This window comes from Pseudoalteromonas sp. P1-9 (genome assembly GCF_001399975.1).
Classification (GTDB): domain Bacteria; phylum Pseudomonadota; class Gammaproteobacteria; order Enterobacterales; family Alteromonadaceae; genus Pseudoalteromonas.
The window spans coordinates 1-57,671 of the sequence record NZ_LKBD01000031.1 but is presented as its reverse complement, the minus strand read 5'-3'; the positions used below and the strand labels follow the sequence as shown (position 1 = coordinate 57,671).

The 57,671-nt window shown below is 39.7% G+C and carries 57 protein-coding genes (1 of these 57 running past the window's edge); 31 read left to right on the top strand and 26 right to left on the bottom strand.

All coding sequences use genetic code 11. The annotated features are described in order from the left end of the window. The 13 genes from AN214_RS16585 to AN214_RS16530 form a co-directional block, all read left to right on the top strand. A protein-coding gene (locus tag AN214_RS16585) for a hypothetical protein (protein WP_054980745.1) crosses the window boundary here: on the top strand, positions 1-89 show its final stretch. Its footprint begins 358 nt before the window's first position; 89 of the gene's 447 nt are visible here — the last part of the coding sequence; its start codon lies off the left edge, out of view; its stop codon occupies positions 87-89. Next, positions 82-483, top strand: coding sequence for a DUF2523 family protein (locus AN214_RS16580; RefSeq protein WP_054980744.1), 402 nt, complete (start codon positions 82-84; stop codon positions 481-483). Before AN214_RS16585 ends, AN214_RS16580 begins: the two co-directional genes overlap by 8 nt. Continuing rightward, positions 483-1,805: a zonular occludens toxin domain-containing protein gene (locus AN214_RS16575; protein WP_054980743.1), complete on the top strand. Its 1,323-nt coding sequence runs from the start codon at positions 483-485 to the stop codon at positions 1,803-1,805. The genes AN214_RS16580 and AN214_RS16575 overlap by 1 nt, the downstream gene beginning before the upstream one ends. A gap of 516 nt (positions 1,806-2,321) precedes the next feature. Further along, positions 2,322-2,738 (top strand): hypothetical protein, encoded by a 417-nt coding sequence (locus tag AN214_RS16570; RefSeq protein ID WP_054980742.1) that lies wholly within the window; start codon positions 2,322-2,324, stop codon positions 2,736-2,738. Positions 2,739-2,785: 47 nt separating this feature from the next. Further along, positions 2,786-3,274: a hypothetical protein gene (locus AN214_RS16565; RefSeq protein ID WP_054980741.1), complete on the top strand. Its 489-nt coding sequence runs from the start codon at positions 2,786-2,788 to the stop codon at positions 3,272-3,274. Positions 3,275-3,303: 29 nt separating this feature from the next. Then, complete coding sequence (locus tag AN214_RS16560; RefSeq protein ID WP_054980740.1) at positions 3,304-4,215, top strand: hypothetical protein; 912 nt, start codon at positions 3,304-3,306, stop codon at positions 4,213-4,215. Positions 4,216-4,270: 55 nt separating this feature from the next. Beyond that, positions 4,271-4,855, top strand: coding sequence for a DUF6338 family protein (locus AN214_RS16555; RefSeq protein WP_054980739.1), 585 nt, complete (start codon positions 4,271-4,273; stop codon positions 4,853-4,855). 2 nt (positions 4,856-4,857) lie between these two features. Then, positions 4,858-5,016 carry a hypothetical protein gene (locus AN214_RS22885; RefSeq protein WP_200911141.1) on the top strand — a complete coding sequence of 53 codons (159 nt, stop codon included), beginning with the start codon at positions 4,858-4,860 and terminating at the stop codon, positions 5,014-5,016. 541 nt (positions 5,017-5,557) lie between these two features. Further along, complete coding sequence (locus AN214_RS16550) at positions 5,558-5,764, top strand: hypothetical protein (protein WP_054980738.1); 207 nt, start codon at positions 5,558-5,560, stop codon at positions 5,762-5,764. Between the two features lie 309 nt (positions 5,765-6,073). Next, on the top strand, positions 6,074-6,634 hold the full coding sequence (locus AN214_RS16545; protein ID WP_054980737.1) for a DUF4166 domain-containing protein: 561 nt from the start codon (positions 6,074-6,076) through the stop codon (positions 6,632-6,634). Beyond that, the gene (locus AN214_RS16540; protein WP_054980736.1) at positions 6,606-7,124 is read left to right on the top strand and encodes a demethoxyubiquinone hydroxylase family protein; all 519 of its coding nucleotides are present in this window, start codon (positions 6,606-6,608) and stop codon (positions 7,122-7,124) included. Before AN214_RS16545 ends, AN214_RS16540 begins: the two co-directional genes overlap by 29 nt. 22 nt (positions 7,125-7,146) lie before the next feature. Next, the gene (locus tag AN214_RS16535; RefSeq protein ID WP_054980735.1) at positions 7,147-7,509 is read left to right on the top strand and encodes a hypothetical protein; all 363 of its coding nucleotides are present in this window, start codon (positions 7,147-7,149) and stop codon (positions 7,507-7,509) included. Positions 7,510-7,751: 242 nt separating this feature from the next. Next, positions 7,752-8,165 carry a hypothetical protein gene (locus AN214_RS16530; RefSeq protein WP_152960790.1) on the top strand — a complete coding sequence of 138 codons (414 nt, stop codon included), beginning with the start codon at positions 7,752-7,754 and terminating at the stop codon, positions 8,163-8,165. A 209-nt stretch (positions 8,166-8,374) separates the two neighbouring features. Here AN214_RS16530 and AN214_RS16525 read toward each other — a convergent pair whose 3' ends face one another. Next, positions 8,375-8,869: a hypothetical protein gene (locus tag AN214_RS16525; protein WP_054980733.1), complete on the bottom strand. Its 495-nt coding sequence runs from the start codon at positions 8,867-8,869 to the stop codon at positions 8,375-8,377. Positions 8,870-9,193: 324 nt separating this feature from the next. After that, positions 9,194-10,177, bottom strand: coding sequence for a rhodanese-related sulfurtransferase (locus tag AN214_RS16520; RefSeq protein WP_054980732.1), 984 nt, complete (start codon positions 10,175-10,177; stop codon positions 9,194-9,196). A gap of 207 nt (positions 10,178-10,384) precedes the next feature. On the opposite strand from AN214_RS16520, the gene AN214_RS16515 reads away from it, so the two are divergent. Both AN214_RS16515 and AN214_RS16510 read left to right on the top strand, forming a co-directional pair. Beyond that, positions 10,385-11,719, top strand: a complete 1,335-nt coding sequence (locus AN214_RS16515) for a DEAD/DEAH box helicase (RefSeq protein ID WP_054980731.1) — start codon at positions 10,385-10,387, stop codon at positions 11,717-11,719. After that, positions 11,719-12,555 carry a S1 RNA-binding domain-containing protein gene (locus AN214_RS16510; protein ID WP_054980730.1) on the top strand — a complete coding sequence of 279 codons (837 nt, stop codon included), beginning with the start codon at positions 11,719-11,721 and terminating at the stop codon, positions 12,553-12,555. Before AN214_RS16515 ends, AN214_RS16510 begins: the two co-directional genes overlap by 1 nt. Before the next feature lie 25 nt (positions 12,556-12,580). Here the strand turns inward: AN214_RS16510 and AN214_RS16505 are convergent, their stop codons facing one another. The 10 genes from AN214_RS16505 to gyrA form a co-directional block, all read right to left on the bottom strand. After that, the gene (locus AN214_RS16505) at positions 12,581-12,970 is read right to left on the bottom strand and encodes a hypothetical protein (RefSeq protein ID WP_054980729.1); all 390 of its coding nucleotides are present in this window, start codon (positions 12,968-12,970) and stop codon (positions 12,581-12,583) included. An 86-nt stretch (positions 12,971-13,056) separates the two neighbouring features. Then, the gene (gene pyrF / locus AN214_RS16500; protein ID WP_054980728.1) at positions 13,057-13,755 is read right to left on the bottom strand and encodes an orotidine-5'-phosphate decarboxylase; all 699 of its coding nucleotides are present in this window, start codon (positions 13,753-13,755) and stop codon (positions 13,057-13,059) included. A 47-nt stretch (positions 13,756-13,802) separates the two neighbouring features. Continuing rightward, on the bottom strand, positions 13,803-14,939 hold the full coding sequence (locus AN214_RS16495; protein WP_054980727.1) for a heat-shock protein: 1,137 nt from the start codon (positions 14,937-14,939) through the stop codon (positions 13,803-13,805). Between the two features lie 3 nt (positions 14,940-14,942). After that, entirely contained in the window at positions 14,943-15,149 is a 207-nt protein-coding gene (locus AN214_RS22275) for a LapA family protein (RefSeq protein WP_233430497.1), read from the bottom strand. 69 nt (positions 15,150-15,218) lie between these two features. Beyond that, positions 15,219-15,506, bottom strand: coding sequence for an integration host factor subunit beta (ihfB, locus tag AN214_RS16490; RefSeq protein WP_010560088.1), 288 nt, complete (start codon positions 15,504-15,506; stop codon positions 15,219-15,221). 64 nt (positions 15,507-15,570) lie between these two features. Then, on the bottom strand, positions 15,571-17,238 hold the full coding sequence (gene rpsA, locus AN214_RS16485; RefSeq protein ID WP_054980726.1) for a 30S ribosomal protein S1: 1,668 nt from the start codon (positions 17,236-17,238) through the stop codon (positions 15,571-15,573). A 77-nt stretch (positions 17,239-17,315) separates the two neighbouring features. Further along, entirely contained in the window at positions 17,316-18,005 is a 690-nt protein-coding gene (cmk, locus tag AN214_RS16480; protein WP_054980725.1) for a (d)CMP kinase, read from the bottom strand. Positions 18,006-18,113: 108 nt separating this feature from the next. Beyond that, the gene (gene aroA / locus AN214_RS16475; RefSeq protein ID WP_054980724.1) at positions 18,114-19,391 is read right to left on the bottom strand and encodes a 3-phosphoshikimate 1-carboxyvinyltransferase; all 1,278 of its coding nucleotides are present in this window, start codon (positions 19,389-19,391) and stop codon (positions 18,114-18,116) included. Then, on the bottom strand, positions 19,391-20,470 hold the full coding sequence (gene serC, locus AN214_RS16470) for a 3-phosphoserine/phosphohydroxythreonine transaminase (RefSeq protein WP_054980723.1): 1,080 nt from the start codon (positions 20,468-20,470) through the stop codon (positions 19,391-19,393). The genes aroA and serC overlap by 1 nt, the downstream gene beginning before the upstream one ends. Positions 20,471-20,592: 122 nt before the next feature. Next, positions 20,593-23,289 carry a DNA topoisomerase (ATP-hydrolyzing) subunit A gene (gene gyrA, locus AN214_RS16465; RefSeq protein ID WP_054980722.1) on the bottom strand — a complete coding sequence of 899 codons (2,697 nt, stop codon included), beginning with the start codon at positions 23,287-23,289 and terminating at the stop codon, positions 20,593-20,595. Positions 23,290-23,443: 154 nt separating this feature from the next. On the opposite strand from gyrA, the gene ubiG reads away from it, so the two are divergent. The 7 genes from ubiG (at position 23,444) to AN214_RS16425 (ending at position 32,526) form a co-directional block, all read left to right on the top strand. Further along, positions 23,444-24,154 carry a bifunctional 2-polyprenyl-6-hydroxyphenol methylase/3-demethylubiquinol 3-O-methyltransferase UbiG gene (gene ubiG / locus AN214_RS16460; protein WP_054980721.1) on the top strand — a complete coding sequence of 237 codons (711 nt, stop codon included), beginning with the start codon at positions 23,444-23,446 and terminating at the stop codon, positions 24,152-24,154. Position 24,155: 1 nt separating this feature from the next. After that, on the top strand, positions 24,156-24,830 hold the full coding sequence (locus tag AN214_RS16455; protein ID WP_054980720.1) for an HAD family hydrolase: 675 nt from the start codon (positions 24,156-24,158) through the stop codon (positions 24,828-24,830). 401 nt (positions 24,831-25,231) lie between these two features. After that, positions 25,232-27,517, top strand: coding sequence for a class 1a ribonucleoside-diphosphate reductase subunit alpha (nrdA, locus tag AN214_RS16445; RefSeq protein ID WP_054980719.1), 2,286 nt, complete (start codon positions 25,232-25,234; stop codon positions 27,515-27,517). A 64-nt stretch (positions 27,518-27,581) separates the two neighbouring features. Beyond that, positions 27,582-28,712 carry a class Ia ribonucleoside-diphosphate reductase subunit beta gene (gene nrdB, locus AN214_RS16440; protein WP_010560078.1) on the top strand — a complete coding sequence of 377 codons (1,131 nt, stop codon included), beginning with the start codon at positions 27,582-27,584 and terminating at the stop codon, positions 28,710-28,712. After that, positions 28,712-28,975 (top strand): class I ribonucleotide reductase maintenance protein YfaE, encoded by a 264-nt coding sequence (yfaE, locus tag AN214_RS16435; protein WP_054980718.1) that lies wholly within the window; start codon positions 28,712-28,714, stop codon positions 28,973-28,975. The genes nrdB and yfaE overlap by 1 nt, the downstream gene beginning before the upstream one ends. A 156-nt stretch (positions 28,976-29,131) precedes the next feature. Continuing rightward, a complete protein-coding gene (locus tag AN214_RS16430) occupies positions 29,132-31,579 on the top strand; it encodes a TonB-dependent receptor (protein WP_054980717.1) in 2,448 nt (815 codons plus the stop codon). A 233-nt stretch (positions 31,580-31,812) separates the two neighbouring features. Then, positions 31,813-32,526 carry a nucleoside-binding protein gene (locus AN214_RS16425; RefSeq protein WP_054980716.1) on the top strand — a complete coding sequence of 238 codons (714 nt, stop codon included), beginning with the start codon at positions 31,813-31,815 and terminating at the stop codon, positions 32,524-32,526. Between the two features lie 50 nt (positions 32,527-32,576). Here AN214_RS16425 and AN214_RS16420 read toward each other — a convergent pair whose 3' ends face one another. Both AN214_RS16420 and ggt read right to left on the bottom strand, forming a co-directional pair. Further along, a complete protein-coding gene (locus AN214_RS16420; RefSeq protein ID WP_054980715.1) occupies positions 32,577-34,271 on the bottom strand; it encodes an NAD-dependent malic enzyme in 1,695 nt (564 codons plus the stop codon). Positions 34,272-34,457: 186 nt separating this feature from the next. Further along, on the bottom strand, positions 34,458-36,197 hold the full coding sequence (ggt, locus tag AN214_RS16415; protein WP_054980714.1) for a gamma-glutamyltransferase: 1,740 nt from the start codon (positions 36,195-36,197) through the stop codon (positions 34,458-34,460). A gap of 66 nt (positions 36,198-36,263) precedes the next feature. On the opposite strand from ggt, the gene rrtA reads away from it, so the two are divergent. Next, positions 36,264-36,854 (top strand): rhombosortase, encoded by a 591-nt coding sequence (gene rrtA / locus AN214_RS16410; RefSeq protein ID WP_054980713.1) that lies wholly within the window; start codon positions 36,264-36,266, stop codon positions 36,852-36,854. 26 nt (positions 36,855-36,880) lie between these two features. Here rrtA and AN214_RS16405 read toward each other — a convergent pair whose 3' ends face one another. Further along, the gene (locus AN214_RS16405) at positions 36,881-39,358 is read right to left on the bottom strand and encodes a prolyl oligopeptidase family serine peptidase (protein WP_054980712.1); all 2,478 of its coding nucleotides are present in this window, start codon (positions 39,356-39,358) and stop codon (positions 36,881-36,883) included. 308 nt (positions 39,359-39,666) lie between these two features. Here AN214_RS16405 and AN214_RS16395 point away from each other — a divergent pair, with 308 nt between their 5' ends. After that, the gene (locus AN214_RS16395; protein WP_054980710.1) at positions 39,667-39,960 is read left to right on the top strand and encodes a hypothetical protein; all 294 of its coding nucleotides are present in this window, start codon (positions 39,667-39,669) and stop codon (positions 39,958-39,960) included. 105 nt (positions 39,961-40,065) lie between these two features. Here the strand turns inward: AN214_RS16395 and AN214_RS16390 are convergent, their stop codons facing one another. Both AN214_RS16390 and purE read right to left on the bottom strand, forming a co-directional pair. Continuing rightward, the gene (locus AN214_RS16390) at positions 40,066-41,211 is read right to left on the bottom strand and encodes a 5-(carboxyamino)imidazole ribonucleotide synthase (RefSeq protein ID WP_054980709.1); all 1,146 of its coding nucleotides are present in this window, start codon (positions 41,209-41,211) and stop codon (positions 40,066-40,068) included. A 1-nt stretch (position 41,212) separates the two neighbouring features. Beyond that, positions 41,213-41,695, bottom strand: coding sequence for a 5-(carboxyamino)imidazole ribonucleotide mutase (gene purE / locus AN214_RS16385; protein ID WP_010560067.1), 483 nt, complete (start codon positions 41,693-41,695; stop codon positions 41,213-41,215). 210 nt (positions 41,696-41,905) lie between these two features. Between purE and AN214_RS16380 the strand changes: the two genes are divergently transcribed. Next, on the top strand, positions 41,906-42,109 hold the full coding sequence (locus tag AN214_RS16380) for a hypothetical protein (RefSeq protein ID WP_010560066.1): 204 nt from the start codon (positions 41,906-41,908) through the stop codon (positions 42,107-42,109). Positions 42,110-42,141: 32 nt separating this feature from the next. Here AN214_RS16380 and htpX read toward each other — a convergent pair whose 3' ends face one another. The 5 genes from htpX to bioB all read right to left on the bottom strand — a co-directional run bounded on the left by htpX (position 42,142) and on the right by bioB (position 46,853). Beyond that, positions 42,142-43,002: a protease HtpX gene (gene htpX / locus AN214_RS16375; protein WP_054980708.1), complete on the bottom strand. Its 861-nt coding sequence runs from the start codon at positions 43,000-43,002 to the stop codon at positions 42,142-42,144. Between the two features lie 241 nt (positions 43,003-43,243). Further along, on the bottom strand, positions 43,244-43,930 hold the full coding sequence (gene bioD / locus AN214_RS16370; protein ID WP_054980707.1) for a dethiobiotin synthase: 687 nt from the start codon (positions 43,928-43,930) through the stop codon (positions 43,244-43,246). Beyond that, positions 43,927-44,685 (bottom strand): malonyl-ACP O-methyltransferase BioC, encoded by a 759-nt coding sequence (gene bioC / locus AN214_RS16365; protein WP_054980706.1) that lies wholly within the window; start codon positions 44,683-44,685, stop codon positions 43,927-43,929. Before bioC ends, bioD begins: the two co-directional genes overlap by 4 nt. Continuing rightward, positions 44,682-45,812, bottom strand: a complete 1,131-nt coding sequence (locus tag AN214_RS16360; protein WP_054980705.1) for an 8-amino-7-oxononanoate synthase — start codon at positions 45,810-45,812, stop codon at positions 44,682-44,684. Before AN214_RS16360 ends, bioC begins: the two co-directional genes overlap by 4 nt. Further along, a complete protein-coding gene (gene bioB, locus AN214_RS16355; RefSeq protein ID WP_054980704.1) occupies positions 45,813-46,853 on the bottom strand; it encodes a biotin synthase BioB in 1,041 nt (346 codons plus the stop codon). 96 nt (positions 46,854-46,949) lie between these two features. Between bioB and bioA the strand changes: the two genes are divergently transcribed. After that, the gene (gene bioA, locus AN214_RS16350) at positions 46,950-48,227 is read left to right on the top strand and encodes an adenosylmethionine--8-amino-7-oxononanoate transaminase (protein WP_054980703.1); all 1,278 of its coding nucleotides are present in this window, start codon (positions 46,950-46,952) and stop codon (positions 48,225-48,227) included. Between the two features lie 18 nt (positions 48,228-48,245). On the opposite strand, the gene AN214_RS16345 is transcribed toward bioA, so the two are convergent. Both AN214_RS16345 and AN214_RS16340 read right to left on the bottom strand, forming a co-directional pair. Continuing rightward, positions 48,246-48,677, bottom strand: a complete 432-nt coding sequence (locus AN214_RS16345) for an ATP-binding protein (RefSeq protein WP_054980702.1) — start codon at positions 48,675-48,677, stop codon at positions 48,246-48,248. After that, the gene (locus tag AN214_RS16340) at positions 48,674-48,991 is read right to left on the bottom strand and encodes a hypothetical protein (RefSeq protein ID WP_054980701.1); all 318 of its coding nucleotides are present in this window, start codon (positions 48,989-48,991) and stop codon (positions 48,674-48,676) included. Before AN214_RS16340 ends, AN214_RS16345 begins: the two co-directional genes overlap by 4 nt. Before the next feature lie 199 nt (positions 48,992-49,190). On the opposite strand from AN214_RS16340, the gene asnS reads away from it, so the two are divergent. Continuing rightward, positions 49,191-50,588 carry an asparagine--tRNA ligase gene (gene asnS / locus AN214_RS16335; RefSeq protein ID WP_054980700.1) on the top strand — a complete coding sequence of 466 codons (1,398 nt, stop codon included), beginning with the start codon at positions 49,191-49,193 and terminating at the stop codon, positions 50,586-50,588. A 258-nt stretch (positions 50,589-50,846) separates the two neighbouring features. Here the strand turns inward: asnS and AN214_RS16330 are convergent, their stop codons facing one another. Together AN214_RS16330 and AN214_RS16325 are read right to left on the bottom strand one after the other, a co-directional pair. Next, positions 50,847-51,773, bottom strand: a complete 927-nt coding sequence (locus AN214_RS16330; protein ID WP_054980699.1) for an electron transfer flavoprotein subunit alpha/FixB family protein — start codon at positions 51,771-51,773, stop codon at positions 50,847-50,849. Next, positions 51,773-52,522 carry an electron transfer flavoprotein subunit beta/FixA family protein gene (locus AN214_RS16325; RefSeq protein WP_054980698.1) on the bottom strand — a complete coding sequence of 250 codons (750 nt, stop codon included), beginning with the start codon at positions 52,520-52,522 and terminating at the stop codon, positions 51,773-51,775. Before AN214_RS16325 ends, AN214_RS16330 begins: the two co-directional genes overlap by 1 nt. A 169-nt stretch (positions 52,523-52,691) precedes the next feature. On the opposite strand from AN214_RS16325, the gene AN214_RS16320 reads away from it, so the two are divergent. From AN214_RS16320 to AN214_RS16305, 4 genes are all read left to right on the top strand, one after another. Then, positions 52,692-54,338 (top strand): electron transfer flavoprotein-ubiquinone oxidoreductase, encoded by a 1,647-nt coding sequence (locus AN214_RS16320; protein ID WP_054980697.1) that lies wholly within the window; start codon positions 52,692-52,694, stop codon positions 54,336-54,338. A 118-nt stretch (positions 54,339-54,456) separates the two neighbouring features. After that, complete coding sequence (locus AN214_RS16315; protein WP_010560053.1) at positions 54,457-54,933, top strand: acyl-CoA thioesterase; 477 nt, start codon at positions 54,457-54,459, stop codon at positions 54,931-54,933. Positions 54,934-54,999: 66 nt separating this feature from the next. Next, a complete protein-coding gene (tsaA, locus tag AN214_RS16310) occupies positions 55,000-55,722 on the top strand; it encodes a tRNA (N6-threonylcarbamoyladenosine(37)-N6)-methyltransferase TrmO (RefSeq protein WP_054980696.1) in 723 nt (240 codons plus the stop codon). Between the two features lie 81 nt (positions 55,723-55,803). Next, on the top strand, positions 55,804-57,528 hold the full coding sequence (locus AN214_RS16305; protein ID WP_054980695.1) for a proline--tRNA ligase: 1,725 nt from the start codon (positions 55,804-55,806) through the stop codon (positions 57,526-57,528). Positions 57,529-57,671: the final 143 nt, after the last annotated feature.

Below are 57,671 nucleotides of genomic sequence, written 5' to 3'. Positions count from 1 at the left end.
CCACGTTCTGGCAATCACTTGCTCCTGTTGTGTTATTCGTTTTTTCTTGTCTTGCTTTATATGCCGTTTTAGGAGGTGTTCGTGCTTAGGTTTTTATTGTTTATTTTGATACTAATACCGTGTTTTGCATTTGCAGATACATACACAGGTGAGCAAGGCGTTGCTCAAATGCAAGGTGATTTTTTTACCGATTTCTGGTCATTTTTTGAGGATGACTTGCCAAGTTTTATAGATAGGTTTTGGGCATATATAACAGTTTGGGCGGTTAAGTTTTATTTTGAAATGAAACTTGAAAGCATCAAGTTAGCTTGGTTTATTGCAAAGCAAATATTAGAAAGTTTTCAAGTAGGTTCGCAAATAGCAAATCTTGCTAATGCACTACCACAAGACGTAAAAGCTGCGCTTGTTGATTCACGCTTCTTTGATGGTTTGAACATTTATCTTAATGCCCTAGTTACCCGATTTATTCTAAGGATAGTGTAATGAGTACGTATCTTTTTCATGGTGCGCCAGGTTCTTTTAAAACAGCATCAGCTACTTGGTTCGAAGTTATCCCAGCCCTACGTAAAGGCCGCTTAGTCGTAACGAATATCGAGGGTATTTTACCGCTCGAGACAATCGAGCATGAACTTGGCGAAACATTTCCCGAATCAGCCCAACTATGGCGTTTATCATCACAAAACGATGTGGGCGAAATGTTATGGCGTAATTGGTTTCATTGGATGCCAGTTGGCGCGCTAATTGTGATGGACGAAGTGCAAGACATTTATCCGACTGAATCGCGTTTTAAGCCCGAGTCTTGTGACTATAAACATGTATCGAACTATAAGAACGTCTTACCTGATTATATGTACGATTATCACATGAAAAAGTTAGAGGAAATCAAACCCCAAGATTTAACAGAAGCTGATACCGATGATTTAGGAATAGAAAGGTTTAATGAACATGGCCACGTTATATACCCAAAAACACTCAAAGAATCATACATGCGACACCGCAAGTACAACTGGGATATCCTCTGCTGTACGCCCGACATTGGGAGTGTCCACAAATACATTAGAGCCGTCACCGAATACGCCTATGCACACAAGTACTTTGACGGGCTCGCAAAAATCCCTTACTACTACCGACGTCCGAGAATCCACGAACACAACCCCAAGTTCGACGGTAAAAAGCCAAACAAAAACGAAACAATCAACTGGAAAAAAATCCCGCTGGAAGTCCACAAGTGCTACAAATCAACCGCTACCGGAAGTATTACGCAAGGAAAAGGTAAAAATTTCCTTCTCAGTCCACAACTATTTATTGTTACCTTTTTACTCATTTCTTGTGTCGGCTATTTACTATGGTATTTCTTTGCCGATAAAAACCCTGTGGAGGATAACGGCCAAGCCGCGCAAGCTTCTGTCGAAAGTACTTACAAGACTCCTGTTGTTAGTAATCGTGATGATAACAATCAGGTATCTACTAGCGCTAATGTTCTTTTAGAACTGCCATACAACGCTAAGCATGTATTTGTTTCTGGCATCGTCACAAAAAAAGATGGGTCAGCGTTTTCACGACATATCATTTTTGAATTACTAACGCCTGATTTTGGTTCCGTATCAATCACAAATACCGAACTACTTGGAATGGGTATCAATACAAAATACATAAACGAATGCAATGTACTCTTACAGTCTCAAAAATACGAGTATCGAGCCTTATGCAACCCTAGGCCAATAGACAGCCAAATACAAGAACCCAGTAAATCATCAATAGAATTACAACCGTTTGGCATTGGTAGCGAGTCAAGCGAAGTCTGAGCGTAACGAGCTAACAAGCCATAGGATTAATATGACCGATAAACAAATTGTAGAGATAATTTTACCGCTAACTATTTTTGAGATAATGCTGGCTGTTCTGATGGGTTTATTTCTGTACGACGGGTTAACGTTCTTATTACGTAAACTCTTAGAATCCATATCTAAAGGTAAAATCTGATAGCGACAAAGCTTAATTTCACTCTTTTGGGGTTATTAGGGGCTTGCCCCTGATGCAAAACCAACATGCCACATATCAATACCCGTACATCAAATCGACAAGGGCAAAACCAGCAACATTTGTATAAAAGTGGCTGGTTCGCCCCCTGCTAAACCAAAACAATGTATAAATTTAACTCCGATGTATCAGCCCTCCCCCCTAATACTAATAGGGGGGGAGCAAAAATTTTACCGCATGTGCACGTAAACACCCTATGCACGGTACTTAAATGTAATTGCATACAATCTTATGAAAACAACAATTCAACCCCTTAACCACTGAAATATAGGGAGTTAACAATGGTTAAGGTAGACTTTCAAAGTCAATTCTATTCACTATTCGGCACTGATTACGAATTAGCATCTAAGAAGCTTGGTAAATCACCAAGGCAAATAAGGCGTTATATCGAGACTGGCCGTGTATGTGGAACTGTAAGAATACTGACTGACATTATGTATCGAGGATATTTACCCAATTCGAATGGCTGGCATGATGCATATATCGATAAAGATGGTGTGATGCACTCCCCTTACGGAAAAGTTACCTCTGGTGATTTAGCATATGTGCATAATTACAAATGGGCCGCACATAGAGCTACGGAACAACTTAAAAACGCGAGAAAAAGGATCTCTGAATTAGAGCAATTATCAAATAGTGATGATATACAAGATGCATTACTAGATATTGTCGCTAAATTAGCTAGAAAAACAGGCTAATATCATTTAAGTTAGGTACATGCTTACCTAACTTATTCAGCATTTAAATGGATTTATTAATACTTTCTGTTAGCTCACTTTTGCAACTCTATACTGACTCAGTTCACGACCATTTCAGTGATATTTACGGTGCTGATATGAAAACCAAAACTGTACAATATCAAGGTCATAATATTTCTTATTCTTATCACCTTTGGAAACTTAAACCCAAATCAGTTTGTGCCAACAAAAAACAAGATTACACGAATTATTCTAGTTGTACTGTCAGCGCTAAATCCTTTTTTAACGATGTTTGCCAACACCTAGAAAGAAACCCGGAAAAAGGCTGGCGATACGTTAAAACAAAGAACATGTATTGCAACGCATCACTAAACTACAAGCCTGTTATAGCACAAGTATCTTTTTCATCAGGTCAGGGAAACCGAGAACTCGAAAAAGCATGCAGTACAGCCATATTAAGATATATGCAATTTAATAATGCAAAAAACAAACAAGAACGCGATATAGCCTGTGCCAAGGCTAGTACAAATCGATAAATCAAATATTCAACAATCTAGGAGTGCCTATGAATATCAGGGGAAAATCAATCAAATCAGTAACAAAGTTATTAGCTGCTGCAAAAGGTTGTAAAGAAATAAAGCTAGCACATAAAGTATCTCACGACATTGAAGAAAAACTTTTTGCTATTGGCTTTGATAATGAGCTATCTATTGGTGATTATTTAATTCCTGATGTTGTTGGTAAAGTTACTGAACTTAATGCTCATGGAAAACTTGTAGTAAGAAAGGATTTACCATTAGAAACGCATCCAAGATCTTATTATCGAACCTGGCAGGATTGGCATGGCCGAGAGCATTCAGGAATTCAAACAAGAAATATTGAAATGTATCCCAGAGAATACCAACCAGCATTCGAAGAAACTCTTCATGTAGTTGATATTGATCAAGATAAATATGTTGCAACCGATTCTATTAATCTAATTGAATCTAATGAATCCAGAAATATACATCTCGCAAATTTAATGCTTGAATGTTTCGGTAGTTTTGAAGTAATCGATTCAAAAAGTGGAAACATTGTGAGCGCTAAAGTTAAGCAATTACATTGGGATATTCTTCCTCCAGGTAAATACCCATGGTCTAAGGCTAAATCGCTTGTTGGAGAAGTTACAAAAAAGTTAAAGGACTCAGACAAAGGCGTCGTTGATATTAGAATGGAAAAAATCACTAAGTATAATCCTGATTTTATTGCCACAGGACGTGCTGGTTTCAACGGTTATTTTATTTACGGTTTTTCATCTAAAGGTGTTTACGTCTTAGAAAGTATCTATCTTGATAATGCAACTTATATTTTTGGAAATAATTGGGAGCAACTGTCAAAACTAACGAAAAATCAAATTATTAATGGAGAAATAGAACATAAAAGAATTGTTCATGATAAAGCTTGGGGTAGTAAAATAAAATATTACCTAAGTAATTAAATATAAAAGCAAAATTAAACCTCATTAACTCAAGTAACAATTTTAAGGAAACATTTTGAATATTTGGGAAGCTGATAAGCTATTACTTTTTATTGCGTTTGTTATTCCTGGTTTTCTTAGTATAAAAGTTTATCAGCTTATATTTCCAGGAACAGAACGACCTGTATCATCTATGCTTGTTGATGCTATTTCTTACAGTTGTATTAACTACTCTATACTATTTGTTCCCATCTACTATTTTTTTGAGAGTGATATTAAGTCTCTCATTCCAACACTGCTATTCTATTTTTGTGTATTGTTTCTTTTTCCTATAATCTGGGTCATCGTATGGAAATATATTAGGACTCGTAATTTTTTTCAAAAAAGTGCACCTCACCCAACCTCCAAACCTTGGGATTGGGTATTTGAAAAACGAGAGTCATACTGGGTTAAAGTAGTTTTAAAAGATGGCACAATTATAGGCGGGTTGTATTCACATAACTCGTTTTCATCGAGTGCCCCCGCCCCTGAACAGATTTATTTAGAAGAAGTGTGGATTTTAGACGAAGAAGGAGCTTTCAAAAGAAAAAAGAACCAAACTAAAGGTGTTATAATATTAAATAGTGAGATTTCACACATTGAATTAAGGGAATTAGAATAATTATGCCTGAAGATAGACAAACACAAAATAATGGTTATCAACCTCAAGACCGTGGTTATCAACCAACGACACCTGATCGTCCAATAGTTGAGGGCGGTTATACTCCAACTAACAGTGGTAATAGTCCCGCTAACAACCCTACACCGCCGGGTAAGGAATAAGATTTACTTATGGAATCTAACTAGCCTTAGATTCCATTGTTATCTATTTCATTATCAACTTTCCACGGGTCACATAATCGCCCATTCAATAAGAACATAGATTATTATTGTTACCTTTAGTTTATAAAATTGTCACTTTGACACAATCAGCATTTCATTTAATTCATTAATAAAAAAGAGAAAATTATCATTTCCTCTTCAATCACATACTACATGTTATGAGCCGCGTCGTTTGAGCCCAATTTGTTTACTAATGAAATTTGCGCACATATCAAACTCTTAGTTGTTTGAAGTAATAATTATGCCTCTTCTATTTCTTAATGATTATTTCCCCCTTAATAGTATTAACAGGCAATTTGCCTGTTTTCCTTAACTTATAAAATGTTAATTTTCAAATAACTATATGACTAGTAACAATTAATTATTAGTGTTATAAATTACTATAGAATGTAAACAGGCGATGTTGCGGTAGAAAAAGAGTCAACTTGCCTCTTAATAAACTGTTATATGCCACGTGGATATTCAATCAAGGAGGCTGTATATGTCTAAAAAATCGATAGTCGTTCTATTGCCACTTATTGCCAGCATTTCATTTGTATTTTCGTTCTGGATTTTGGAAGTGCGCAAGGCGCAAGAGTTTTCGGGTATCAGTAACGATGTAGCAGGAGGTGCGGTTTTGGGTTTGGGTATTGGTGTAATGCTCGTGCTACTTGCAACTGTACAAAACAAAAAACAGCGCTCTTTTTAGAGACCGTCATATAACAATACGCTCAAGTAAGGACAGGCTATCGCCTGCCTCTTAGCTTTGCGTTTTACACATAAATGTCACTTTGACATATTTAAATATTTATTTAACTCTCTAATAAAAAAGAGGAAACTATCATTTCCTCTTAAATCACATACTACATGTTAAAGGATGCTGATTTCATCACGTTTTCGTTACTCTTTACAAAATTAATTAAATTATTTTGAATCAATATGTTAGCATTATGTTATTAATAACAATGACCTATACCAAGGTTTACCTTGGTAGGTCTCACGTATAACAGAGGTTTACTTGAGTTACGAAGTTGTCAGTAATTGGTTCGAAGAAGAGTTTACTAATCTTGACCCGTTACTGCAAAAGTTACATTTATTTGGTGGAGAGCTCAGTGGAAACGTTGAGATATCCTACGGACGTGGCGTTTCAGGTTTAATTGGTAAAAGACTTGCTAGAAAAATGAAACTGCCTTCTCAAGGTATTCATGATTTAGTTGTGTCTATTAAGCACTCTGAATCCGGGCTTCATTGGGATAGAAAGTTTAACAACAACACTACTGTTGAGTCTCTTTTTGTGCCAGTCGGTAATAAAAAGAATGGCTTTTGGATCGAAACTACAGGTCCTTTGAAAATGAAGTTAACTGTCGATATTATTGACAATGGTTGGTTTTGGCGTTGCTTAAACGTTTCCGCATTTGGTTTACCAATACCTCTATGTTTAATTCCTAAATGTAAAGCTTATAAACTTATTAAAGATGAAAAGTATATATTCAGTGTTTCATTTTCTTATCCTTTTTTAGGTAATTTAGTCTCGTACTCAGGAAAGTTAAATGCAAAGTATTATGAATATCAAGACTGAGCTGAAAGTAATGCATGCGTGTGAGCTTGGTGCTGTTGGTGTTTATCGAGGGCATAAGTGTGTCGCAAGATATTTTTTCCGATCTAACCTTGCAGAGCTTGATAGCATGAGGTTTCATGAAAAAAGCCATGCTGAAATTTTTAAAAATGAGCTTTCAAAACGAGATAGTAGAACGTGTTATGCGGTCCAGTTATTCTTTTGGGGAGGCTTGTTTTATGGAGTATTTATAGGGTTATTTGGTCTAAAATCCATAGGGACAAGTACAAGTACCATAGAGTCTATAGTTGTTCATGAGTTAGACAAAGTTTTAGAAAAATTGGACGTAAGATCAAGTCTGTATGCAACAATTAAAGAAGTTCAGCTCGAAGAGCTAGAGCATAATGACTCTGGAAAAGAGTTAGCAGGTGAAAACTTTTGGCTTTCTGGTTTTATTTCTAGAATTGCGAAAGTTGGAGCATATAGCGCGAAAAATCTAGCCTCTATTTTATAGTCTCTAATAACGAGCATCAATTATGATTGTTAAAAATGCGTATAAGCCACCCGTCATTCTCAGTTTATATAGTTGCCTAACTTTCTTCATATTTCCAATATTTAGTTTGTTAATAGGTTGGTATTTCAATGCAATACTCGGCTTAGTTAGTGGCTTTGTGGGGCTTATTTTATTTATATTCTCTTTAAAAAAAGATCATATTCGTCAGGATGTAAAATTAAAAGATTACATTATTCAACTTAGCCGAAACTTTCATTGTCCTGAATGTAATATGCATTTGGATGAACATATTGAGCATGGCAAAATAGTTGGGTTACCCATTTTATATCATTGTGAAGATTGTGAAATTATTTGGTTCACTGGTTTGTACTACGATAATACTTAATCGTTAATCTGTAAAAAATGTCACTTTGACATATTTACATGCCAACTTAACCTATTAATAAAAAAGAGGAAAATATCATTTCCTCTTCAATCACATACTATACATTAGAGGGTGCGACTGTTTGGGTATGAAATAAATACGCAACAGGCTATTTTTATGTTTTTAGAAAGCTCTAATCTTTCTCTTGCTTTACGGGGTCAAGGCATTACACTGTTTGATTTTTTCGTTGCAAGGATATTGCTTTGAAATATTTAAAGATGTTATTGCTCGCACCGTTGATAGTATTTCCTGCGTTAGCATTTGCGTTATTGTTCGTGAGTGCTCCTTTTAACTCACCACATTCCAGTTTTGATAACATTTGGTCAAATTATTTTGTAATAAGCATTTATGCACTCTTTGTTGCGTATTTAGGAAATACGCTTATCGGCTTGCCTATAATTTTTATCCTTAACAAGCTTAAACGACTAAATTTATGTAATATTCTGTTTTTTTTGCTTTTCATACTTTTAATTTTTGCGCTAAATGATAAAAATTTATCGGCTGAGAATTTTAAAACAGCTGATAGTTTACAGAGCACATTTTGGTTTTATGTTGGATTGTTTTATTTTGCATTAAGTGTCGCAATAACAGATTATTTAATAGTTAAACATAAATAGCACACATCAAAATGTCACTTTGACATATTTAAATGTTTATTTAACTCATTAATAAAAAAGAGGAAACTATCATTTCCTCTTCAATCACATACTACACATTATAAGATGTTTAATAATTATTACTGCTCCTAGTGTTAAATTGAATTTATTAGTTTCAATCCATGCATTATATAGATTTATAAAATGAATTATTGAGTTAGCAAAATAAGCTAAGAAATTAACGATTCGTCGTTGGTATTTTGAATTTCATTGGCTTGTTTTAATTCCTTTTCTTGACGTCGCTCTTGCCCTTTTTGGTACTCATTAGCAATCATTTCTTCTAATGCTAAAACTTGTTTTTGAAAATCTTCTTGGCTAATGTCACCTGTTTCAAGCATACTTTCAAGTTCTGCTATTTTTTCTTTCAACTGTTTCACTTTTTCAAGATCGACGCCGAGTCGTTGCATTAAAATCGCTTCTTGAATTTTTTCTAAAAAACTCGCGTTGCGCTCTGATTCAAACATGCTTTTATTTTGATACTTTTGTGATGTTTCAGATGCAGTTTGACTAGGCATTTCTTTTGTTATTGCTTGGTCAAATGTTGCCGAATTCTCATCAGCGACCGGCATTTCTTTGCCTGTTTTCTTTTCATTATCGCTTTTATTGTGGCTTGGCTGCTTAATTTGGTGATCTGCATTGGTTGATGATGAGCTAAATAACAACATAATAATCCCTTATCCTTTATGTTGTTCGCTGTGCGAACAGTTAAATAAATACGTATATTTATTTACAAATTTCAGACCATGTTTATATTTAAATGCTATTTATTTTACAAACACGCGAACTATTATCGCTGCCTACTTTTATACAAGAAGATATTATAAGGAAATGAAAAAAATCAAATAAGTTTAACGAAAGCCACACTATTTTTTAAAGCTTTATCAAATATTTTTTTACTTAAATTATTGAGTAACGTTTATTAAAAGAATAAAAAATCCGATGTCTACACGCCATCGGATTTTAATGTAAAAAAACGTTTTGTGTTGTTATTAAGCTTTTTCAGATTGTGCTTTTTTACGTGCAGCTTTTTCAGCTTTACGTTTGATGATAGCTTCTTGTGCTTCGTTACCAATGTGGCCTTCGCCACGTGCTTTTGCTAGCTCAATTTGTTTTTGACGCTCTGCAAAACGCTCACGTTGTTCATCACTTACTGTATCAATACAATGATGACATGATAAGCCTTCTTGATAAGCTTCAAGGTGCTTTTCTTCTTCGGTGATTGGCATACGACACGCATGACACTGATCGTATGAGCCTTTGTTTAAGTCATGGTCCACCGCAACGCGATTATCAAATACAAAACACTCGCCTTTCCACATAGTGTCTTCTTTTGGCACTTCTTCTAAGTACTTAAGAATACCGCCTTCAAGGTGATAAACTTCTTCAAAGCCCTGCTCTTTCATATAAGCTGTTGATTTTTCGCAGCGAATACCACCTGTACAGAACATCGCTACTTTTTTATTTTTGTTTGGGTCGAGGTTTTTCTCTGCCCATTCAGGAAACTCGCGGAATGTTTTGGTTTTTGGATCAACGGCATTTTCAAAAGTACCAATTTCGATTTCGTAATCATTACGTGTATCAACTAGCACAACATCAGGGTCTGAAATAAGAGCATTCCAGTCTTTTGGTTTTACGTAAGTACCAACAACTTCTTTAGGGTCAATGCCTTGCACACCCATGGTAACGATTTCTTTCTTAAGTTTTACCTTGGTTCGGTAAAACGGACATTCGTCGTCAAACGATTCTTTCGATACAATATTATCAAGTCCTGGTTGCTTATCTAACCACGCTAATAATGCATCGATACCCTCGCGCTTTGCGGCAACCGTTCCATTAATACCCTCTTCAGCTAACAATAATGTACCGCGCACATTATGTTGTTCCATAGTATTCAGTAAAGGTTGACGAATTTCTTTATAGTTAGGTAAAGAAACAAATTTATAAAGGGCACACACGACGTATTGTTGAGACATAATTTTCCTAATGTTTAGCTTTAAATACCAACCGGAGCGTAATTCCGGCGCCAAAATGGGTCGATATTGTAACAGAAACTTTGTGCTGTTCAATTCTATTGTCTATATTTTGCACACAAAACCATCGCTAATTAGCTATGTTTTTGTCTTTCATGTAAAATGCACGCTTTATTTTATGCCACAAACACATTGAGTGGAGAGACACATTTGTCCTTTGAAGATTTAGGCGTTGATAAGCGAATTGCAAGTCAACTTTCACACATTGGTATTACTACGCCGACGGATATCCAGCAACAAGCAGTTCCTGTTGCCATTGCTGGACACGATTTACTTGCCCAATCAAAAACAGGTTCCGGTAAAACATTTGCATTTCTATTGCCCGCAATTACACGCTTAAGTAAGCAAAAAGCGTTAAGTAAACGCGATCCGCGTGCGTTGATTATTACGCCGACACGTGAATTGGCGAATCAAGTGTATAAACAGTTAACCTTGATTATTGCAGGCACAGGATTAAAAGCGACAAAAATTGTTGGCGGCGATAATTATAATGACCAAGTTAAAGCGCTGTCTAAAGACCCACAATTTGTTGTTGCAACACCAGGTCGACTAGTTGACCATCTTGACGACCGTAATTTCTATTTAGAAGGTCTTGAATTATTGATTCTTGATGAAGCCGACCGTGTATTAGAGCTTGGTTTTAAAGATCAAATCGAAAAAATAAACACTGCGGCAAATCACCGTTTACGTCAAACTTTGTTTTTCTCGGCAACATTAGAGCATGCTGAAGTAGATGCCCTTTCACGTAATCTACTTAAAAATCCAAAACGCGTAACCATTGATGCCAGTACACAAGAACACAACGATATTACGCAAAAATTTTTCTTAGCGGATCACTTAGATCATAAGATTGCGCTATTAATTGCCGCAACAAAAAGCGCTGAATCCGGTCAACAAATTGTGTTCACCGCAACCCGTGATGACACAGTAAAGTTATCCGAAATCTTAGAGCAAGAAGGCTATAAAACGCTTGCGTTATCGGGTGATATGAATCAAAGCAAACGTAATTCTATTATGGATGCGTTTTCACGTGGCCAAGCACAAATCTTAGTGACGACAGACGTGGCATCTCGAGGTCTTGATTTACTCAATGTATCGCAAGTTATTAATTTCGACTTACCTAAGCAAGCCGAAGAATATGTGCACCGTATCGGTCGAACCGGACGCGCTGGATTTAAAGGTAACGCATTGTCTTTAGTAAGTGCAAAAGATTGGCAGAGTTTTAAAGCAATTGAAAGTTACTTATCTAAGCGTATTGGTTTTTCAGAAATTGATGGCTTAGTAGGTAAATTCAAAGGGTTTAAAGAAAAAACACATCAACCAAAACAGAATTTGAAAGCAAAATCTGTCAGTCAAAAAACAAGCAAACACAAAAAGCCATTCAAAAAGCCAAATAAAGCCAAAACTGCAAAGGCTATTCCGGCACCGTTTGATGTTGATGGTGTTGCACCATTAAAGCGTCGCCCAAAGAAGGATGAAGAATAATGACAATTCAACTTGGTAAAATGAATAGTTTAGTTGTTAATGAAATTGCGTATGAAGGTGCGTATTTAACAGACGACAGCGGCAATGGTGAAGTTTTTCTTAAAAAAGAAGACATGCCTAACGACTTAGCAGTAAAACAAGTAATTGAGGTATTTGTATTTGAGGAGCAAGGAAACTTAACTGCAACAACCAAAACCCCAATAGCACAGTTAGGTGATTTTGCCCTACTCCAAGTGACATCAATTAATGCCATTGGTGCGTTCGTTGATATGGGCATTGGCAAAGAGTTACTGGTACCTTACAACGAGCAGCGTCCAAAATTTGAATTATCACGTTCATACTTAGTACACCTTTATTTAGACAAGGCATCTCAGCGCTTATGTGGTTCGTCAAACCTAAATAAGTTTGTTAAACAAGAGGCGACAGGCTTTAAAAAGTCTCAAGAAGTATCCATTATTGTTGCTGGTCGCACAGATCTTGGATTTAAAGTAATTGTGAATAATGAATACTGGGGCATGGTGTTTACTGACCAAGTTTTCAAACCTCTGTTTATTGGTCAAAAGCTAAAGGCCTATGTTGCTAAATTACGTGAAGATGGCAAATTAGATATTCGTTTAAGTAAGCCTGGCGTCGCAGGTTCAAATGAACTATCTGATGTAATTTACGATAAGTTAACACAGGAAAACGGTGTAATTCATTTAGGTGATAAGTCAGATCCAATCGCCATCAAAAAAGCATTTGGTTGCAGTAAAGCAAACTTTAAACGTGCCATTGGGCATTTGTTTAAGGAAGGTAAGATTGATCTTGCCGCGACTAAGATTACGTTAGTTAAATAACAAAAGGCACATTGCGTGCCTTTTTCTATAAATGATTTGTTGAATCTACGAGATCAGCAAATTGATTACTGTAAACACATTTCTGATAACGTTTGCCATAATCTAATGCCTCATTACCGTCTTCGAACTCGATAGGCGCTAAACGGAAAATTTGCAGCTCGCATTCGTCTTTATATGTTTCAATTAAATTCAAGCACTCTTCCATTTTTGCTAAATTAGTTTCGTTTTTACCAATCGCTTGGCAGCGAGCCTCAACTTGCGTATTTAATGAAAGCTTTAATTCAAATTGATTAATGGGCTGGTGATTAATGGTATCTAGTATATCTATAAACGCATTTTGGCGTGTTTCGTTATCGTAATGTTGATAACCTAGGTAGACTGCAACGATCGCAGCAATTACAAAAATAAAACGCATTAAGTACTACTCTTCTTATTCTTTTTAGCTTCAAACGGGAATGCACTAATGCCTTAATTTACATTAGTGCAACTACTTTAATTAGATTAACTTAAAGTGTTATTTATTTCAATTAAAGTAGCTTGAGGATCAGGTGATTGGGTAATTGGGCGACCAATAACAAGGTAATCACTGCCGGCATCAATCGCTTCACGTGGTGTCATAACGCGTTTTTGATCGCCTTTATCAGAACCTGCCGGTCGAATACCTGGGGTGACTAATTTGAATTCGCTACCCAAAGTCGACTTTAATACCGACGCTTCTTGAGCAGAACACACTACCCCATCAAGGCCTGCCTCTTTTGCCAATTTCGCTAAAAACTGAACTTGTTCGTTTGGTGTTTTATCAACGTCTAAACGCTTTAATTCTGCTTCGTCCATTGACGTTAGTATTGTTACTGCGATCAGCAATGGTGCATCATTACCATATTTTTCAAGCGCTTGTTTGGCTTTGCGCATCATTTCTGGGCCGCCACTGGCATGCACATTTACCATCCAAACGCCTAGTTCCGCCGCTGCGGCAACGGCTTTGGCCACTGTATTAGGAATATCGTGGAATTTTAAATCTAGAAATACATCAAAGCCTAAATTAATTAACTTCTTCACAAATTGAGGGCCAAAATACGTAAACATTTCTTTGCCTACTTTTAAGCGGCAATCCTGTGGTGAAACGCGTTTTACAAAATCTAACGCGGCGCTTTCATCTGCGTAATCTAATGCAATTAATACTTTGGCATCGTGGTTCATTAATAAATCCTAACTCAAAAAAAGGAATAACATATTATGTGTTTTGTTTAAAACCCGTCTACGCCACTCAATGGCACCAATGACTCAACATGTTTACAAGAAGGACAAAACCAATACATTTTTTTACTTGTAAAGCCACAATGGTTACATTGGTATAATGATTTTGTGGCGATGTAGTCTTGGACTAAATTATTTATTTCCGTTAATACTGTTTTAATGTCCTGACTTTGTTCAGACATCAACATTAATAAGTAACTAAAGCCCCTAATATTGGGCTGCTTACGCAAAACTTGTGTAATATAATTTCTCGCTTCGTCAACCTTACCTTGGGCCATAAGGCTTTTACAGTAATGTATTTTGATAAGCACACTATCGCTTTTTAAATGCTTAGAAAGATGAGAGAAATAGTTATCTTGTAAGTTAAGCTTTTCATAGCTTACTGCTAATCTATCTAAAAAGATTGGTGCGAATGCTATATTTTTATCGAGTAAACTGCCCCAGTATTTAATCGCTTGAAGAAAATCGCCGTCGTTATATGCGTTTTCACCAAGCATGTACTTTGGCCTAACGAGATCTTGCGTTAATTCTGTAACGATATCGAGATGTTTTAAATCTTTGTCTTGAATCGCCTTTTCACAATAAAAATTAGCGATTGTTTTCTTTAATTGGCTGGTGTTAAAGTCGGGCTCATGAGACTGAAATAGTGCAATGCCTTTATCCCAATCATGGCTTTGTAAATACAATAGCATCAACTGACAAAGCGCGTTGCTATCTTTTAATGAGTGCAGATAAACAAGGTTCTCTTCAGCGCGGTCAAGCAATCCTGCCATCATATAATCTTGCGCTAGTTCATAAAGAACATGTTTTTTTTGCTCTAACGAAAGTCCGTCATGTTTTAACAGTAATTCGTGTACTTTAATTGCGCGGTCTAATTCACCACGTCGACGAAACAAAGTTGCTAGAGTTAAATAATGTTCTACAGAATTTGCTGAAATTTCTAGTAAACCAATTAGGTGTTCTAAACCTTGGTCTTCTTCACGGTCAAGTAAGAATTTTAAACCTTTACTATACTCATTAATAATTTCTTGGTTTTGTTGTTGGGCTTCATTATTAGCATTGTTTTTACCCATTATATAACCGTAAGCTGCCGCTACTGGTAACAACAAAAACAGCAATTCGATCATTAACTATCCATGACTTTGAGAAGTAAGCTTCTGATTTTGTCTTCTTAAACGACGGTTTTGCAGTTTAGCTTTTGACAATAGAATTGTACTGAGTGCAACACCTAAAAATAGGCCTAAGGCACAACAAATACTTATTATGAAAGCGAGAGGAATTTCTGCACTTGCTATTATAAAGTTAATTTTTACCAGATGAGGGTTTTGCGACCCCAATACAAATAAAACGAATAGCAAGCACAGGAGAAAAGTTACTTTGAGAATTTTGGTCAAAACAGCCTCAAATTATGCAATACTTGCATTCACGCGGTCGCGCAGTTCTTTTCCTGGCTTAAAGTGAGGTACGTATTTGCCCTGCAATTCTACTTTATCACCCGTTTTTGGGTTACGACCAACACGTGGTGCACGATAATGTAGAGAGAAACTGCCAAAACCACGGATTTCAATTCTATCTGAACTTGATAAAGAATCAGCCATAAGTTCTAACACTTCTTTTACTGCATTTTCTACATCTTTCGCTGGAATATTTGCGTGCTGTTCAGCAAGTTTTTCAATCAGTTCTGACTTTGTCATGTAAGTACCCTTTATAATTGTAATAGGAAGAGCAGCTATTAAGCCGCTCTTCCAAGTCGACTAATTAGTCTTTTTGAGCATTTTTGAAAGCTGCTGCCATTGCATTTTCAAACGCTGGCTCTTCTTTCTTAAGCTTATCTAGCGCTTCTTTCTCTTCAGCTTCTGAAATTGCTTTGATTGAAAGGCTGATAGCGCGGTTCTTGCGATCAACACCTACAAACTTAGCTTCTACTTCGTCACCTACAGAAAGAACTGCTGATGCGTCTTCAGTACGCTCAACTGCTACGTCAGCTACACGGATGTAACCTTCAACACCTTCGATAAGTTCAACTGTAGCGCCTTTAGCGTCGACTTCAGTTACTTTACCCTTAACAATAGCACCTTTTTTGTTTGCGTCCAGGTAGTTATTGAAAGGATCAGCTTCGATTTGCTTAACGCCTAGAGAGATACGCTCACGCTCTGGGTCAACTTGTAAAACGATAGCTGTGATTTCGTCGCCTTTCTTGAACTCACGTACAGCTTCTTCGCCAGGCGTGTTCCAAGAAATGTCTGAAAGGTGAACTAGACCGTCAATGCCGCCTTCTAGGCCGATGAAGATACCGAAGTCAGTGATTGACTTGATCTTACCAGTAACTTGGTCGCCTTTGTTTTGTAGACGAGCAAATTCTTGCCATGGGTTAGCTTTACATTGCTTAAGACCTAGAGAAATACGACGACGTTCTTCGTCGATTTCAAGAACCATAACTTCAACAGTGTCACCTAAGTTAACAACTTTTGAAGGGTGGATGTTCTTGTTAGTCCAATCCATTTCAGAAACGTGTACTAGACCTTCTACGCCTTCTTCGATTTCAACGAAACAGCCGTAGTCAGTAAGGTTAGTTACACGACCAGAAAGCTTGGAACCTTCTGGGTAACGACCAGCGATAGCTGCCCATGGATCTTCGCCAAGCTGCTTAAGACCTAGAGAAACACGTGTTTTCTCTTTGTCGAACTTAAGTACTTTAACTAAGATTTCGTCACCAACGTTAACGATTTCGCTTGGGTGTTTAACACGTTTCCAAGCCATATCTGTGATGTGTAGAAGACCGTCAACACCACCTAAATCAACGAATGCACCGTAGTCAGTAAGGTTCTTGATGATACCTTTAACTTCTTGACCTTCAACAAGGTTCTGTAGAAGTTCTTCACGCTCTTGTGAGTTTTCTGACTCGATAACAGCACGACGAGAAACAACAACGTTGTTACGCTTCTGGTCAAGCTTGATTACTTTGAATTCTAACTCTTTACCTTCAAGGTGAGCTGTGTCACGTACTGGGCGCACGTCAACTAGTGAACCTGGTAAGAATGCACGGATAGTGTCAACTTCAACAGTGAAACCACCTTTAACCTTACCATTGATGATACCAGTAACAGTTTCTTGCTCTTCACATGCTTTTTCAAGACGGATCCAAGCTTCGTGACGCTTAGCTTTCTCACGAGAAAGGATAGTTTCACCGAAACCATCTTCGATTGCATCTAGTGCAACATCTACTTCATCACCAACTGCTACTTCTAATTCACCAGCAGTGTTTTTGAATTGCTCAGCAGGGATTGCGCTTTCAGACTTAAGACCCGCGTCTACTAGTACGATGTTGTTTTCGATTGAAATAACAGTACCTTTAACGATTGAACCTTGTTCTGCTTCAAAACCCTTTAGGCTTTCTTCAAATAACTGTGCAAAATTTTCTGACATTATAAGTCTCTAAATAAAATATCCATTTGGCTATCCTGCCGCATGGGGTTGTTATAAAAATCAACTCTTCCTATGAGTTAACCAATTAAATTCTTTTCGATACACAAAGACACCACTTGCTCAAATGCTTGATTTGCATCGAGTTCGGTAGTGTCTATAACAATTGCATCTTCAGCAGGTACAAGCGGAGCGACTGGGCGATTCATATCGCGATCGTCACGTGCTTTGATATCTGCAACTAGGCTGTCTATTTTAACATCAACACCACGGTGCTTCAACTCAAGAAAACGGCGATTTGCACGCTCTTCTGCTGACGCTGTTAAATATACTTTTAGCACTGCATCAGGGAACACTACAGTGCCCATATCGCGACCATCCGCAATTAAGCCTGATTCGCTTCTAAATGCACGCTGTCGACGTAATAACGCTTCGCGAACACTCGGCAATGCGGCAATTTTAGATGCCATGCCACCAACCTCTTCAGTACGAATTGATTTGGTAACATCTTCACCTTCTAAAATAATTTTACCATTGCCGGTTTCATTATCTATCACAAATTGCACATCTAAATTAGCCGCTAACGGCAATAAAGCTTCTTCGTCTGTTGGTGTTATCATATGGTGGCTCGCTGCTAGCGCTAAAACACGATAAATCGCGCCACTATCTAATACGTCCCATCCAAGCTTATTTGCTAATAAACGGCAAACGGTTCCTTTACCTGAACCACTTGGTCCATCGACTGTAATTACTGGTTGACTACCCAACATTACAACCTCCCAAAATGTACAAAACTAAAATCGCCGCGCAGTATACGCGATAATTAAAAAATTATCGCTACTTTACGGTGAAAAATCTGTGATTTCTATTTTAGACGATTATTCCGACACACTTGCAAGTGTTTCAAAATAGGTAGGAAATGTTTTATAGGTACATTTAGGATCATTGATAATTACATCATGACCACCTACCGCCACCATTGAAAAGCACATGGCAATTCGGTGATCATCATAGGTATCTATTTCGGCAAGTTGAATGTTATCGGTAGGGGTTACTTCAATAAAGTCATGCCCTTCTACCACCTCTGCACCGAGCTTTCTAAGTTCTGTTGCCATCGCATAAAGTCGATCCGTTTCTTTTACTCGCCAGTTATAAATGTTGCGTATCGCTGTTTTACCTTCTGCAAAAAGTGCAACGGTTGCAAGCGTCATGGCAGCATCTGGGATTGCATTGGCGTCGATATCTGCGCCCTTAAGGTCACCTTTAGACACAACAAGATAATCGTCATGCCATTCGATTTTTGCACCCACCTGCTCCATCACTTTTGCAAAACCAATATCGCCTTGCACACTTGCGGCGCCAACACCATTAATACGGATTGTGCCGCCATTAATCGCTGCGGCAGCAACAAAGTAAGACGCACTTGACGCGTCACCTTCAACCATAATTCGACCAGGCGATTGATACTGCTGATTACCTGTCACTACAAATGATTGATAATCATTATTTTCAACACTAACACCAAATTTGGCCATTACGCCTAAGGTAATATCAATATAGGGTTTAGAAACAAGCTCGCCTTTTATAGTGATTTCTGTGTTGTTTTTAAAAAGCGGCGCCGCCATTAACAGTGCTGTTAAAAATTGGCTCGAAATACTGCCGTCAATTTCTACTTTACCACCGGCTAGTTGATTACCCACGATTTTAAGTGGCGGATAATCTTTATTTTTTAAATAGCAAATATCTGCATCTAATGCATGTAGTGCATCAACAAGGTGACCAATTGGCCTTTCTTCCATGCGAGGTTCGCCGATTAGCTCATATTCACCATTGGAAGTGGCTAATACTGCGGTAAGTGGACGAAATGCTGTACCTGCATTACCTAAAAATAGTGGCTCAGAAGGCGTTTCGAAATTGCCGCCTTTACCATGAACTTGGGCAATTGTTTTATCTTCATTTAGCGATACCTCAACGCCCATAGCGTTGAGCGCTTTAAGCATATGACGAATATCATCGCTATCGAGAACATTCACTACTTGTGTTGTGCCCTCACATAGTGCTGCCAATAATAGAATGCGGTTAGATAAACTCTTAGAGCCCGGTAACGCGACTTCACCATTTACACGCTGAATCGCTTGTAAGTGTAACTGTTCCATTACTTATGCTCCTGTTCGAACTTATGCATGAAGTCTACTAGTGCTTTTATGCCTTCGATTGGCATTGCATTGTAAATACTAGCACGCATACCACCTACCATACGGTGCCCCTCTAAGGCGAGTAAACCAGCTTGTTTCGACTCTGCTAAAAAGGCTTTGTTCAGTGATTCATCGTTAAGCCAAAATGGCACATTCATTTGTGAACGGAAGTCACGCGCAACGGTATTTTTATAAAACTGGCTATTATCAATAAAATCATAAAGTAATGACGCTTTTTCGATATTTTGTTGTTCTATTGCGGCAACGCCACCTTGTGCTTTTAACCATTTAAAAACTTCCGCAGCTAAATACCAAGAATACGTTGGCGGCGTGTTATACATGCTTTCTTTTTTTGCTTCTAAGGCATAATCAAAAATGCTCGGTTTCTGTGTACCCTCACGTGAAAGCAGTGATTTTTTGACAATAACAATGGCAAGACCTGATGGGCCGATATTTTTCTGTGCTCCCGCATAAATTAAGTCAAACTGATTTACATCAATTTCACGCGAAAGAATGTTTGAAGACATATCTGCAACGATTGGTGCACGATGTTTTACGGTATCAAAAATTTCAATGCCGTCAATTGTTTCATTTGGGCAATAGTGAATGTATGACGCATCGCTCGGTAATGGCCAAAGGTCAGACGTTAAGCAATTAAACTCGCCGTTTTTATCATCGCGTACATTAATTTCAATAGCATCGGTAAACTTTTGCGCTTCGCTAAATGCACCATCAGACCAAATGCCACTATTGATGTAGACCGCTTGTTTGTTTGCAACATGAAGATTCTGCGGTACAGCAGCGAACTGACCGCGACCACCTCCGTGCATAAATAACACGGCATAGTCATCAGATATGTTCATTAGTTCACGTAAATCACGTTCGCTTTGCTCAGCAAGCGCTATAAATTCGCTACTGCGATGACTTATTTCCATCACATTAACGCCAAGTCCTTGCCAGTCTAAAAACTCTTTTTGCGCTTTTTCTAATACTGCTCGGGGCAAACTTGCTGGCCCTGCACAAAAATTATATACACTCATTCCCAAAACCTCATTTGTACATAATTAGAAAACAAAAAAGCGGCTGTTAGCCGCTTTTAACATTGTTCATACTGTAACTGATTAAATATCAAATTACCGCATGATAAAGATGAATATTTTTTCTATTCAGCTGGTTGCTCTGAATTATTTTCATCTGTATTTGGTGTTTCATTATTTTCGCTTGAAACTGTTTCATCTTCACCTTCTTCAGAAAGGAATTGAGACTCTTCAATTTCATCGATACGCTGTAAACCAACAACTTGTTCGTCATCAGCTGTACGAATTAAAATAACACCTTGTGTATTACGACCAACGGTAGATACTTCATTAACACGGGTGCGTACTAATGTACCTTTGTTAGAGATAATCATGATTTCATCATTATCTTCAACTTGCACCGCGCCAACTACTTTACCATTACGCTCAGATACTTTAATCGATACAACACCTTGTGTCGCACGACTCTTCGCTGGGTAATCTTCAAGCAGTGTACGTTTACCGTAACCATTTTCAGTGATCGTCAATACCGGACCATCGTTCTTAGGTACGATAAGTGACACAACTTTCACGTCATCTGGCATCTTAATACCGCGTACACCTGTCGCTGTACGGCCCATTGGGCGTAACGCTAATAACTCTTCGCCGGTTTCCGCATCAAGTTTAACTTCCCCAGTTTCTGAATCACGTTGTTTTTCGTTAAAGCGTACTACTTTACCGTGATCAGTAAACAGCATAATATCGTTTGTACCATCAGTGATATCAGCACCAATCAAGCTATCACCTTCGTTTAGGTTGATTGCGATAATGCCCGAAGCACGCTGACGACTGTATGCCGTAAGTGGTGTTTTCTTAACTGTACCGTTCGCTGTTGCCATTAATACATATTTATCTGCTTCATACTCGCGTACTGGTAAGATAGTTGTAATACGCTCATCAGCTTCAAGTGGTAGTAAGTTAACAATTGGCTTACCACGTGCAGCGCGACTTGCAAGTGGTAACTGGTACACTTTAAGCCAATATAAACGACCTGACGTAGAGAAACATAAAATGGTGTCGTGGGTGTTTGCAACTAATAGACGTTCAATGAAATCTTCATCTTTCATCTTAGTTGCAGATTTACCTTTACCGCCACGACGCTGCGCTTCGTAATCAGAAAGCGGTTGATACTTAACGTAACCTTCGTGAGACAGCGTTACTACAACGTCTTCTTCATTGATTAGGTCTTCAAGGCTAATATCGTGTGCAGCTGCTGTAATTTCAGTGCGACGCTCGTCGCCAAAGTTTTCTTTAATTTCAACGAGCTCTTCACGAATAACTTCCATTAAACGCTCAGGGCTAGAAAGAATAAAAAGTAGCTCAGCGATTAGATCTAATAGTTCTTTATATTCATTTAAGATTTTCTCGTGTTCTAAACCTGTTAGCTTATGTAAACGTAGGTCTAGAATTGCATTTGCTTGTGCTTCTGACAAATAGTATTGGCCATCGCGAATACCTAAATCTGGTGCAAGCCATTCAGGACGAGCAACGTCGTCTTCACCTGCTTTTTCAAGCATGCCTTTAACGTTACCAAGTTCCCAGCTACGAGAAAGTAAGGCTATTTTTGCTTCTTCACGAGTTTGCGAACGGCGAATAACCTCGATAATTGGGTCGATATTCGCAAGAGCGATTGCTAAACCCTCAAGGGTATGCGCTCTGTCACGTGCTTTACGTAGTTCGAATACTGTACGACGCGTTACAACTTCACGACGGTGTGTAACAAATGCTTCAAGCATTTCTTTTAGGTTAAGTAATTTAGGTTGACCATTATCTAGCGCAACCATGTTCATACCGAACACTGTTTGCATTTGTGTTTGTGCATACAGGTTGTTTAAAACAACTTCGCCTACTTCACCGCGTTTAATTTCGACAACAATACGCATACCGTCTTTATCAGACTCATCACGCAGTGCACTAATGCCTTCAATTTTCTTGTCTTTAACAAGTTCAGCAATCTTTTCAATTAAGCGTGCTTTGTTAACTTGGTACGGGATTTCGTGAACAATAATTGTTTCTTTACCCGTTTTTTCGTTAACTTCAACTTCTGCTTTGGCGCGGATATAAACTTTACCACGGCCAGTTTTATACGCTTGCTCGATACCTTTTTTGCCGCTGATGATACCCGCTGTTGGGAAATCAGGACCTGGGATATAATCGATCAGCTCTTCAATTTGAATTTCTGGATTTTCAATAACCGCTAAACAGCCGTTAATTACCTCAGATAAATTGTGTGGCGGAATGTTGGTTGCCATACCAACCGCGATACCTGATGAACCGTTAACAAGTAATGCAGGAACACGCGTTGGTAAAACGGCAGGTATTTTCTCGGTGCCGTCGTAGTTGTCTACGTAGTCAACCGTCTCTTTTTCAAGGTCCGCTAATAACTGGTGCGCGATCTTTGCCATACGTACTTCGGTATAACGCATCGCAGCAGCGCTGTCGCCGTCTACCGAACCGAAGTTGCCTTGACCATCAACTAACATGTAACGAAGTGAGAACGGCTGAGCCATACGTACAATCGTATCGTAAACTGCGCTATCACCGTGTGGGTGATATTTACCGATTACGTCACCTACAACACGTGCAGACTTTTTATAAGGTTTGTTCCAATCATTATTGAGTTCATTCATTGCGAAAAGTACGCGGCGATGAACTGGTTTTAAACCATCTCGTACATCAGGAAGCGCACGTCCTACAATTACGCTCATGGCATAATCGAGGTATGAATTTTTTAATTCATCTTCAATATTGATTGGAAGGATTTCATTGGCGAGATCTGTCATCCGATTTCTCTTCCTTCAATCGTGTATTAATTCAGTTATTATTTTTATAACCAAAGCATGCTAACACAAAAAATCATTATTTACAGGTTGTAAGCGGTAGTCTTTTTATAAAAAATCCCTTTATAATGCCCTCAAATCACTCTGGATGCTTTTTATGACCGTTCAACAAAATGTAGATGCAAGTGAAATTGCAAAATTTGAAGCCATGGCCGACCGTTGGTGGGATCTTAATGGCGAATTTAAACCGCTACACGAAATAAACCCGCTTCGTTTAGACTTTATTAACTTATATAGCCAAGGCATTTTCTCAAAAAATGTATTAGATGTTGGCTGCGGTGGCGGTATTTTAGCTGAAAGTATGGCTAAGCTAAGCGCGCAAGTGACGGGTATTGATATGGGTGAAGAGCCCTTAAATGTTGCTAAATTACATGCATTAGAAGTGGGTGTTTCCCTTAACTATGAAAAAGTGACCGCTGAAGCGTTTGCCGAGCAAAACCCTCAGCAATTTGATGTTGTTACGTGTATGGAAATGCTTGAGCATGTACCGGATCCTGAATCGGTAATCGCATCATTGGCAACATTGGTGAAGCCTGGTGGTCATGTATTTATGTCAACGCTTAATAAAACACTTAAAGGGTATTTATTTGCCATTGTCGGTGCCGAGCACTTACTTAAGATTGTGCCAAAAGGCACGCACGACCACGACAAATTCATCAAGCCTGCGACTTTGATTAATTGGGCTGAAAAATACGGCCTTAAAGCGCGCATTATGAAGGGGTTAAGTTACAATCCACTTGGTCAAACTTATAGTCTAACTAATGATGTATCAGTTAACTATATGATCCATTTCGAAAAGTTAGCATAAAATGTATCAAGCAGTATTGTTTGATTTAGATGGCACCTTAATCGACAGTGCGGATGATTTAGGTGCTGCGCTTAACTTTGTGTTGGCCAAACATAATAAACCGACGGTAAGTGCAGAAACATATCGTACGCAGGCCTCTAACGGTACGCTTGCATTACTCAAACTTGGTTTTGGTGATGAATGGCAACATTTCTCAAACGACGAACAAACACATTTAAAAGAAGCGTTTCTTACTTTTTACGCAAACAATTTATGGTGTAAAAGCAGTTTTTACCAAGGTATTGTGCCACTAATTACGTTTTTAGATGAGCACGCAGTTCCTTGGTCGATTGTGACAAATAAACCAAAGCACTTAACTAATCCCCTTGTTGCGCAAATAACACAATTTGCAAACTGCAAAAATATTGTATCGGGTGACACACTTGAACGCGCCAAGCCCTACCCTGAACCATTGCTTTACAGCTGTGAATTAATGAAGGTTGACCCTAAATGTTGCATTTATATCGGTGACGATGAGCGCGATATCATTGCTGGCAAATCTGCGGGGATGAAAACAGCTTCGGCGCTTTGGGGATATTTAAATGGCAACCCTGTTTCAAGCTGGCAATCTGACTTAAGTTTTACCAACGCCTGCTCACTGCTTAACCATATATCTAGTTGCTATGATAAAAATTAACCACTAGATATAGTGGTTAATTTAATCTCGGACCCAAAAACAATACCTTGTGAATTTGCAACAAATAAATTTTAAATATTTTTTTTTATCGTATTTTTTTCGTTGTTTTTTCACATAGACTAAACACACTTTACTTAACAAGTTAGTGGATGCTAACAGACTAGTTAGTAAAAAATTGATCACAAATTATCTCGCTTTTCTAGGCCTTGAAAAAAGACGCATACCCCTCTATCTTGTGATCATCTGTGATGGCGACACCATATCTAGTAGCTAAGCGAAAAACGAGCACTAGTGGTAATTTCGCCTGAGCCGTGCGCTTAAATAATAGGACAAAAGTCCAGTTTAATATTTCGACATAATAAAAATTTTTTGCTCGTTTGAAGGAAATTGCAGGCATAACTATGAACCAAGAGCTTTCAGTCAGTAAACGTGACGGTCGCAAGGAACCGCTTGACCTAGACAAAATTCACCGCGTTATTGCATGGGCAGCAGAAGGCCTAAATAACGTATCTGTATCGCAAGTAGAACTAAAATCACATATTCAGTTTTACGACGGTATCCGTACAGAAGATATTCACGAAACCATTATCAAAGCTGCAGCTGATCTAATTTCGAAAGAAACACCGGATTATCAGTATCTTGCTGCGCGTTTGGCAATTTTCCATTTGCGTAAGAAAGCCTATGGTAAATTTGAGCCACCTAAACTGTATGATCATATGGTTAAGATGGTTGAAATGAACAAGTATGATCCACATCTACTTGCTGACTATAGCCTGCAGGAAATTGAAGAGCTTGACGCGTATATTGATCATTCTCGTGATCTTACCTTCAGCTATGCTGCCGTTAAGCAGTTAGAAGGTAAATACCTTGTGCAAAACCGTGTTACCGGTGAGATTTATGAAAGCGCGCAGTTCCTTTATATTTTAGTGGCAGCATGTCTATTCTCAAAATATCCGAAAGACACGCGTTTAGACTATGTAAAACGTTTTTATGATGCAACATCGACGTTTAAGATCTCGTTACCAACGCCAATTATGGCGGGTGTTCGTACGCCTACGCGTCAATTCAGTTCATGCGTACTGATTGAATGTGACGATAGCCTAGATTCAATTAATGCAACGTCATCGTCGATTGTAAAATACGTAAGCCAACGTGCTGGTATTGGTATTAACGCAGGCCGAATTCGCGCACTAGGTAGCCCAATTCGCAGCGGTGAAGCATTTCACACTGGCTGTATTCCGTTCTACAAGCACTTCCAAACGGCAGTTAAAAGCTGTTCACAAGGCGGTGTGCGTGGTGGCGCAGCAACACTATTCTATCCGTTATGGCACTTAGAAGTTGAAAATCTACTGGTGCTTAAAAACAACCGTGGTGTTGATGACAACCGTGTTCGTCACTTAGATTACGGCGTTCAATTTAACAAAGTAATGTATTCGCGCTTAATTAAAGACGATTACATCACGCTGTTTAGCCCGTCAGATGTGCCTGGTCTTTACGATGCGTTCTTTGAAGATCAAGATGAGTTCGAGCGCTTATACGTACAATACGAACAAGATGAATCAATTCGTAAAAAACGTATTAAAGCGATTGAATTATTCTCTATGTTTGCCCAAGAGCGTGCGAGCACAGGTCGTATTTACCTACAAAACGTAGACCACACAAATACTCATAGCCCGTTTGATTCAAAAGTAGCACCAATTCGTCAGTCTAACCTGTGTCTAGAAATTGCGCTTCCTACTAAGCCATTAAAACACGTAATGGACGAAGAAGGTGAAATTGCGCTGTGTACGCTTTCTGCGTTCAACCTAGGTGCGATTAAATCACTTGATGAATTAGACGAATTAGCAGAACTTGCTGTACGTGCACTAGATAACTTACTCGATTATCAAGATTACCCTGTACCGGCTGCATATAACGCAACTATGGGTCGTCGTACGTTAGGTATTGGTGTAATTAACTACGCTTATTACCTTGCGAAAAACGGTGTTAAATATTCAGACGGATCAGCAAACGCGTTAACTCACCGTACATTTGAAGCAATTCAATATTACTTAATGAAAGCGTCAAATGAACTTGCTAAAGAAAAAGGCGCATGTCCTAAGTTTAACGAAACAACGTATGCAAAAGGCATTATGCCAATTGATACCTACAAGAAAGATCTTGATGCGGTATGTAATGAGCAATTGCACCTTGATTGGGATAGCCTACGCGACAGCATTGTTAAACACGGTATGCGTAACTCAACGTTATCTGCGCTAATGCCATCAGAAACGTCATCGCAAATCTCTAACGCAACCAATGGTATTGAGCCACCGCGTGGACACATCAGTGTTAAAGCGAGTAAAGACGGTATCTTAAAGCAAGTTGTTCCAGAGTACGAACGTTTACAAGATGCATACGAGTTACTTTGGGATATTCCAAGCAACGATGGTTACTTGCAATTAGTGGGTATTATGCAGAAGTTTATCGACCAAACCATTTCTGCTAACACGAATTATGATCCAAATAAGTTTGAAGGCGGTAAAGTTCCAATGAAGCTATTGCTTAAGGATTTACTGACTGCATACAAACTTGGTGTTAAAACACTTTACTACCACAACACCCGTGATGGTGCATCGGATTCACAGGACGAGCTTAAGCCAGAGCCTGAAGATGACGGCTGTGCAGGCGGCGCGTGTAAAATCTAAATCCCAGCGGGCAAAGTATACACTCTTTGCCCGCTAGTTTGTTTTCTCTAGAGTTAATAATAATATGTCGTATTCAACATTTAGTCGCGAGCATAATGACCAACTAAAAGAACCTATGTTCTTTGGACAAACTGTTAATGTTTCGCGCTATGATCAACAAAAGCACCCTATTTTTGAAAAGCTAATTGAAAAGCAACTTTCGTTCTTCTGGCGTCCAGAAGAAGTTGACGTAAGCAAAGACCGCATCGACTTCGAAGGTTTACCAGAACACGAAAAGCACATTTTCTTGAGCAACTTAAAATACCAAACATTACTTGATAGTGTACAAGGTCGTTCACCAAATGTTGCGTTACTCCCTATCGTATCAATTCCAGAACTTGAAACTTGGATTGAAACGTGGGCGTTCAGTGAGACAATTCACAGCCGTTCGTACACCCACATTATTCGCAACGTAACAAAACAGCCAGAACTGATTTTTGACGACATTGTTACCAATGAAAAAATTGCAGAGCGCGCAGAAGAAGTTACGCGTTACTACGATGAACTAATCAGCTTAACGACGATTTACAACGAATACGGTGAAGGCAAACACCAAATTAACGGTGAAGAAGTAAAGATCAACTTATTCGATCTTAAAAAGAAACTGTACCTTTGCATCATGTCAGTAAACATTTTAGAAGCAATCCGCTTCTATGTTAGTTTTGCTTGTTCGTTTGCGTTTGCAGAGCGTGAATTGATGGAAGGTAATGCGAAAATCATCAAGCTTATCGCACGTGATGAAGCCCTTCACTTATCAGGTACACAGCACATTCTAAACATTATGCAAGAAGGTGATGACGATCCTGAAATGGCGATTGTTGCAGCGCAATGCCGCGAAGAATCGATTGCGATGTTCACCAAGGCAGCAGAGCAAGAAAAAGAATGGGCAGAATACTTATTCAAAGACGGCTCAATGATTGGCTTAAACAAAGACATTCTTTGCCAATATGTTGAATACATCACAAATGTACGTATGGCAGCTGTTGGTTTACCAACTGTATTTGAAACCAGCTCAAACCCAATTCCTTGGATCAACGCGTGGTTAGTTTCAGATAACGTACAGGTAGCACCACAAGAAGCTGAAATTAGTTCTTACCTTGTCGGTCAAATTGATTCAGAAGTAAATGCTTCTGACTTTGGTGACTTTGATCTTTGATGAGCAAAGTTACTGTTGTAAATACTGATCAGAGTCTTGAATTCGACTCTGATCAGCCAAATCTACTCACCTTCTTAGAAAAAAATAAAATCCAAACACAATTTCACTGCCGTGAAGGGTTTTGTGGTGCCTGCCGCTGTAAGCTAGTCAGTGGCAAAGTCGACTACCAAAAGGAACCGTTGGCATTTGTTCGTAAAGGTGAGATTTTATTGTGTTGCGCAACACCAGTTGAAGATATCGAAATAGACATTCCAAAGTTTTAATCCTATTTACTGCCCTTTCTGTGAATTACCGTCATCGTTTCGTAATTAGAAATAATTAATATATGTAATGATATAACAATTTATTTATTTGTGCGTGCGATGATGTTACAGTATCACATAACACGTATTTGTTTTAATCTTACTGAAGTATTCGTTATGAAAAAATCTCTCATTAGCTTAGCAGTGCTAAGCGTAGTATTCCCTCTTAGCTCACACGCAGCACAGATTTCAGGACAATTAACTGATAATTCAGGCCAGCCAATCGTTGGTGTTGCAGTGCATGTTCACGGTAAAGAAAAAACCGTTACAACCGACAATGCAGGTCAATATCAAATTGAACTGGATGCTGATAGCCAGTTACATTTCAGTAAAGATGGTTTTTTAGATAAACGTATTAGCGTTAAGAACGAAGCGCAAACAATCAACTTTGTACTAGAAAAATCATCAATTGAAGCGATCACTGTATACGCTTCGGCACTCCACAAAAGTAACCTTGAGATGGCTTCTCCGGTAACAGTGCTTGCGGGAGACGAACTCAAAGACAAATCATCTAATACACTCGGTGAAACCCTCAATAAACTGCCGGGCGTTAGCCAAACATATTTTGGTCCTGTTTCGTCATCTCCGGTAATTCGTGGATTAGATGGCCCACGTGTACGCGTAATGCAAAATGGTTTAGAAAGCAGTGACGCATCACGTGTAGGTCCGGATCATGCGAACACCAACGAAACACTAAGCGCAGAGCAAATTGAAGTACTTCGTGGTCCTGCTACATTACTGTATGGTTCGGGTGCAATTGGTGGTGTTGTTAACGTTGTTGATGGCCGCATTCCGACAACTAACTATGAATCGTTAGAAGGTGCCGTTGAATACAAACACGATACCGTTAACGAAGGCAATACAACTGCATTTGTATTAAATGGTGGTGATAACGGCTTTAACTTCCACCTAGATGGCTTAAAACGTAAAACTGAAGACACCGAAGTGCCAAAGTTTGAAGCGCATCATGAAGAGCACGAAGAAGAACATGAAGGCGAAGAACACGCAGATGAGCATGATGAAGAAGTTTTAAACTCAGTTGAAAACAGTTTTATTGATACAACTGCATTTAATTTAGGCACAAGTTATGTGAACGAACACCTAGTTGTAGGTGTTTCCTATGGCAAACTTGAATCAGATTACGGTATTCCGGGTCACTCTCATGCACATCACGACCATGATCATGGACATGAACACGAAGAAGAAAACCATGAACAGGAAGACGAGCACGAAGAACATGGCGATGTATTTGCACGGTTAACTCAAGACCGTTATCAAGCGCGTTTCACTTATAGTCTACATGATTCTATGATTGAGCGTTTTGATGTGAAACTTGGTTATACCGATTACCGCCACGCCGAGATTGAAGAAGGCATGGAAGGCACAGTATTCACCAATGAATCGAAAGAATTGCGCGCAACTGCTGAACATAACCTGTTAGGTTGGCACGGTATTGTAGGTTACCACTATTATGATTCGGATTACGGCGCTGATGGTGCAGAAGCATTTACGCCACACAGCGATACGACACAGCATGCACTTTTCGTTTTAGAAGAGAAAACGTTCGGCGATTTTCGCGTTGAATTGGGTGGTCGTTTTGAAAATACAGAAATCGATGCTCCAGAAATTCACCTGGGTCATGACGAACACGATCATGAAGCGCATGATGAAGAGGAACATCACGGTGAAGAATACGCATATGTTGGTGAATTCGACAGCGTAAGCTTATCTGCAGGAACTATCTGGAATTTCCAAGAAGGTCATTCAGTAGCACTTTCTCTCGGTCATTCAGAGCGAGCACCAAGTGCAGCTGAGCTATTATCAAACGGTCTGCATATTGCAACGAGCACCTATGACCTTGGTTTAGGCTATGAAATTGAAGACGGCGAAATTCACTTTGAGCCAGAAAACGTTGAAAGCGAAACATCAAATAATATCGATCTTACACTACGTAAGTTCAATGGTAATTTTGGCTATACTATAAACGCTTTTTATAATCAGATTGATAACTTTTATTTCCAGCAAGATACAGGCCTAGTAATTGATGCGCACCATGACGAAATGCTTTCTATGGATGAGTATTTATCGCATGGTCACGACGAAGATGAAGCGACGCGTGTTTTTCAATATCAATATGCAGATGTTGATTTATACGGTATTGAGTTTGATGTTCACTACCAAGTAAATGATCAACTGCTAGTAAAATTAATTGGTGATCATATTCGTAACGATGTTAAAGACTCATCGGAATATTTACCGCGTTTCCCGCAAAATAAATTAGGTTTTGAGGCTGAGTATGACTGGCATGCATTGCAAGTAAACTTTGCTGCTACGCATTACTTTGAGCAAGACAAGTTAGGCGCACACGAAACTCACACCGACAGCTACACATTATTTGATGTATCTGCGAAGTATAATCTTGATGTGTTAAACACAGATTCGTTTGTATTTGCAAAAGTGCAAAATATTACAGACGAACTTGCTTTCAGCCATACATCGTTTATTAAAGATATCGCACCATTACCAGGTCGCAACGTACAGTTAGGCCTACGCGTTTATTTCTAATACCCGAGAAAATACCAGCAAAAAGGGCGTATTAACACGCCCTTTTTTATTGTCTACCTGTAGTAACGTACCGATAAATCATCAATATAAACGTCATCAAACGGCATGTTGCCATATCACAAAGGGTTATTGTTTAACCTGTTAGCCGCTAAATCAATGATAGTTATCTGAAACATTCCTACAATCTGCTAAAATTCTATTAAATTTATAATAAAACCCTACCTGAGGCTTTTGTGAAAATAACAACACACCTTGTATCACTCGCAGCGCTTTGTCTTACAACAACGGTTTCTGCAAAAACACATTTCTCTGACTTTAGTGTGAGTTACTTAAACGGTAATAACTACGAAGTGGGCGACAACAAAAAACAAATCGTAACATTAGAGCACTTTGCGGTTACAAGCTGGGGAGACAGCTTTACTTTTGTTGACCGTTTGGAATCTGATAATGGTGATAAAGAAACCTACGGCGAATTTTCGCCACGCTTTAAAATCACCGACTTTGAAAACAATCCCGTTAAAGCGCTTTACGTTGCCACTACAATTGAGTATGGCACATTTTCATCCCATGATGGTTTTGGTTCAAGCTTAACAAACTACTTATACGGCGTAGGTGCTGGGTTTGATGTGCCCTACTTTGATTTCTTCAATGTAAACCTATATTACCGTAACAATGAGCATGGTGATAATAATTACCAAACAACCGTTACATGGGGTTTACCAATTGGTCCGCTTTATTATGATGGTTTTATTGATTATGCAACAAGCAGAGACAACAGTGACGCACAGATGAATTTCACGTCGCAGTTAAAATATGATGTTGCCCCACATTTAAATATCGATTCAAAATTATACCTAGGTATCGAATACGTTTATTGGCTTGATAAATTTGGTATACGTGGTGTTGACGAAAACAATGTCAATTTGCTAGTAAAATATCATTTTTAAACTAAAAAGCCCTGCATATTTGCAGGGCTTTTTATTATCACACGATAAACTTAAATGCTTACGCGCTTATAATCACGGTATTCAGGTAACCAGTAGTTCTTTTCAATTAGACTTGCTAATTTTTCGTCTGAAATCTCAAGCGCCACGCCTTGTTCAATGGCTTTTTTCGCAACGTTAAACGCAATCTTCTTAGAAAGCGATTCAACTTTTGTTAGCGGCGGCAACAAGCTACCTTCACCTGTATTTGCTCTTGGCGATTCGGCGGCCAGGGTTTCACTCGCAATCATCAGCATTTCGTCGGTAATACGCTTGGCACCCACTGCAACTACACCTAGGCCAATGCCTGGGAAAATATAGCTATTGTTACATTGTGGAATAATGTGCTCTTTGCCATTAAAGGTAACTGGTTCAAATGGGCTACCCGTTGCCACAATTGCCTCACCGTTGGTCCACGCAATCACGTCTTCAGGCATCGCTTCAACTTGTTTGATTGGGTTACTTAGTGGGAAAATAATCGGCTGCTGACTACCTTGGTGCATTGCCTTAATTACCTGCTCAGTAAATAGCCCTGGTTGACCCGATACACCAATTAAAATGTTTGGTTTTGCGCAGTTCATTACATCAAGCAAGGATGCACAATCGCCGCTGTAATTCCAATCGCTAATGGCGTCTTTTTTCTGTGTTAATACTTGTTGGAAGTCGCGTAAATCGCCCATACCTTCAGTTAATAAACCAAAACGATCAACCATGAAGATTTGCGAACGTGCCTGCGCTTCACTAATACCTTCACTTACCATTTGCGCAATAATTTGCTCAGCTATACCGCAGCCTGCAGAACCAGCGCCAACAAATACCACTTTTTGTGACGATAGCGCTTCACCTTTAACACGACACGCCGCTAATAATGAACCTACGGTAACCGAAGCCGTGCCTTGAATATCATCGTTAAAGCTACAAATGCGGTCGCGGTAACGTTGTAATAACGGCATTGCGTTTGGCTGTGCAAAGTCTTCAAACTGCAACATAACATTTGGCCAACGGCGTTTAACTGCGTTAATAAATAGCTCTAAAAACTCGTCGTATTGTTCTTGCGAAATACGCTTATGACGACGCCCCATATACATAGGATCATCCAGTAGCGCTTGGTTATTGGTACCCACATCAAGCATTACCGGTAATGTATACGCTGGGCTAATGCCACCTACAGCGGTATAAAGTGATAATTTACCAATAGGAATACCCATACCGCCAATACCTTGGTCACCTAAACCAAGAATACGCTCACCGTCAGTAACTACGATTACTTTTACTTTACCTTTGGTGGCGTTACGTAAAATATCGTCGATACTATGGCGGTCTTCATACGAAATAAATAAACCGCGGTGTTTACGATAAATATCAGAAAAACGCTCACACGCTTCACCTACCGTTGGGGTATAAATAATTGGCATCATTTCTTCTAAGTGATCACGTACCAAGCGGAAGAACAAGGTCTCGTTGGTATCGTGAATGGCACGTAAATAAATGTGCTTATTTAAGTTGTTGGTGAAGCTTTTGTACTGCTGATAACAACGCTCAACTTGTTCTTCGATTGATTCAAAAATTGGCGGCAATAAACCCGCTAAGTTAAACTGTTCGCGTTCGCGCTGGCTAAAAGCACTGCCTTTATTTAATAGCGGTGTTTCAATTAGCGTCGGCCCAGCATAAGGGATGTACAAGTAATTTTTATGTGTGTGTTCTGTCATTGTATTCTTGGTGGTGTGTTGTAATAGCTTTAATTATTAGACTAAAGTTTAAAAATGCAAAACTATAAGATAAATAACGAATAATTGAAAACATTATCTAAGTAGCAACACGTTAAAGCAATGATTATTGCCTTAAATTAACCAAGTTTAAACGTATTGCTATCAATCTATTTACTTTGCCTCAGGTTATTGTCCGAGTGCAATACCTTCGCGGCGCGGATCCGCTGCACCGATAAGTTTATTACCCTCAATCATTACCGCGTGAATGCCCGAATTTAAATCGCGAATAACGACTTTGTGACCGCGTGCTTCAAGCGCTGCTTTATAACGTGTTACATCACTTCCTTTTTCAAGTGTCGTCACACGGTTACGGTTAGTAATATTGGCAAGCGCAATCGCTTGTTGCGGCGTTAAACCAAAATCAAGCACGCCAACAATTGCTTTGGCTACATAGTTAATAATGCGTGAACCACCCGGCGAACCAATCACCATTTTTAAACTACCGTCATGATTAAACACCATAACAGGCGACATAGAAGAGCGTGGACGCTTATTTGGCTCGACACGATTAGCCACAGGTTTACCGTCAATTTTAGGATTAAAGGTAAAATCTGTAAGTTGGTTATTAAGCAGGTAACCGTTCACCATTAAACCTGAGCCAAAACCCATTTCAATTGATGTTGTCATTGAAACCGCATTACCCGCGCTATCAACAATTGACACATGTGAGGTTGATGGTTGCTCGTAATTAACCTGCGCGACAGACCAATCTTGCGAAAATTCGCCCGGCAATGCCCTACCCATGTCTTTTTCACTAATTAGTTTACTACGCTCTTGTAGATAGTTTTTATCCAACATTTGCGCTACTGGCACGTCAATAAAGTCAGGATCGGCAATATAGTGATCACGATCTGCAAACGCTAGACGTGATGCCTGAGTAAACGCATGAATTGATTCAAGTTCCCACGATGTATTAAGTGGTGCTTTATTGTTTTCAAGTAATGCCATAATTTGCAGTACAGTAATGCCACCTGAGCTTGGCGGCGCCATAGAGCACACTTTATATGTTCTATACGGTGCACATACGGGCTTTCGTTCAACACTTTTATAATTGGCTAGGTCTTGAAGGCTGATTTTACCTGGCGCAATCGATGAGTTTGTTACGGTTTCAACAAGTTGCTTTGCATTTTCGCCTTGATAAAACGCGTCGATGCCATTTTTAGCAATCGCTTTATATAAGTTCGCAAGCTTTATATTAGTTTTAACTGTGCCAGCTTTGAGCGCGGTGCCATTTGGCATAAAGTAATCTTTGGTGTCGTCAATTAAAGCAACTCCAGGGTTTATCTGCAGACTGACCAGTTTTTCAAGTCGCGGTGATACCACAAAGCCTTCTTGCGCCAGTTTTATTACGTCAGTAAATAATGTATGCCATGGTAATTTACCATAACGTCTATGCGCTTTTTCTAGCGCAGCTAGCGCGCCAGGCACTCCCACTGAACGTCCACCTACTACCGCATTAATCCAGCGAATTGGTTTGCCATTTTCATCTAAAAACAAAGATTCACTCGCATTCGCTGGCGCAGTTTCACGTCCATCAAAGCTGGTTAAATGACTATTGGCTTTATCGTAATGCATCAGAAACAACCCACCGCCAATACCAGACGATTGAGGTTCTACTAATGTGAGTACTAATTGAACTGCAATTGCGGCATCAACGGCGCTGCCACCTTTAGCTAAAATTGCGTGACCTGCTTTTACCGCATACGGGTTAGCAGCCGCAACCATAAACTTATCAGCAACAACTTGTTGCTTTTTAGTAAAGCCAGTATTTGCTTCTGGCTCACCAACGATTGTCGCGCTAACATTGAGTGAGAATAAGCTCGATGCGATAAGTATTTGTGAGAGAGTCTGTTTTAATGTTTTCATAATTAAGCAAATCTATTATTTGTGATAATCTTACAGACATTTGATATTGATTAACACAGATAGCGAATGTTAAATCTTCCAACCGATAAACGTTATATCACTGCCCCGCTTGTTCTCATTTTTGCTGCGATAATTATTTTTGCAACGCCGCTCAGTGAATTATTTGAATATAACCGAAGCTTATTTTCTCATGGTGAATACTGGCGACTTATTACTGCTCATTTTAGTCACTCAAATAGCTACCATTTAATGTTAAACTTAGCAGGCGTTGCGCTCATCTGGGCGTTACACGGTGAATATTATGATGTGAAAAAATACGCATTAGCACTTTTTTTACTGGCGCTCTACACCGGCGGTGGGCTTTATATTTTTTATCCAGAAAATACACTTTACAATGGGTTAAGTGGTGTTTTACATGGTTTAATCATTGTTGGCGCGTTAATTGACTGCCAAAAAGGTATGAAAACGGGTTATCTTTTGTTTATTGGTGTTTGGTTAAAAATTGCATGGGAGCAATATGCTGGACCAAGTGCTGAATTAGGGCAACTAATTAATGCACGGGTGGCTACCGAAGCACACTTGATTGGTGCAATATCCGGTATTTTTGTTTATGCGAAATTAAATCGTCATGCACTACGCGAAAATATCACCCAATAAAAAGGCCGCTATGCGGCCTTTTTAAATTATAACTTTTGCTCAAACAACTTATAAATACGACGGTACTCATCTAACCACGAAGAAGGCTGTTTAAAGCCATGTGGCTCAACCGGGTAAATTGCCGTTTCGTAATTTTCTTTTTCAAGTTCGATAAAACGCTGTACTAAGCGCACTACGTCTTGGAAAAATACATTGTCGTCAATCATTGGCGCATTAATTAACAATGGTTTTTCTAACCCTTCAGCGAAATAAATCGGTGAGCTGCGCTTATAGGCAATTGGATCTACATCTGGGTGGTTCAAAATATTCGATGTATACGGATTATTGTAATATGCCCAGTCCGATACAGGACGAAGCGCGGCACCCGCTTGGAATAATTCTGGGCGGGTTAACAATGCCATAAAGGTCATAAAACCACCGTAAGAGCCACCATATGTACCAACGCGCTGGTCGTTAACATTAGCGTTTTCAGTCATCCATTTTACACCATCGGCTAAATCTTCAATTTCAGGCTTACCCATATGGCGGTAAATTGCGGTACGCCAATCGCGACCATAGCCTTTAGATGCACGGTAATCCATGTCCATCACCACATAACCTTGCTCTGCGAGGAATGAGTGGAACATAAATTCGCGGAAATAACCTGACCAACCTAAATGTGAATTTTGTAAATAACCAGCACCGTGGTTAAAGATAACCGCTTTGCGTGCTTTACCTGTTTCACCTTCTTTGTAATCACGTGGATAATACACTTTTGCATAAATAGGCTGCTTAGTATGGCTTGACGGAACGGCTACAATTTTTGGCGCTACAAGTTGAGTATTTAGGAACTTATCCGATACAGTATTGGTTAAACGCGTTACCGTATCGCCATCAACATTAGTTACGTACAACTCTGGTGGTAATGCTAATTTTGAGTGTGTTAACAATAGTTTTGATTCATCCGGGCTAAGCTGGTAATCGGTCATACCGTTTAAATCGGTTTGGGCAACGCTCTCACCCGTTGTCAGATCTAGCTTGTAGATTTCATAAATGCCAGGGTGTTTTTTGTTTGCTTTATAAAAAATTGACTGGCTATTACGAGCTTGTGTTAGTTCTGATACCACAAACTGACCGCTTGTTAGCTGCTTTGCTTTACCCTTAAGCGCTTTTGTATAAATATGGCTGTAACCAGATTCCTCAGACAAATAATATAGCGTATCTGGTTGTTGATTTAACCAACCAAAATTATTGTACGTATAGTTAACCCAGGCTTTATCATGTAAGCGATGTTGCGAAACCAGTTTATTGCTTGCAAAGTCTACAGTTGCAATCCAGCGGTCTTTATTATCAAACGCTTCAAGCATCACTGCCACTTGTGAACCATCGCTATTCCATTGAATTGCATTTTGTGACCAACCCCAGTCCATCATTAAATTAATATGACGAGGTGCTTTTTCTGATTTGTATGTTTCACCTTGTGCTTTTGCGTTTTCGGCTTTTACACTTGCTAATACGTCTTCATCAAACCCTGGTAATGTATCGAATGGTAGGCTTGTTTGGGTATTTTCAGTGAGGTCAATCATTACCAACTCTGAGCCAGACGGCTTGGTATCGGCAACACGACGTCTTACTTTTTCAGCAACAATTTCACCGTTTTGACCAATGTAGTTTGGCATAATATCGCCATCATCACGCCATGGTGAACTTTTAGTAACAACTGTAATGAGTTTGTCGCCTGCTGGTGATACTACTGCACTGACAATACGATTACCTTTACCAAGGTAATATGTATCGTTCATAACGCTTTCGTTTTGCGTTTTTAATGACTCGTTGTAGGCGTGTTTATCTTGTTTGTTCTTGTGAGTTAGTGCTACGTAGTCAATGAGTTTATGTTGCTCTTTAGCAATATAACTTGTTGGCTCTTTTACGCCTTCTGGCTTATCCGCAACTTTAAGTGCTGCTATTTGTGAGCGTAGGCCCGTTTCTACATTAATTTTATAAAAATTATTGTTAACTCGATATGCAAGTTCGCCGCTAGTTAAAAACAAAAGCTGCGATGCATTATCATCGCTTAGAGTAAGTTGCTTTAATTTACCTGTTGCTTGCTCAACAGTAAAAATATTGCCTTTAAACGTATATGCTACCCACTTGTTATCTTGACTAAAGGTTAATTGTTTCGCACCGAGTGTGTGCAATTTATCAAGCGATACTAAATCACCATTGCCTTGCTGGTCCAACGTACGAGTGTAGGTATCGCGTAATTCGTTACCCGCTTGTTTGCGCGCATAATTTACCGACTTAGAATCAAACGACCAAAATGCACGCTCAGGTTGACGACCTAACCAATCTGGATGCGCCATAGCTTGTTTTAACGTAATGGTTTCTGGGCCTTGGTGAGTCGTTGTTTCAACTACTGGTGAAAATTCGTTAGCAGCTGCGATAGTAGATTGTTCAGTCGTTTTACAACCTGACAAACTAATACACGCAGTTACAGCAAGAGCAATAATAGATTTATTATACATTGTGTGTTTTTTTTGTAATTAAAATTACACTAATTTAACCAAACAATTGGCAATAATAAAACTGCGCTTAACGTTTTATTATGTGATTTTAGCGATTACATTTGTAACAAAAAAAGGCCAACAAGGTGTTGGCCGAATACTCTGCGCTAGCAATTTAGGTCGAAACGAAAAAGTAATTTCTCGTTTCAAAGTAATAGACCGTGCGACTCATTATTTAGTTCAAAATTTATTCAATTAATTTATTTTAATTTCTCAATTCCATCAGTCATTGACTACCCTTTAACTATATCCAATTTGAATAGCCTGTTATGAGCAAGTTTAGATTACGTATTTATCGCGGACCTGATAAAACAAGTTTAGCTAAATGGCTTAAACAAGATGAACTTGAAAACTGGTCACGCTATCAACACTTTTATTGTGATGGAAACGAGTCAATTATTTTGCTTGATATCGGAAGTTTTTGGCAAACCATGATAAACAATAAACAAAGTCACCATGAGCAATACTTAGAAGGACACGAACGGTTATTGCAAGGTAAATACATTACCAACAACGCAGTACCATTTTATGTTGAAATCGATATTCAATCAGAATTAAATTAAATGGTTTTATCTTTTAGGTATAATTAAACGCATAAAAAACGGTTATACACACTAACGCGTACAACCGTTTTTTTAATGCACATGCTGTGTAGTTAACTAAACAGCTTATTTAGACAATTCAACTGCACGTGCTGCGACGCCTGGATAAGCATCTTCTGGTAAATAGTTCGCAAGCACTGCAAGTTTTTTACCTAGCTCAACATTACTGCTCGCTACGACATTAATATGTCCCATTTTACGACCTGCGCGAACTGCTTTGCCGTACCAATGACTGGTTACTCCAGCAACGGATAACACATCAGCAGGAATGCTCGGCTCACCAAGCACATTGATCATCGCACTTGGCCCAATCATAGCGGTATCACCTAATGGCAACCCAGCTACTGCACGTAAGTGGTTCTCAAACTGGCTACACAGTGTGCCTTGCTGTGTCCAATGGCCTGAGTTATGAACGCGAGGTGCAATTTCATTCACCATTAATTGGCCATCAACATCGAAGAACTCAATTGCCAGTACACCAACATAATCCATCGCTGCTGATAGTTTATTAAATGCTGCTAACGCCTGGCTTTGAATTTGATCATCAATATCAGTGGCAACTGATAACGTAAGTACACCGTTGGTATGTTCGTTTTCAGTCACAGGATAAACCGCAGTATTGCCTTGCTTATCGCGTGCACCAATCACTGAAATTTCACGCTTAAACGGAATCATTTTTTCAGCAATAATGGTGTGTGGGAAATCTTCACTACCTGCAGCAATAAACTCAGCCATTTCTGACCAAATGTGATCTACATTAGAATCTGCTTTAATACGCCACTGCCCTTTACCATCGTAGCCTGCTTGACAGGTTTTGATCACAAGTGGCAGTCCTAAATCTATAATGGCACGGTCTAAGTGTTCACGCTCGGTAATAAGTAAATACGGCGCACAAGGTACATTCGCTTGATCTAATAGCGCTTTTTCGATGCTACGATCGCCGCCAGCCTTAATGGCATCTTTACCTGGGTAAAATTTGCCACTTTGACAACATAACGCTAATACATCATCAGGAATATGTTCAAACTCTGCGGTGATCGCTTCACATTCTGCGATTGCAGCAACTAAGTCTTGCTCATACACGGCAAGCGTTAGCGGGTGAACAACGTGCTTAGATCCAACATCATAGGCTTTGATATTTATATCAAGAGGCGCACCTGCCAAACTCATCATACGGGCAAGTTGGCCTGCGCCGAGAACTAAAATATTCATATTATTCTGCTGGGTTTGGATGTGCTAACACAGTGTCAGTTTGGTTTTTTCTAAATTCGTCGATTTTCGCTAGCAATTCAGGCTGCTGACAACCCAGAATTTGCGCCGCTAATAATCCAGCGTTTGCAGCGCCCGGATCACCAATCGCAAGCGTACCTACCGCTACACCTTTTGGCATTTGGCAAATTGATAGAAGTGAATCAACACCATTAAGTGCTTTAGATTTAACCGGAACGCCCAGTACCGGTAAGCTGGTAAATGCAGCTGCCATGCCCGGTAAGTGTGCTGCACCGCCTGCACCTGCAATAATTACTTTAATACCGCGCTCAGCTGCTGTGCTGGCATAATCGGCTAATAACTGTGGCGTACGGTGCGCAGAAACAACCTTTGTTTCATATTCAACACCGAATTTATCAAGCATATCTGCAGCGTGTTGCATGGTAGGCCAATCTGATTTTGAACCCATAATAATGCCAACAGTCATAGTCACTCCTCATAGTTAGGCACTCAATTCACATTAATTGCACTTTTAGATTATTAACAAGCGCATTGTGAATGTTAAAAATTGTTTTCGCGATGTGGGATTGCGAGTTGCGAATTATCCAATAATCCCTTCGTTTTCTCAATTAAAAACTGTGAATTCTCTATTCTCTAAGGTAAATTAAGTCAATTGTTTCACTAGTTAGAAAAACCAATGCCTGAATTTAAAGTGATACCACCAACGACAACTGTGTATTGTGAAAAGCGTGGTGAAGGCTGGACGCTCACAGGCATTACTGGCATTGACGAAAATGCTTCGGTAATGTTTGACGGTACGCGATATACCATTCCAGCAAAAGAAATCGTTGAAACCTTATTACCTAATCAACTAAAACGAGAACAACAAAAAGGCGCCTAATGGCGCCTTTTTCTTAGGTATTAAATCAGTGCTTATTTTAATGCATTAATACGCGCATCAAGCGGAGGGTGTGAACTCATTAAGTCCATTAAACCTTTACCAGATGCAATACCAAATGCCATCATCGACCCTTCAAGTTGTGACGGATGATTAACTTTAAGGCGCTCAAGTGCCGCACGCATTTTGTTTGCACCAACAAGGTCTGCAGCGCCTTTGTCAGCAGCAAACTCTCGTTGACGGCTAAAATACGCCACTACAAAGCTTGCTAAAATACCGAATAATACTTGGAAGATCATATCAAAGATAAAGTATGTCCAAGAACCACCCGACTCTTCTTCATCGCTATTTAAGAAGTTGTCGACAATACCTGCAAGTACCTTTGAGATGGCAATTACAAACGTGTTTACAACGCCTTGAATAAGCGTAAGTGTAACCATGTCGCCATTGGCAATATGTGATACTTCATGGGCGAGAACGGCTTCTGCTTCGTCTTGACTCATGTTGTGTAACAAACCAGTACTTACTGCAACCAGTGAATTATTTTTACTTGGACCTGTTGCAAACGCATTCATTTCAGGACTGTCGTAAATAGCTACCTCTGGCATTGCAATATTCGCTTTTTTAGCTTGCTCTGCAACACGCTCAACTAACCACTTTTCTACGTCAGAACGCGGTTGCTCGATAACATGAGCACCGGTTGATTTTTTCGCCATCCATTTCGACATAAACAGCGAAATAAACGAGCCACCAAAACCAAACAACGTGGCAATTAATAAAATGCCACCTAAGCTTCGGTGTTCTATGCCTAGTACTGACATAATGACCGACAGCACAATACCTAACACCAGCATCACCGCTAGGTTTGTAATTAAAAACAATACAACTCTTTTCATTGTTACCTCAAAATGTGTTTTCTACCGTTTTATATAGTGTCTTTTGATTACGTTTCAAGATAAATTTACAAAATGACACACATATTATTTAAAACTAAACACACCATGAAATTTACATAAAGTTACTTAGCGCGTGTTGATCTTTTTGGTCTAAATTCTGTTCAAATCCAAACTATGTTAATCGCGGCGTCGCTTTGTAGATCTAGTGGGCTAAGTTAAAAAGCGACAACACGCTCTCGTTTCAATTAACTAAATTAAGTGCAGTGTTAAGAGCTTGATACACTTGAAGCTTGGGTTTGTCGTTTTTACAGTTAGGCGCAATGGCCAATAATGGGCAATCTAAACGTGCTTTTAGGGTTTGCAGATTTTCGTCTTGTTCTAACATGCCATCGTCAACATAATTGGCAATCCAACCAACACATTTCACGCCGCTTTGTTTTATATGACTTAAAGTCAATAATGCATGATTTAAACAGCCTAATTTTAGACCAACGACTAAAATCACCGGTAAATTTTGTTCGGCAACCCAATCTGACAGTAAGTCACTATCATTAATTGGCAATGCCCAACCGCCTGCACCTTCTATTATTAAATGATCAAGCTCTTGGTGCTTAAACACATCTAAATGGTCTGATAGTGCAGTTTTACTTATCTCTACACCGGCTTTTTTTGCTGCAATATGTGGCGCAATGGGTGGTTCGAAGCAAAACGGATTAATCAATTTGTACGGCAGAGCTACATTGCTAGACTCCAGCAGTGTTAACGCGTCTTCATTGACGAGCTCACCAAACGCCTGCTCAGCCCCTGCGGCAATCGGCTTAAAACCAGTAACGGCTCGTTTATGTTGTTTAACATATTTAATTAAAAGGCTCGATACATAGGTTTTACCTACTTCTGTATCTGTGCCAGTTATAAAAACTTGATTCATTTCTCTATCACTATATAAGCAACTTGGTAACTTACCGGAAATTGCCCCTGCTCTTTTGGATAATTAGCTAACAATGCACGGTATTTACGTTTACCCATCAATCCACTGCGCTGCTCGCTACTATTAACTTTATGATTTGCACCAATTTCTTTAATAGAGTGTAAGGCAAGCTTAGGGCTATCGTAAAATATTTTATGATGACAAAAGCTACTACTGATTAATTTAAACCGCGTATGCGCTACTGCATTGGCGATATCGTTTTGTGTTACAAAGCGATTTATGTGAGGCTCATTGTCGAGCACTGAGAAAGCCTGTTTAATTTCCTGTAACGTGCCATCGGCTACAATGCTAAAGTGTGCGCGACCACCTGGTTTTAAAACACGGTAAAAGTGGGTTAAAAGTGCCGCTAAATCACTACTCCATTGCATTGCAAAATTACTAAATATCAGGTCAAAACAGTCGGCCTGAAACGGCAAGGTATCCATATCAGCGCAGATGCTAGGTGTAACAGCTTGTTGCAACATGCTTTCACTTAAATCCATGCTTACAAGATAATCGCAGCGTTTTTTCAGTTCAAACGAATTAACAAAGGGGCCACAGCCTAAATCTAGCGCGACCTTATACCTTGCACCCAATGATTTTAACAGTATGTCGGCTGCTTGCTTTTGCACATGGGCATGACTTTGATAGCGCTCTGCCGCTCTAGAAAAATGAGACGCAGTGGCTTGCTTATTGGTTAACGCAGACAACATCATAACAACTTTAACCCTTCAACAAGATGATTTATCAACTGTTCAATATCTGCTGCTTGGTGTGCAGCGGTAAGCGTTATTCTTAGCCGTGCTGTATTATGAGGGACCGTTGGTGGTCTAATTGCCGTAAGCCAAATACCATTTGATTTTAAATGCTCACTCAGCGCTAAACAGCTTTCACTATCGCCGAGCACCAGCGGTTGTATGGCGCTATTTGACGGCATGAGTGAGAGGTTATGATTGCTTGCAAGGGTTTTAAAATACGCAATATTGTCTTTAAGGCGTGCGCGTTTTTCATCGGCACTGTATAGCCGTTTTAATCGCGAAAGCGTGGCCGATGCAAGCCAAGGCGACATTGCTGTTGAATAAGTATAATCGCGGTTAAATTGCAATAAATAGTCGGCCACATTTTGGCTACATAACACAGCTGCCCCGCTGCTTGCGCAGGCTTTGCCAAAAGTGATAATCAGTATTTCTGGTTTAACCTCGTCACAGCTGCCTAAACCATGATTACCCATTACACCAAAACCATGAGCATCATCAATCATTAACCAGGCATTGTGTTGTTTAGCTATGTGCGCAAGTTCAGCAACTGGTGCGCTATCACCATCCATTGAAAATACCCCTTCACTCACAATCAACTTATGCTGCGCTTTAGATTTTTCTAAACGACGCGTTAAATGTTTTAAATCGTTATGATTAAAGCGAGTATTCGTTGCGTTTGCTGCGAGTCCGCCGTCAATTAAGCTGGCATGATTTAGTTTATCTTGAAAGATTTCACTATTGGCTTCATTCATTAAACTTTTAAGCACACTTGCGTTAGCGCTAAAGCCTGAATTAAACAATAAACACGCTTGATAGTTGAGCTTAGATATGAGGTAATTCTCAAGTGCAATATGCGCATTTTGATAGCCTGTGACTAACGATGAACTACTCGCACCTAATGTATTTTCTAAACCCGTAATTTGCTCTTCACCCAAACCAAGGTAGTCGTTTGATGCGAAATTTAAATACTGTTTATTATTTCTAAGCAAAAAACGAGGACCAACACGCTCAAATGCAATGCGCTGGCGGTATAAAGACGCTTGTTGTCGCTCAGCAAGCGTCTTGTTTATATATTCGAACGCCATTTATGCTGGATAAAATAGTTCAGATGTTTCTTTATCAGCAATTGCTGATTCTAACGACGCTTGATATGCCTCATCGGAATAATCCTCAGCGCTTTCAGGCGACATACCGAGCTTTTTAATCAGCATCATATCGCTGTCTGCTTCTGGATTATCCGTAGTTAGCAACTTATCACCATAAAAAATTGAGTTAGCGCCAGCGAAAAAACACATTGATTGCATCTGTTCATTCATCGCCGTGCGCCCTGCACTTAAGCGAACGTAACTTTTTGGCATCATAATGCGCGCAACCGCAATCGTACGAATAAACTCAAAATGGTCTAAATCATCCACATCTTCAAGTGGCGTGCCTTTAACTTTTACTAGCATGTTAATTGGCACACTTTCTGGCTGCTTTGGTAAATTTGCCAGCTGCATTAATAAACCATAACGGTCTTTCGCTTGTTCGCCCATACCAACAATGCCACCCGAGCATACTTTCATACCCGCGTCACGCACGTGAGCAAGGGTATCAAGTCTATCTTGGTAGGTTCTTGTTGTGATGATTTGTTGGTAATATTCAGGTGAGGTATCTAAGTTATGGTTGTAATAATCAAGTCCCGCATCACGCAGTGCATGTGCTTTATCGTTATCAAGCATGCCCAGCGTCATACAGGTTTCAAGGCCCAGTTCTTTAACCTCTTTTACCATTTTCGCAATGTACGGCATATCGCGATCTTTCGGATCAGACCAAGCAGCCCCCATACAAAAACGTGTAGCCCCCTTATTTTTAGCAATACGCGCTTGTTCGACCACTTTCTCAACTTCCATCAAACGCTCGCGTTCTAGATCCGTTTTATAGTGGCCTGATTGAGGACAGTATTTACAATCTTCAGGACATGCGCCCGTTTTGATAGATAACAGCGTAGAAATTTGTACTTTGTTTGGATTAAAGTGTTGACGATGAACACTGGCAGCTTGAAACAGTAAATCGTTAAACGGCATATTAAACAATGCCTTTATTTCACTAAGTGTCCAGTTATTACGCACCTGAGCTTGCTCCATGGAATTCTCGTTTTTATTTGTTTCTCGAACTTAATTTCGCTAGTCTACGCAGCAACACCTTATTGTCAACCAAACGCAACCTTTAGAGGTTTACATTTGAACATTAAAGAAACAATTGATTTGGATTTTGATAAAAATCATTTATGGCACCCCTACACGTCTATGATAAATCCCCTGCCGGTGTACCCAGTTACACATGCTGATGGTGTGCATATTCATTTAGAAACGGGTGAAAAATTAATTGATGGAATGGCCTCTTGGTGGAGCGTTTTGCATGGCTACAATAACCTTGAACTTAACAACGCAATAAAGCAACAAGTTGATAAAATGAGTCATGTGATGTTTGGCGGTTTAACCCACCAACCTGCCGTTGACCTTGGCAAGAAACTACTCGACATTACACCACAATCGCTCACTCGTATCTTTTTAGCCGATTCAGGCTCTGTTGCGGTAGAAGTTGCCATTAAAATGGCAATGCAATATTGGCGCAGTAAAGGTAATATGCGTAAAAACAAACTTATGGCGCTAAGTAAAGGTTATCACGGCGATACATTTGCGGCGATGAGTGTATGTGATCCAATTAATAGCATGCATTCGTTGTACAAAGGTTTTTTACCAGAGCACTATTTTGTTCCCGCACCAAAAAGTAAATTTGGTGAAGCATTCGACCGCTCAGAGCGCGATGTATTAGCGCAGTACTTTGACAAGCATCACATGGATATCGCCGCCTTCATTTTAGAGCCGATTGTACAAAATGCTGGCGGCATGAACTTTTATCACAGCGACTATTTAAAAGCGGTACGCGAATTATGTGATGAGTACGACATACTGTTAATTTGTGATGAAATCGCTACGGGCTTTGGTCGTACAGGAAAAATGTTTGCCGTTGAATATGCCAATATTGAGCCTGATATTATGTGTATTGGTAAAGCCATGACCGGTGGTTATATGACGCTATCGGCAACCTTAACAACCGATAAAGTTGCAATTGGTATTAGTGAAGGCGATGCAGGTGTGATGATGCATGGGCCTACATTTATGGCAAACCCCCTTGCCTGTGCCGTTGCCAATAAAAGCATTGAATTACTGCTTAAAACTGACTGGCAAAGTAATATTGCACGCATTGAACATTGTTTTAGAACACACTTACAGCCGCTTGAAAGCTTTGATTCTGTAGCAAATGTTCGTATTCTCGGGGCAATTGGTGTTGTCGAAATGAAGCAAGCGGTTGACGTTGCCAAAGTGCAAAAACAGCTAATTGAACACGGCGTGTGGTTAAGGCCGTTTGGCAAACTGATTTATATGATGCCGCCTTATATCATGCAAGATGCGTCAATCATCAAAATGTGTAATGCGATTAAATCGATTTTGTAGGATTTAGGGCCTAATGGCTTACCATTCAAATAGGTAAGCCATTTTGTTGATGGTTTTTAGCGGTACTTTATGAATGTTGCGCTGATAATAAAGGTGCTGCATCGCCTTATCTTTAATTTCACCCACCACGACTTCTTTTACTTGATAACCAAGCGCGTGCGCTGCTTCAGCATACGCAATAAATTCCCACTTTTTAATGTTGGTGTTATCCAAAATCACCAATGGAATTTCCTGGCTTAACGCACGAATAAAACGCGCTAAATTAAGATTATGGTATTCACTTAGCTTGGCTTTATCAAAACGATATTGACCATCGCTGATAAAAAAATCGTCGGTTGAACAAATTACAAATTGGCCTTCATCGCCATTTACCATTTCATCACACAAACTCTGAGCGTAATGACTTTTCCCTGAGCCCGGCAGACCCCTTAAAATAAACACTTGTTTCATCTAAACAAAATTACCAATAAACAAATAATACAAATAACTAACAAACTGATTTGGTTAACCGCGATACTATCACCACTGCGGCGGTTGTAACGCTGACGCATGATGATTGAAATACTCGATATGATACCAGTTAAGATTAAAAAAAGAATCAGCAAGTTACGTGGCGTCATCAACCAATGATCACGATGCGATAAACCAAAATACCGGATAATGCCATATTCAAGCTCTGGCCTTGCGTAGTGAAACATAATCAGCGCGAGTAAAAAGAAAAACCACGCGATAATTGATAACGCATGTAATACGTTTTGCCTCATAGGTGATTTGCTGCGCCTTTCTTTTATCATACGCGTCAGTTATTCAATGAAATTTCACTATTTTTAAGCATATTACACATTATCGGGAAATTTGCTGTTTTTTTATTTTTCTTTCACAGGTAAGATAACAAACTTTCTTAGCGCATGCTAAGTAAGAACAACAAGAATTTATTTAGGCATTTTAATCATTGGAGTGAAAATGAGCCATATAGCTATCACAGACCTTTTGAAAGGCCGTGTAGAAGTAGGTGCAACCGTTACTATTAAAGGTTGGATCCGTACACGTCGCGATTCAAAAGCAGGAATCTCTTTTTTAGCCGTTCATGACGGTAGTTGTTTCGATCCTATTCAAGCTGTGGTACCGAATTCACTCAATAATTATGAAGAAGTGACCAAGCTTACCGCAGGCTGTTCAGTAACGGTTGTTGGTACAATCGTAGAATCACAAGGCCAAGGCCAATCATTTGAGATTCAAGCTGAATCGGTAGAAGTAGTAGGTTGGGTAGAAAACCCAGATACGTACCCTATGGCTGCAAAGCGTCACAGTATTGAATATTTACGTGAACACGCACATTTACGTCCTCGCACTAATATTATCGGTGCAGTGACGCGTGTTCGTAACTGCTTATCACAAGCAATTCACCGTTTTTACCACGAGCGTGGTTACGTTTGGATTTCTACACCTATTATCACAGCTAGTGACTGTGAAGGTGCGGGTGAAATGTTCCGTGTATCAACTCTCGATATGCAAAACTTACCGCGCACTGATAAAGGCGATGTAGATTACAGCGAAGACTTCTTCGGTAAAGAAGCATTCTTAACAGTATCTGGCCAGCTAAACGGCGAAACTTACTGTTCAGCAATGTCAAAAATCTACACTTTTGGCCCAACATTCCGTGCTGAAAACTCAAATACGTCTCGTCACTTAGCTGAATTCTGGATGGTTGAGCCTGAAGTTGCATTTGCAGATCTTAACGATATTGCTGCACTTGCAGAAGACATGCTGAAATACGTATTTAAAGCAGTACTTGAAGAGCGTCGTGATGATATGGAATTCTTTGCACAACGAGTTGAGAAAACCGCTATTTCACGTTTAGAAGACTTTGTTGAAAAAGATTTCGCACAAGTTGACTACACAGACGCTGTTGAAATTCTTAGAAGCTGTGGCAAGAAATTCGAATTCCCAGTTGAATGGGGTGTGGATTTACAATCAGAGCACGAGCGCTATCTTGCAGAAGAGCACTTTAATGCACCAGTAGTTATTAAAAACTACCCGAAAGACATTAAAGCGTTCTACATGCGTCAAAACGAAGACGGCAAAACAGTTGCAGCAATGGACGTTGTTGCACCAGGTATCGGTGAAATCATTGGCGGCTCACAGCGTGAAGAACGTTTAGACGTACTTGATGCACGTTTAGAAGAAATGGGCTTAGACAAAGAGGATTACTCTTGGTATCGCGATTTACGTAAGTACGGTACTGTTCCGCACTCAGGTTTCGGCCTAGGTTTTGAACGCCTTGTAGCTTACGTAACAGGTATGGGTAACGTACGTGACGTTATCGCCTTCCCGCGCACAAAAGGTTCAGCTACTTACTAAACGCTTTCCGTTAAATTAAGTACACTTAATGAAAAACCGGCTTATGCCGGTTTTTGTTTATGTAATTTTGGCCTAGTGATCTACTACATCAACTGGCTTATAAAGCACATGATAATCAATAATGTGCTCACACAACTTTTTACACGTATATTATTTTGTGGCGAACCAGCCTCGATTTAGAGAGTTACACTAAGAAGCGCGACAAAAAAAGCCTTGCTAAAGAAGCAAGGCTTTTACAATTGGAATAAGATTGTATTGTTACAAAGATGCTTCTAGTTCTGGAAGTACATCAAATAAATCAGCAACTAAACCGTAATCGGCAACTTGGAAGATTGGCGCGTCGGGATCTTTGTTGATTGCAACAATCACTTTAGAGTCTTTCATACCGGCAAGGTGCTGAATTGCACCGCTGATACCAACCGCGATATAGAGTTGCGGCGCAACAATTTTACCTGTCTGCCCTACTTGCATGTCGTTTGGTACAAAGCCCGCATCAACAGCAGCACGCGATGCACCAATCGCTGCACCAAGTTTATCTGCAATACCATTTAACAATGCAAAGTTTTCGCCATTTTGCATACCGCGACCACCTGAGATGATGACATCTGCCGCAGTAAGTTCTGGGCGTTCACTTTCAGTTTCTTGTTGTGAAACAAAACTGCTTAGCGCGTTCTCTTTAACTGCATCAAATGATGAAACAGCTACTGGAGCCTGATCACCTGCTACATCAAACGCACTCGAGCGTACCGTGACAATGTGTTTATCTTCACTACTTTGTACAGTCGCGATTGCATTACCCGCATAAATTGGACGCTTAAATGTATTTTCATCAATCACTTCGATAATGTCAGAAATTTGCACTTTGTCTAAAAGTGCAGCCACTCGCGGCATAAAGTTTTTGCCTGTTGTGGTTGCAGCTGCGAATATATGTGAATAATCGCCAGCTAAATCGACAACAAGATCAGCCATGTTCTCCGCAAGTTGATGCTCTAATGCTGCATTATCGGCAACAATGACATTTGAAACACCGTCAATTTTGCTCGCGGCTTCTGCTACTGCGGCTACGTTAAAGCCTGCAACTAAAACAGTAACTGACTTACCAAGCTTTTGCGTTGCCGAAACTACTTTAGCTGTGTCGTTTTTAAGCACGCCATGTTCGTGCTCTGCAATAATAAGTACTGACATTAGATCACCTTCGCTTCATTTTTTAGTTTTTCAACTAGCGTTGCTACGTCTGCGACAATTTCGCCTGCTTCACGCTTGCTTGGCTCTTCTACTTTTAAGGTTGTAATACGCGGCGTAACATCAACACCGAGATCCGCTGCGGTTAATACATCAAGCGGCTTGCGCTTAGCCTTCATAATATTAGGAAGCGTTGCATAACGAGGTTCATTCAAGCGAAGATCCGTCGTCACAACTGCAGGTAAGTTAACAGCGATTGTTTGTAAACCACCATCGACTTCGCGCGTTACATTAAGCTTATCGCCATCAACCACTACTTCTGAGGCAAAGGTAGCTTGAGCACGCCCAGTAAGTGCAGCAAGCATTTGACCTGTTTGGTTGTTATCAGAGTCAATCGCCTGCTTACCTAAAATCACTAACTCTGGATTTTCTTGCTCTACAACTTTGGCAAGGAGCTTAGCAACATGCAGCGACTCTAAACGTTCGTTTGTGTCAATTTGGATTGCTTTGTCTGCACCAAGTGCAAGTGCCGTACGAAGCTGTTCTTGGCAAGCCTTATCGCCTATCGATACAACGACAACTTCACTTGCTTTACCTGCTTCTTTAATGCGGATAGCTTCTTCCACCGCGATTTCACAAAATGGGTTAAGGGCCATTTTTACACTATTAAGATCAACATCACTATTGTCGGCTTTTACGCGCGCTTTTACGTTATAGTCGATCACTCGTTTGACCGGAACTAGGATTTTCATAACCTCTCCTTTAATGTTTACGCGTACGTAAACCTAGGTAAACTTATTTAACCGTTATTTGGTTTTAAGGCTACTTCCTGTTGACGTAAACGTCAACCTAAAATATGCTAAAGCCAATAACAGGTTATTTGGTTAACAAAGACCAGCTTAATTCAACAGGGGCAATATCATGGTACAACGTGAAACCATGGAGTTTGATGTAGTTATTGTAGGCGCTGGGCCTGCAGGCTTATCAAGCGCTATAAAACTGGCACAACTAGCACAAGAAAACGAACAAGAATTAATGATTTGTGTTGTTGAAAAAGGTTCAGAGGTCGGAGCTCATATCTTATCGGGTGCCGTATTTGAACCACGTGCACTTAATGAATTACTACCAAATTGGCAAGAACTTGGCGCCCCACTTAATACCAAAGTGAGTCAAGACGACATTTATTGGTTTAATGATGAACGTAGCGCGAAAAAGCTACCTGCTTTTGCCACGCCAAAAACCTTCCATAATGACGACAACTACATCGTTTCCATGGGTAATGTATGTCGTTTCCTTGCACAACAAGCAGAAAACCTAGGTGTAGAAATCTTTCCAGGGTTTAGTGCACATTCACTGATTATTGAAGATGATGCGGTAAAAGGCATAATCACAGGTGATATGGGCGTAAGTGAATCTGGCGAAGAAAAAGATGGCTTTATGCCAGGTATGGAACTTCGCGCTAAATACACTATTTTTGCAGAAGGTTGCCGCGGTCATTTGGGTAAAGAGCTCATCAGTACCTTTAAACTAGATCAAGGTAAATCACCACAACATTATGGTTTAGGGTTTAAAGAGATCTGGGAAATCCCGAGCGAACACCATAAGCCCGGGCTTGTCGTGCATGGTGCAGGATGGCCACTTGATAAAGATACCGGCGGTGGCTCTTATATGTATCATGGCGATGACAATCAAGTGGTAGTTGGTTTAATCATTGATTTAAACTTCAGCAATCCATACCTTTCGCCATTTGATGAATTTCAGCGCATGAAACACCACACTGTGTTTGCAGATACATTGAAACACGGCAAACGCATTGCCTATGGTGCACGCGCCATCGCAAAAGGTGGTTTGAACTCATTACCTAAAATGACTTTTCCAGGTGGTGTGTTAGTTGGCTGTAACGCAGGTACGCTTAATTTTGCCAAGATAAAAGGTAATCACACAGCAATGAAGTCAGGCATGCTAGCCGCTGAAAGTATCTTTACTGCAATACAGGATAATAAAGCTAATACAGAGCTTGATGACTTTGCATCGCGTTTTGAGAATTCGTGGCTTTATCAAGAATTAAACAGCAGTAAAAACTTCGGCCCAGCAATGCATAAACTAGGTAAGTTTTTAGGCGGCATGTATAACACCATTGACCAAAACTTATTTAATGGCGGTTTACCGTTTAACTTTAAAGATGACACACCTGATCATGCTTGCCTTGAGCCAGCTAGTCGTCATTCAGAAATTAACTATGCAAAACCTGATGGCACACTCAGTTTTGATAAACTAAGTTCGGTGTTTTTATCAAGTACTAACCATGAAGAAGATCAGCCATGTCACTTAAAACTGGCGGATAACACAATACCGCTTGGTAAAAACTTATCTGAATACAATGAGCCTGCACAGCGCTATTGCCCAGCAGGCGTGTATGAAATTAACGAAGTTGAAGGTCAACCGACGTTCGTTATTAATTCGCAAAACTGCATCCACTGTAAAACCTGCGATATTAAAGATCCGAGCCAGAACATTACTTGGGTCACACCTGAAGGTTCTGGCGGACCAAATTACCCGAATATGTAATTTCCAATTGTATTTGTCAAAGGCATGCTCTCCCACGTGAGCATGCCTTTTTTATTACTTGTTAAAACCTTAGTTATCGCTAATACTCAATAAACAACACACTGATTATCAAGTAATTATGGATAAAGACAGCGTTACATTTAGATTTTTGGCAGAACCTACCGACGTTAACTTTGGCGGTAAAGTACACGGTGGCATTGTTATGAAGTGGATTGACCAAGCGGGTTATGCTTGTGCAGCGCTGTGGAGTGGTCATTACTGTGTTACCGTATCTGTTGCGGCAATAAAATTCCATCGCCCTATTCTTGTTGGGCAACTTGTTGAAGTTGAAGCCAAAATAGCTAATACCGGTAAAACCAGTATGCAAATATTTATCGCTGTTCGCTGTGGCGATCCTAAATCAGGGCAGATGGTAGAATCGAATAATTGCATCATCAATTTTGTCGCTACGGATCAAGCTGGTTACCCTGTACCGGTTCCTGCCTTTGAAGCAAAAACCGCAAATGAAAAGCGTATTCAAAAATACGCGCAGAAGATGAAAGACATGTCACTGCAAGCGGAAAAAGTGTTCGAACAAGAAATGAAAGAAGAATAATTTTATTCAACACGTTTTATGGCAAAATAGGCACTTTTACAGTGCCTATTTAAGTTTGTTAGTGTTATGAATGACTACCAATTAAGTCCAATTGCCTTTATCGAATCTCCCTATAAACAAAAATTTGCGATACCTCGCCAGCCTCGCCTTATTCCAGAAGCAAAAGCCAAGTGCAAATTTGTTGGTGAGTTTAACCGTGAAGAGTTTGTTCGTGGTATTGAAGACTTTAGCCATGTTTGGCTTATTTTTCGTTTTCATGAAACGGCCGATAAAGGCTGGTCGCCATTAGTTCGCCCACCTCGTTTAGGCGGCAACGATAAAAAAGGAGTGTTTGCAACCCGCGCCACCTTTAGACCAAATGGCATTGGTATGAGCGCGGTAAAACTCGAAGGTGTGCACTATGAAAATGGCCAACTTTGGCTTGAGCTGTCAGGCATAGACTTACTAGATGGTACTCCTATTCTTGATATTAAGCCCTATTTACCCTATTCCGATAGCCTACCAAATGCGACTGCAGGGTTTGCAGATACACGCCCAGAAACGCCATTAGTTGTTGAGTTTGCAGATAAAGCCAATGCGTTTTGCGAACAAAACCAAACGCTTTACCCGGAGCTACAAAGCTTTATTGAAAAAGTATTAAAACAAGACCCGCGACCAGCTTATAAAAAAACGAAAGTCGGGTTACAAGAATACGGCATGAGCTTGTTTGATTTAAATATTAAATGGCAAGTGATTGAAAGCAACGTTACCGTATTAGAAATTAGCAAAAATAGCGAAAAGCCAGCATAGTAAGGCTTTTGAATTTTTACATACACTGATAAACTTAGCGCCTTACCTTATAAAAATCAGATTTAACATTTCGGAAAGCAAATGCGTACTAGTCAATATATTTTAGCGACGTTAAAAGAAACGCCATCTGATGCTGAAATTATCAGCCATCAGCTTATGTTACGCGCGGGAATGATCCGCAAACTAGCATCGGGTTTATACACTTGGTTACCAAGTGGTTTAAAAGTACTACGTAAAGTAGAAAACATTGTTCGTGAAGAAATGAACAAAGCCGGTGCGATAGAAATGTTAATGCCCATTATCCAGCCAGCCGACCTTTGGCAAGAGTCTGGTCGTTGGGAGCAATTTGGCCCAGAATTACTGCGTATTAATGACCGTCACAACCGCCCTTTTGCGTTAGGTCCTACACACGAAGAAGTGATTACTGAATTTGTTCGTAAAGAGATTAGCAGTTACAAACAACTGCCGGTAAATCTTTATCAAATCCAGACTAAAGTACGTGACGAAGTTCGTCCACGTTTTGGTGTGATGCGCGCGCGCGAATTCACCATGAAAGATGCCTATTCTTTCCATTTAAGTGAAGAGTGCTTAAATGAAACGTATAAGAAAATGCACCAAGCATACTGTAATGTTTTTGAGCGTTTAGGCTTAGATTACCGTCCTGTTATTGCAGATACTGGTTCAATCGGTGGCTCAGTTTCTCATGAATTCCACGTACTTGCAGAATCTGGTGAAGATGCCATCGCATTTAGCTCAGAGTCAGACTACGCAGCAAATATTGAAAAAGCAGAAGCGGTAGCACCTATTATTGAACGCCCTGCGCCATCAAAAGAGTTAAACCGTTTCGACACGCCTAGTGCAAAAACAATTGAAGATCTAAAACAGCAACACGGTGTTAAACCACACCGCGGCGTTAAGACATTAATTGCTTACGGCGCGCCAAATGAGAACGAAGAGCGCGGTTTAGTTGCACTCGTTGTACGTGGCGACCATGAACTTAATGAGCTTAAAGCTGAAAAGCTAACTTTAGTTGATTCACCACTTGAATTTGCAACAGAAGAAGACATTGTTAAGGCAACGGGTGCAAAACCAGGTTCACTAGGCCCAGTTGGTTTAGACATGCCAATTATTGTAGACCGTTCAGCGGCTGTAATGGCAGACTTTGTTGCGGGTGCAAACGAAGATGGCGTTCACTACAGTGGTATTAACTTTGACCGTGACGTTACAGACTACACGGTTGAAGATATTCGTAATGTTGTGGAAGGCGACCCTAGCCCGTGTGGTAAAGGCGTATTAAACATAAAACGTGGTATTGAAGTTGGTCATATTTTCCAACTTGGCACAAAGTACTCAGAGGCAATGAAAGCAGGCGTACTTGCTGAAAGTGGTAAAAACCAAATTATGACTATGGGTTGTTATGGTATTGGTGTTTCGCGCATCGTTGCAGCGGCAATTGAACAAAACCACGACCAATACGGTATTAAATGGCCGACTGCCCTTGCTCCGTTTGAGCTGGCAATCGTACCAATGAATATGCACAAGTCGCATCGTATTCCAGAGATTGCCGACAAGTTATACGCAGATCTTCAAGCTGCTGGTATTGATGTATTATTTGATGATCGTAAAGAACGCCCAGGCGTAATGTTTAACGATATGGAATTAGTTGGCGTACCGCATACGTTAGTGATCGGTGAGCGTAATCTAGATAACAACCAAATCGAATACAAAAATCGTATTACAGGTGAAAAAGAGCTTATTGACCTAGATAACGCGATTGAAGCAATTATTAACCTAGTTAAATCATAATTGTAAGATAATAAAAAAGCGCTGTGTTGTCACAGCGCTTCTTTATCAATTGAGTGACCAGTCCTAAATACGGTTGACACTTTTCCAACTTAAATTTGGAGAATGTTATGAAACCTATATCCAAGAGAACTCAAAAAGATTAT

What these genes read in the sequence shown, in the direction of transcription:
- AN214_RS16575 (WP_054980743.1), top strand. Translation starts at nt 483, where the DNA reads ATGAGTACGTATCTTTTTCATGGTGCGCCAGGTTCTTTTAAAACAGCA.
- AN214_RS16570 (WP_054980742.1), top strand. Translation starts at nt 2,322, where the DNA reads ATGGTTAAGGTAGACTTTCAAAGTCAATTCTATTCACTATTCGGCACT.
- AN214_RS16565 (WP_054980741.1), top strand. Translation starts at nt 2,786, where the DNA reads ATGGATTTATTAATACTTTCTGTTAGCTCACTTTTGCAACTCTATACT.
- AN214_RS16560 (WP_054980740.1), top strand. Translation starts at nt 3,304, where the DNA reads ATGAATATCAGGGGAAAATCAATCAAATCAGTAACAAAGTTATTAGCT.
- AN214_RS22885 (WP_200911141.1), top strand. Translation starts at nt 4,858, where the DNA reads ATGCCTGAAGATAGACAAACACAAAATAATGGTTATCAACCTCAAGAC.
- AN214_RS16550 (WP_054980738.1), top strand. Translation starts at nt 5,558, where the DNA reads ATGTCTAAAAAATCGATAGTCGTTCTATTGCCACTTATTGCCAGCATT.
- AN214_RS16540 (WP_054980736.1), top strand. Translation starts at nt 6,606, where the DNA reads ATGCAAAGTATTATGAATATCAAGACTGAGCTGAAAGTAATGCATGCG.
- AN214_RS16535 (WP_054980735.1), top strand. Translation starts at nt 7,147, where the DNA reads ATGATTGTTAAAAATGCGTATAAGCCACCCGTCATTCTCAGTTTATAT.
- AN214_RS16525 (WP_054980733.1), bottom strand. Translation starts at nt 8,869, where the DNA reads ATGTTGTTATTTAGCTCATCATCAACCAATGCAGATCACCAAATTAAG.
- AN214_RS16520 (WP_054980732.1), bottom strand. Translation starts at nt 10,177, where the DNA reads ATGTCTCAACAATACGTCGTGTGTGCCCTTTATAAATTTGTTTCTTTA.
- AN214_RS16510 (WP_054980730.1), top strand. Translation starts at nt 11,719, where the DNA reads ATGACAATTCAACTTGGTAAAATGAATAGTTTAGTTGTTAATGAAATT.
- AN214_RS16505 (WP_054980729.1), bottom strand. Translation starts at nt 12,970, where the DNA reads ATGCGTTTTATTTTTGTAATTGCTGCGATCGTTGCAGTCTACCTAGGT.
- pyrF (WP_054980728.1), bottom strand. Translation starts at nt 13,755, where the DNA reads ATGAACCACGATGCCAAAGTATTAATTGCATTAGATTACGCAGATGAA.
- AN214_RS16495 (WP_054980727.1), bottom strand. Translation starts at nt 14,939, where the DNA reads ATGATCGAATTGCTGTTTTTGTTGTTACCAGTAGCGGCAGCTTACGGT.
- ihfB (WP_010560088.1), bottom strand. Translation starts at nt 15,506, where the DNA reads ATGACAAAGTCAGAACTGATTGAAAAACTTGCTGAACAGCACGCAAAT.
- rpsA (WP_054980726.1), bottom strand. Translation starts at nt 17,238, where the DNA reads ATGTCAGAAAATTTTGCACAGTTATTTGAAGAAAGCCTAAAGGGTTTT.
- cmk (WP_054980725.1), bottom strand. Translation starts at nt 18,005, where the DNA reads ATGTTGGGTAGTCAACCAGTAATTACAGTCGATGGACCAAGTGGTTCA.
- aroA (WP_054980724.1), bottom strand. Translation starts at nt 19,391, where the DNA reads ATGGAACAGTTACACTTACAAGCGATTCAGCGTGTAAATGGTGAAGTC.
- serC (WP_054980723.1), bottom strand. Translation starts at nt 20,470, where the DNA reads ATGAGTGTATATAATTTTTGTGCAGGGCCAGCAAGTTTGCCCCGAGCA.
- gyrA (WP_054980722.1), bottom strand. Translation starts at nt 23,289, where the DNA reads ATGACAGATCTCGCCAATGAAATCCTTCCAATCAATATTGAAGATGAA.
- ubiG (WP_054980721.1), top strand. Translation starts at nt 23,444, where the DNA reads ATGACCGTTCAACAAAATGTAGATGCAAGTGAAATTGCAAAATTTGAA.
- AN214_RS16455 (WP_054980720.1), top strand. Translation starts at nt 24,156, where the DNA reads ATGTATCAAGCAGTATTGTTTGATTTAGATGGCACCTTAATCGACAGT.
- nrdA (WP_054980719.1), top strand. Translation starts at nt 25,232, where the DNA reads ATGAACCAAGAGCTTTCAGTCAGTAAACGTGACGGTCGCAAGGAACCG.
- nrdB (WP_010560078.1), top strand. Translation starts at nt 27,582, where the DNA reads ATGTCGTATTCAACATTTAGTCGCGAGCATAATGACCAACTAAAAGAA.
- yfaE (WP_054980718.1), top strand. Translation starts at nt 28,712, where the DNA reads ATGAGCAAAGTTACTGTTGTAAATACTGATCAGAGTCTTGAATTCGAC.
- AN214_RS16430 (WP_054980717.1), top strand. Translation starts at nt 29,132, where the DNA reads ATGAAAAAATCTCTCATTAGCTTAGCAGTGCTAAGCGTAGTATTCCCT.
- AN214_RS16420 (WP_054980715.1), bottom strand. Translation starts at nt 34,271, where the DNA reads ATGACAGAACACACACATAAAAATTACTTGTACATCCCTTATGCTGGG.
- ggt (WP_054980714.1), bottom strand. Translation starts at nt 36,197, where the DNA reads ATGAAAACATTAAAACAGACTCTCTCACAAATACTTATCGCATCGAGC.
- rrtA (WP_054980713.1), top strand. Translation starts at nt 36,264, where the DNA reads ATGTTAAATCTTCCAACCGATAAACGTTATATCACTGCCCCGCTTGTT.
- AN214_RS16405 (WP_054980712.1), bottom strand. Translation starts at nt 39,358, where the DNA reads ATGTATAATAAATCTATTATTGCTCTTGCTGTAACTGCGTGTATTAGT.
- AN214_RS16395 (WP_054980710.1), top strand. Translation starts at nt 39,667, where the DNA reads ATGAGCAAGTTTAGATTACGTATTTATCGCGGACCTGATAAAACAAGT.
- AN214_RS16390 (WP_054980709.1), bottom strand. Translation starts at nt 41,211, where the DNA reads ATGAATATTTTAGTTCTCGGCGCAGGCCAACTTGCCCGTATGATGAGT.
- purE (WP_010560067.1), bottom strand. Translation starts at nt 41,695, where the DNA reads ATGACTGTTGGCATTATTATGGGTTCAAAATCAGATTGGCCTACCATG.
- AN214_RS16380 (WP_010560066.1), top strand. Translation starts at nt 41,906, where the DNA reads ATGCCTGAATTTAAAGTGATACCACCAACGACAACTGTGTATTGTGAA.
- htpX (WP_054980708.1), bottom strand. Translation starts at nt 43,002, where the DNA reads ATGAAAAGAGTTGTATTGTTTTTAATTACAAACCTAGCGGTGATGCTG.
- bioD (WP_054980707.1), bottom strand. Translation starts at nt 43,930, where the DNA reads ATGAATCAAGTTTTTATAACTGGCACAGATACAGAAGTAGGTAAAACC.
- bioC (WP_054980706.1), bottom strand. Translation starts at nt 44,685, where the DNA reads ATGATGTTGTCTGCGTTAACCAATAAGCAAGCCACTGCGTCTCATTTT.
- AN214_RS16360 (WP_054980705.1), bottom strand. Translation starts at nt 45,812, where the DNA reads ATGGCGTTCGAATATATAAACAAGACGCTTGCTGAGCGACAACAAGCG.
- bioB (WP_054980704.1), bottom strand. Translation starts at nt 46,853, where the DNA reads ATGGAGCAAGCTCAGGTGCGTAATAACTGGACACTTAGTGAAATAAAG.
- AN214_RS16345 (WP_054980702.1), bottom strand. Translation starts at nt 48,677, where the DNA reads ATGAAACAAGTGTTTATTTTAAGGGGTCTGCCGGGCTCAGGGAAAAGT.
- AN214_RS16340 (WP_054980701.1), bottom strand. Translation starts at nt 48,991, where the DNA reads ATGAGGCAAAACGTATTACATGCGTTATCAATTATCGCGTGGTTTTTC.
- asnS (WP_054980700.1), top strand. Translation starts at nt 49,191, where the DNA reads ATGAGCCATATAGCTATCACAGACCTTTTGAAAGGCCGTGTAGAAGTA.
- AN214_RS16330 (WP_054980699.1), bottom strand. Translation starts at nt 51,773, where the DNA reads ATGTCAGTACTTATTATTGCAGAGCACGAACATGGCGTGCTTAAAAAC.
- AN214_RS16325 (WP_054980698.1), bottom strand. Translation starts at nt 52,522, where the DNA reads ATGAAAATCCTAGTTCCGGTCAAACGAGTGATCGACTATAACGTAAAA.
- AN214_RS16320 (WP_054980697.1), top strand. Translation starts at nt 52,692, where the DNA reads ATGGTACAACGTGAAACCATGGAGTTTGATGTAGTTATTGTAGGCGCT.
- AN214_RS16315 (WP_010560053.1), top strand. Translation starts at nt 54,457, where the DNA reads ATGGATAAAGACAGCGTTACATTTAGATTTTTGGCAGAACCTACCGAC.
- tsaA (WP_054980696.1), top strand. Translation starts at nt 55,000, where the DNA reads ATGAATGACTACCAATTAAGTCCAATTGCCTTTATCGAATCTCCCTAT.
- AN214_RS16305 (WP_054980695.1), top strand. Translation starts at nt 55,804, where the DNA reads ATGCGTACTAGTCAATATATTTTAGCGACGTTAAAAGAAACGCCATCT.